At 58.5% G+C, this 56,382-nt stretch carries 51 protein-coding genes and 1 CRISPR repeat array (1 of these 52 only partly in view); of the genes, 31 read left to right on the top strand and 20 right to left on the bottom strand.

The features are described from left to right. Nucleotides 1-140, top strand: partial view of a DNA polymerase I gene (gene polA, locus ACVWZ1_RS07945; RefSeq protein WP_457503064.1) — the 3' portion only. It extends 2,656 nt beyond the left edge of the window; 140 of the gene's 2,796 nt are visible here — the last part of the coding sequence; the start codon falls outside the window, past its left edge; its stop codon occupies nt 138-140. A 92-nt stretch (nt 141-232) separates the two neighbouring features. Continuing rightward, nucleotides 233-493, top strand: a complete 261-nt coding sequence (gene grxC, locus ACVWZ1_RS07940; protein WP_011431797.1) for a glutaredoxin 3 — start codon at nt 233-235, stop codon at nt 491-493. Nucleotides 494-512: 19 nt separating this feature from the next. Here the strand turns inward: grxC and ACVWZ1_RS07935 are convergent, their stop codons facing one another. Then, nucleotides 513-809, bottom strand: coding sequence for a DUF2470 domain-containing protein (locus ACVWZ1_RS07935; RefSeq protein WP_011431796.1), 297 nt, complete (start codon nt 807-809; stop codon nt 513-515). 205 nt (nt 810-1,014) lie between these two features. Then, entirely contained in the window at nt 1,015-1,686 is a 672-nt protein-coding gene (locus ACVWZ1_RS07930; RefSeq protein WP_457503063.1) for a hypothetical protein, read from the bottom strand. 99 nt (nt 1,687-1,785) lie between these two features. Here ACVWZ1_RS07930 and ACVWZ1_RS07925 point away from each other — a divergent pair, with 99 nt between their 5' ends. After that, nucleotides 1,786-2,172 carry a hypothetical protein gene (locus tag ACVWZ1_RS07925; protein WP_457503062.1) on the top strand — a complete coding sequence of 129 codons (387 nt, stop codon included), beginning with the start codon at nt 1,786-1,788 and terminating at the stop codon, nt 2,170-2,172. Between the two features lie 419 nt (nt 2,173-2,591). On the opposite strand, the gene ispG is transcribed toward ACVWZ1_RS07925, so the two are convergent. The 3 genes from ispG to ACVWZ1_RS07910 are packed head-to-tail and all read right to left on the bottom strand — an operon-like array spanning nt 2,592 to nt 5,253. Further along, nucleotides 2,592-3,821 carry a (E)-4-hydroxy-3-methylbut-2-enyl-diphosphate synthase gene (ispG, locus tag ACVWZ1_RS07920; RefSeq protein ID WP_414355422.1) on the bottom strand — a complete coding sequence of 410 codons (1,230 nt, stop codon included), beginning with the start codon at nt 3,819-3,821 and terminating at the stop codon, nt 2,592-2,594. 49 nt (nt 3,822-3,870) lie between these two features. After that, nucleotides 3,871-4,692, bottom strand: a complete 822-nt coding sequence (locus ACVWZ1_RS07915) for an MOSC domain-containing protein (RefSeq protein ID WP_457503060.1) — start codon at nt 4,690-4,692, stop codon at nt 3,871-3,873. Between the two features lie 45 nt (nt 4,693-4,737). Then, complete coding sequence (locus tag ACVWZ1_RS07910; protein WP_414374361.1) at nt 4,738-5,253, bottom strand: bifunctional nuclease family protein; 516 nt, start codon at nt 5,251-5,253, stop codon at nt 4,738-4,740. A gap of 64 nt (nt 5,254-5,317) precedes the next feature. Here ACVWZ1_RS07910 and ACVWZ1_RS07905 point away from each other — a divergent pair, with 64 nt between their 5' ends. Continuing rightward, complete coding sequence (locus ACVWZ1_RS07905; protein ID WP_457503058.1) at nt 5,318-6,100, top strand: cobalt-precorrin-6A reductase; 783 nt, start codon at nt 5,318-5,320, stop codon at nt 6,098-6,100. 25 nt (nt 6,101-6,125) lie between these two features. Here ACVWZ1_RS07905 and ACVWZ1_RS07900 read toward each other — a convergent pair whose 3' ends face one another. Further along, nucleotides 6,126-6,482: a single-stranded DNA-binding protein gene (locus ACVWZ1_RS07900; protein WP_457503057.1), complete on the bottom strand. Its 357-nt coding sequence runs from the start codon at nt 6,480-6,482 to the stop codon at nt 6,126-6,128. A 342-nt stretch (nt 6,483-6,824) separates the two neighbouring features. Between ACVWZ1_RS07900 and ACVWZ1_RS07895 the strand changes: the two genes are divergently transcribed. Both ACVWZ1_RS07895 and scpB read left to right on the top strand, forming a co-directional pair. After that, nucleotides 6,825-8,981 carry an NAD(P)H-quinone oxidoreductase subunit 5 gene (locus ACVWZ1_RS07895; RefSeq protein WP_457503056.1) on the top strand — a complete coding sequence of 719 codons (2,157 nt, stop codon included), beginning with the start codon at nt 6,825-6,827 and terminating at the stop codon, nt 8,979-8,981. A 99-nt stretch (nt 8,982-9,080) separates the two neighbouring features. Beyond that, nucleotides 9,081-9,650 carry an SMC-Scp complex subunit ScpB gene (scpB, locus tag ACVWZ1_RS07890; RefSeq protein ID WP_457503069.1) on the top strand — a complete coding sequence of 190 codons (570 nt, stop codon included), beginning with the start codon at nt 9,081-9,083 and terminating at the stop codon, nt 9,648-9,650. 102 nt (nt 9,651-9,752) lie between these two features. On the opposite strand, the gene ACVWZ1_RS07885 is transcribed toward scpB, so the two are convergent. Further along, nucleotides 9,753-10,403 carry a peroxiredoxin gene (locus tag ACVWZ1_RS07885; protein WP_457503055.1) on the bottom strand — a complete coding sequence of 217 codons (651 nt, stop codon included), beginning with the start codon at nt 10,401-10,403 and terminating at the stop codon, nt 9,753-9,755. A gap of 292 nt (nt 10,404-10,695) precedes the next feature. On the opposite strand from ACVWZ1_RS07885, the gene ACVWZ1_RS07880 reads away from it, so the two are divergent. Further along, nucleotides 10,696-11,751, top strand: coding sequence for a hypothetical protein (locus tag ACVWZ1_RS07880; protein ID WP_457491864.1), 1,056 nt, complete (start codon nt 10,696-10,698; stop codon nt 11,749-11,751). Between the two features lie 79 nt (nt 11,752-11,830). On the opposite strand, the gene ACVWZ1_RS07875 is transcribed toward ACVWZ1_RS07880, so the two are convergent. The 5 genes from ACVWZ1_RS07875 to psbU form a co-directional block, all read right to left on the bottom strand. Then, nucleotides 11,831-12,676, bottom strand: a complete 846-nt coding sequence (locus ACVWZ1_RS07875; RefSeq protein WP_457467327.1) for an alpha/beta hydrolase — start codon at nt 12,674-12,676, stop codon at nt 11,831-11,833. 120 nt (nt 12,677-12,796) lie between these two features. After that, nucleotides 12,797-13,384: a CPBP family intramembrane glutamic endopeptidase gene (locus tag ACVWZ1_RS07870; protein WP_457503054.1), complete on the bottom strand. Its 588-nt coding sequence runs from the start codon at nt 13,382-13,384 to the stop codon at nt 12,797-12,799. Nucleotides 13,385-13,523: 139 nt separating this feature from the next. Beyond that, entirely contained in the window at nt 13,524-14,609 is a 1,086-nt protein-coding gene (csaB, locus tag ACVWZ1_RS07865; RefSeq protein ID WP_414374379.1) for a polysaccharide pyruvyl transferase CsaB, read from the bottom strand. A 77-nt stretch (nt 14,610-14,686) separates the two neighbouring features. Beyond that, on the bottom strand, nt 14,687-15,604 hold the full coding sequence (locus tag ACVWZ1_RS07860; RefSeq protein WP_457503053.1) for an Rpn family recombination-promoting nuclease/putative transposase: 918 nt from the start codon (nt 15,602-15,604) through the stop codon (nt 14,687-14,689). A gap of 51 nt (nt 15,605-15,655) precedes the next feature. Continuing rightward, nucleotides 15,656-16,024: a photosystem II complex extrinsic protein PsbU gene (gene psbU / locus ACVWZ1_RS07855; protein ID WP_041436072.1), complete on the bottom strand. Its 369-nt coding sequence runs from the start codon at nt 16,022-16,024 to the stop codon at nt 15,656-15,658. Between the two features lie 194 nt (nt 16,025-16,218). Here psbU and gcvP point away from each other — a divergent pair, with 194 nt between their 5' ends. The 10 genes from gcvP (at nt 16,219) to ACVWZ1_RS07805 (ending at nt 29,954) form a co-directional block, all read left to right on the top strand. Continuing rightward, on the top strand, nt 16,219-19,185 hold the full coding sequence (gene gcvP / locus ACVWZ1_RS07850) for an aminomethyl-transferring glycine dehydrogenase (protein ID WP_457503052.1): 2,967 nt from the start codon (nt 16,219-16,221) through the stop codon (nt 19,183-19,185). Between the two features lie 33 nt (nt 19,186-19,218). Next, nucleotides 19,219-19,890, top strand: coding sequence for a hypothetical protein (locus tag ACVWZ1_RS07845; RefSeq protein WP_457503051.1), 672 nt, complete (start codon nt 19,219-19,221; stop codon nt 19,888-19,890). A gap of 2 nt (nt 19,891-19,892) precedes the next feature. Then, entirely contained in the window at nt 19,893-20,330 is a 438-nt protein-coding gene (locus ACVWZ1_RS07840; RefSeq protein ID WP_457394842.1) for an SRPBCC family protein, read from the top strand. Nucleotides 20,331-20,367: 37 nt separating this feature from the next. Then, on the top strand, nt 20,368-20,949 hold the full coding sequence (locus ACVWZ1_RS07835) for a peroxiredoxin family protein (protein ID WP_457394839.1): 582 nt from the start codon (nt 20,368-20,370) through the stop codon (nt 20,947-20,949). 45 nt (nt 20,950-20,994) lie between these two features. Further along, nucleotides 20,995-22,650 (top strand): ABC1 kinase family protein, encoded by a 1,656-nt coding sequence (locus ACVWZ1_RS07830; protein WP_457503050.1) that lies wholly within the window; start codon nt 20,995-20,997, stop codon nt 22,648-22,650. 488 nt (nt 22,651-23,138) lie between these two features. Continuing rightward, nucleotides 23,139-25,432: direct repeats of the CRISPR family, unit length 36 nt; unit sequence GTTCCCCCTTCGGGGGGATCCCTAGAAATTGGAAAC. Nucleotides 25,433-25,502: 70 nt separating this feature from the next. Beyond that, nucleotides 25,503-26,642, top strand: coding sequence for a cyclopropane fatty acyl phospholipid synthase (gene cfa / locus ACVWZ1_RS07825; protein WP_457503049.1), 1,140 nt, complete (start codon nt 25,503-25,505; stop codon nt 26,640-26,642). A gap of 97 nt (nt 26,643-26,739) precedes the next feature. After that, nucleotides 26,740-27,183 (top strand): SufE family protein, encoded by a 444-nt coding sequence (locus ACVWZ1_RS07820; protein ID WP_414329195.1) that lies wholly within the window; start codon nt 26,740-26,742, stop codon nt 27,181-27,183. Between the two features lie 13 nt (nt 27,184-27,196). Continuing rightward, nucleotides 27,197-28,318, top strand: coding sequence for a metal ABC transporter solute-binding protein, Zn/Mn family (locus ACVWZ1_RS07815; RefSeq protein ID WP_457503048.1), 1,122 nt, complete (start codon nt 27,197-27,199; stop codon nt 28,316-28,318). Then, nucleotides 28,315-29,106, top strand: a complete 792-nt coding sequence (locus ACVWZ1_RS07810) for a metal ABC transporter ATP-binding protein (RefSeq protein WP_457503047.1) — start codon at nt 28,315-28,317, stop codon at nt 29,104-29,106. Before ACVWZ1_RS07815 ends, ACVWZ1_RS07810 begins: the two co-directional genes overlap by 4 nt. A gap of 11 nt (nt 29,107-29,117) precedes the next feature. Continuing rightward, on the top strand, nt 29,118-29,954 hold the full coding sequence (locus tag ACVWZ1_RS07805; protein ID WP_457503046.1) for a metal ABC transporter permease: 837 nt from the start codon (nt 29,118-29,120) through the stop codon (nt 29,952-29,954). On the opposite strand, the gene ACVWZ1_RS07800 is transcribed toward ACVWZ1_RS07805, so the two are convergent. Continuing rightward, entirely contained in the window at nt 29,923-30,774 is an 852-nt protein-coding gene (locus tag ACVWZ1_RS07800; RefSeq protein ID WP_457503045.1) for a hypothetical protein, read from the bottom strand. The genes ACVWZ1_RS07805 and ACVWZ1_RS07800 overlap by 32 nt on opposite strands. A gap of 171 nt (nt 30,775-30,945) precedes the next feature. On the opposite strand from ACVWZ1_RS07800, the gene ACVWZ1_RS07795 reads away from it, so the two are divergent. The 4 genes from ACVWZ1_RS07795 to ACVWZ1_RS07780 all read left to right on the top strand — a co-directional run bounded on the left by ACVWZ1_RS07795 (nt 30,946) and on the right by ACVWZ1_RS07780 (nt 36,877). Next, nucleotides 30,946-32,769, top strand: a complete 1,824-nt coding sequence (locus ACVWZ1_RS07795) for an ABC transporter ATP-binding protein (protein WP_457503067.1) — start codon at nt 30,946-30,948, stop codon at nt 32,767-32,769. A 203-nt stretch (nt 32,770-32,972) separates the two neighbouring features. After that, complete coding sequence (locus ACVWZ1_RS07790; RefSeq protein WP_011431916.1) at nt 32,973-33,725, top strand: response regulator transcription factor; 753 nt, start codon at nt 32,973-32,975, stop codon at nt 33,723-33,725. Between the two features lie 84 nt (nt 33,726-33,809). Then, nucleotides 33,810-35,942, top strand: a complete 2,133-nt coding sequence (gene argZ / locus ACVWZ1_RS07785; RefSeq protein WP_457503044.1) for a bifunctional arginine dihydrolase/ornithine cyclodeaminase — start codon at nt 33,810-33,812, stop codon at nt 35,940-35,942. Nucleotides 35,943-36,010: 68 nt separating this feature from the next. Next, nucleotides 36,011-36,877, top strand: coding sequence for an SAM hydrolase/SAM-dependent halogenase family protein (locus ACVWZ1_RS07780; RefSeq protein WP_414351982.1), 867 nt, complete (start codon nt 36,011-36,013; stop codon nt 36,875-36,877). Here ACVWZ1_RS07780 and ACVWZ1_RS07775 read toward each other — a convergent pair. Further along, entirely contained in the window at nt 36,824-37,276 is a 453-nt protein-coding gene (locus tag ACVWZ1_RS07775) for an Hsp20/alpha crystallin family protein (protein ID WP_011431920.1), read from the bottom strand. The genes ACVWZ1_RS07780 and ACVWZ1_RS07775 overlap by 54 nt on opposite strands. Before the next feature lie 287 nt (nt 37,277-37,563). Here ACVWZ1_RS07775 and ACVWZ1_RS07770 point away from each other — a divergent pair, with 287 nt between their 5' ends. Both ACVWZ1_RS07770 and ACVWZ1_RS07765 read left to right on the top strand, forming a co-directional pair. Further along, nucleotides 37,564-38,145 (top strand): (2Fe-2S)-binding protein, encoded by a 582-nt coding sequence (locus tag ACVWZ1_RS07770; protein WP_457503042.1) that lies wholly within the window; start codon nt 37,564-37,566, stop codon nt 38,143-38,145. A gap of 55 nt (nt 38,146-38,200) precedes the next feature. Beyond that, nucleotides 38,201-42,340: a hypothetical protein gene (locus tag ACVWZ1_RS07765; protein WP_457503040.1), complete on the top strand. Its 4,140-nt coding sequence runs from the start codon at nt 38,201-38,203 to the stop codon at nt 42,338-42,340. A gap of 27 nt (nt 42,341-42,367) precedes the next feature. Here the strand turns inward: ACVWZ1_RS07765 and ACVWZ1_RS07760 are convergent, their stop codons facing one another. Genes ACVWZ1_RS07760 through ffh form a run of 3 tightly spaced genes read right to left on the bottom strand, consistent with a single transcriptional unit; the run spans nt 42,368 to nt 45,409 of the window. Further along, nucleotides 42,368-43,429: a histidinol-phosphate transaminase gene (locus ACVWZ1_RS07760; protein ID WP_457503039.1), complete on the bottom strand. Its 1,062-nt coding sequence runs from the start codon at nt 43,427-43,429 to the stop codon at nt 42,368-42,370. A gap of 48 nt (nt 43,430-43,477) precedes the next feature. Continuing rightward, nucleotides 43,478-43,936, bottom strand: a complete 459-nt coding sequence (locus ACVWZ1_RS07755) for a tRNA (cytidine(34)-2'-O)-methyltransferase (protein WP_011431928.1) — start codon at nt 43,934-43,936, stop codon at nt 43,478-43,480. Nucleotides 43,937-43,945: 9 nt separating this feature from the next. Then, nucleotides 43,946-45,409: a signal recognition particle protein gene (gene ffh / locus ACVWZ1_RS07750; RefSeq protein WP_457503065.1), complete on the bottom strand. Its 1,464-nt coding sequence runs from the start codon at nt 45,407-45,409 to the stop codon at nt 43,946-43,948. Nucleotides 45,410-45,575: 166 nt separating this feature from the next. On the opposite strand from ffh, the gene ACVWZ1_RS07745 reads away from it, so the two are divergent. The 7 genes from ACVWZ1_RS07745 to darG all read left to right on the top strand — a co-directional run bounded on the left by ACVWZ1_RS07745 (nt 45,576) and on the right by darG (nt 53,940). Beyond that, a complete protein-coding gene (locus tag ACVWZ1_RS07745; RefSeq protein ID WP_457467123.1) occupies nt 45,576-47,024 on the top strand; it encodes a carotenoid oxygenase family protein in 1,449 nt (482 codons plus the stop codon). Between the two features lie 811 nt (nt 47,025-47,835). Continuing rightward, nucleotides 47,836-48,564 (top strand): hypothetical protein, encoded by a 729-nt coding sequence (locus tag ACVWZ1_RS07740; protein WP_457467124.1) that lies wholly within the window; start codon nt 47,836-47,838, stop codon nt 48,562-48,564. Between the two features lie 82 nt (nt 48,565-48,646). After that, nucleotides 48,647-48,937, top strand: a complete 291-nt coding sequence (locus ACVWZ1_RS07735; protein ID WP_457467125.1) for a DUF7219 family protein — start codon at nt 48,647-48,649, stop codon at nt 48,935-48,937. A gap of 67 nt (nt 48,938-49,004) precedes the next feature. Further along, nucleotides 49,005-50,732, top strand: coding sequence for an ABC transporter permease (locus ACVWZ1_RS07730; RefSeq protein WP_457503037.1), 1,728 nt, complete (start codon nt 49,005-49,007; stop codon nt 50,730-50,732). 28 nt (nt 50,733-50,760) lie between these two features. Continuing rightward, nucleotides 50,761-52,134, top strand: coding sequence for an ABC transporter ATP-binding protein (locus tag ACVWZ1_RS07725; RefSeq protein ID WP_457503036.1), 1,374 nt, complete (start codon nt 50,761-50,763; stop codon nt 52,132-52,134). Between the two features lie 51 nt (nt 52,135-52,185). Next, the gene (darT, locus tag ACVWZ1_RS07720) at nt 52,186-52,833 is read left to right on the top strand and encodes a type II toxin-antitoxin system toxin DNA ADP-ribosyl transferase DarT (RefSeq protein ID WP_457503035.1); all 648 of its coding nucleotides are present in this window, start codon (nt 52,186-52,188) and stop codon (nt 52,831-52,833) included. Nucleotides 52,834-52,845: 12 nt separating this feature from the next. Then, nucleotides 52,846-53,940, top strand: coding sequence for a type II toxin-antitoxin system antitoxin DNA ADP-ribosyl glycohydrolase DarG (darG, locus tag ACVWZ1_RS07715; RefSeq protein WP_457503033.1), 1,095 nt, complete (start codon nt 52,846-52,848; stop codon nt 53,938-53,940). A 63-nt stretch (nt 53,941-54,003) separates the two neighbouring features. On the opposite strand, the gene ndk is transcribed toward darG, so the two are convergent. From ndk to ACVWZ1_RS07700, 3 genes are all read right to left on the bottom strand, one after another. Then, entirely contained in the window at nt 54,004-54,453 is a 450-nt protein-coding gene (ndk, locus tag ACVWZ1_RS07710) for a nucleoside-diphosphate kinase (RefSeq protein WP_011431937.1), read from the bottom strand. A gap of 87 nt (nt 54,454-54,540) precedes the next feature. Beyond that, nucleotides 54,541-55,212, bottom strand: coding sequence for a HupE/UreJ family protein (locus tag ACVWZ1_RS07705; RefSeq protein WP_457467129.1), 672 nt, complete (start codon nt 55,210-55,212; stop codon nt 54,541-54,543). 49 nt (nt 55,213-55,261) lie between these two features. Continuing rightward, a complete protein-coding gene (locus tag ACVWZ1_RS07700) occupies nt 55,262-55,774 on the bottom strand; it encodes a hypothetical protein (RefSeq protein WP_414522914.1) in 513 nt (170 codons plus the stop codon). Between the two features lie 61 nt (nt 55,775-55,835). Here ACVWZ1_RS07700 and ACVWZ1_RS07695 point away from each other — a divergent pair, with 61 nt between their 5' ends. Beyond that, nucleotides 55,836-56,189: an MGMT family protein gene (locus ACVWZ1_RS07695; RefSeq protein ID WP_414329999.1), complete on the top strand. Its 354-nt coding sequence runs from the start codon at nt 55,836-55,838 to the stop codon at nt 56,187-56,189. Nucleotides 56,190-56,382 lie beyond the last annotated feature (193 nt).

Genomic DNA, 56,382 nt, shown 5'->3' with positions numbered 1-56,382 from the left:
AGCTGGTGTTTGAGGTGGATCCCTCGGAATGGCAGGCCCTAAAACCGCTGATCCAAAGGGAAATGGAAGGAGCAGTGCCCCTCTCCATACCGCTGGTGGTGGATATCCAAATTGGCCACAATTGGAAGGAAGCCAACTAGACCATGGGAGGCAGAAAACCCCAGGTTTGCAAGGAAAGGGATCCCGGCTCCGTGAAAATGTTAAGCTATGTAAAAGCGTTTGTTGTTTTCTTATGACTGTTGAGATTTACACCTGGCGTTTTTGTCCCTTTTGCATCCGGGCTAAGCAACTGCTGGATCGCAAAGGCGTGAAGTATATCGAGTACGCCATCGATGGAGACGAGGCAGCACGGGCGGAAATGGCCAAGCGGGCCAACGGCCGCCGTTCGGTGCCGCAAATTTTCATCAACGACCAGCATATCGGCGGCTGCGACGATCTTTACGCGCTAGAGGCTCGCGGCCAGTTGGATCTGCTCCTACAGCAGGCCAGCTAAGCCTCAACTGTATCTCTCATCACTTTGTAGCCTGTTTAACTTGAGCGCGAGCCTGCTTCACCATGGCAATTAAGGTTTGATGGGCGTCCTCGGAGTCCCGCAGGGGGTGGTCGAAGCGGATCCGCAGCGTTTGTACGGCCCCGTCGACCTGCACCCGCAAGTCCATCCCTTCCGGGTCAATGGCCTGCATGCGGGCTTGGGTAACTCCTTCCACCTGGCCAAAGACCCTGGCGTAGAGGGCTATTGCATCGGCATGATCTTCGTTCATGTGCTTGCAGATGCGCTCGCTAACTTGGGGGGTGAGAGGATCGCCCATGGCAGTTGTTTTTAGCTTACAGCCCTCAGTTTAAAGCTCCCGCCAGTCCACAGTAAACTACCCAACCCTACCCCTGGCCAGTACAATAATGCGGCTAACCCAGCGTTAAAAGCGGCGCTCCCGGATAGGCAGCCGTTTAGGTTTCAGAATAAAAAGGCAGGGATCCCTTCCCCTCCATCCCAGAGAACACCAGGGATCCAGGGGATCAAGCTTGTCCTTGGGCCTGTAGCTCCAACAGCTCATCTGCCATATCCAAAAAAGCCTCCCGATCCAGATAGGAGACATCTCCCACCCACTCCCCCAGCTTGACCACATAGACCTCGCTCAAGGTGGGCCGGCGCTGCAAATCGCGGGAATAGGCTTTCACCAACCCGAGCACCGATTGCTTTTTGACAATTCGCCTGTAGCGGGGATCGTCCTTGGCCCGCACACGATAGACGACTCCGGTCTCATCGCCAATTTCCATCTCAAACTGGCGCTCCCGCACCTCTTCAATGTAGAAGTTGCCATCTTCATCCAGCTTTTCTCGCTCTTCCACCACCACCTCGAAGCGGCGAGTGCGCAACACCTGCCCAAAAAACAATCCCCCATAGGGAATCTCGCGAAAGGCTAGCTGACGGCGGGAGATGGTATAGAGCGGCCCCCACAGGAAGGGATAGAGCAACGAGAGAATCCCGACCAGAAAGGAGATCGCCCCCAGAAAGGATCCCTCGCCGAAAGCGCGGGAAAGAACCAGCAACGCCACGCCCACCAAAATGGCCGTGATGATGCGGCCCGTGCTCTTGAGGGCATCGCTCCAGTAAGCGGCATACTGAAGGCGCGTTGGCACCACCGGAATCACCGATTCGCATTCTTCTGGGGTTAGCTCCAACAACATGCTCCAAGGATCCTCACAATGCCACACTCCATCTGCAACCCTGGTGAGGGCGGGCCAGACCTTATCTTAAAATGAGGCAGGGCTGCTTCGCCGCCGGGCTTGTCTGCTGCCAGTTCTTGCACGCTTCCCATTTCCATGCTGACAGGATCCCATTGCTCCTCGACCGGCCAGGCCATCAGACAGCAGGTGGCCCAATTGGACGAGGGATCCCGTCGCGACAAGGCTTGGCTGGGGGATGCGGTGTTGAGCTTGTTTGCCCGGCAGTGGCTGCTTGGCCCACCTCAAGACTGGCAAGTGCCTTCCCCGCCCAGTTGTGACTTGAATCGCGCAGAACTCTTCACGTGGCTGACCTCCAACCAATTTCTGTCGGCCCTCAGGGATCCCACGCAGGTGGAAGCGGAAATCGGCCTATCTAGGGCGGCTTTGTGCTATGCTGCCTGCAGCGGCAGGGTAGTCAACCGCTCTATTCGCGTCAGCGGACCGTAGGCCTTAAACCCAACAGTCTCACGACTGGATGCAGCCTCAATAGGTTTTGTAGTTGTTGTTTGCAACGGTACCTAAGGGCATTGGGGAACCGCCCTGCACTCGCGTCAGCGGCGCGTAGCGCTTGGGGGAACGCCTGGGGAGATGAGCACCGCTGTCGTAGAGGGGCAACCCAACACGGTAAGTGCTGTCGCAGAACCAGGAACCAGAATCTCCTGCCTAAAGGCAGGGGAGTATGTCAAGAAACAGAAGGTCTGCAAGCAGCGTTTGAATATATCCAGGCGCACCTGCTGCCGCTGTTTGTGAGGCAGGTGAACAACCGCGCCAAAGCTCTGCGTGGCAAACGCCGCTAGCCAGTTTCTCAGCAAAGCAAGAGCGCGGCAGGATTGCTGGACAGGTCGCTTTTTGAGGGGGAAGCGGAATTAATGGGAAGAAGGGGGATCCACCCAGCGCCCATCGGCTTTGATCAGGTCGATCAGCGCCTGGACACCTTCCGATTCCGGCACCCTCTTCACTTCTTCTTTGCCACGGTAGAGGGAGATCACCCCTGGCGTTTTACCCACATAGCCGTAGTCGGCGTCGGCCATCTCTCCCGGCCCATTGACAATGCAGCCCATCACGGCAATGTCCAACCCCACCAGATGCTGAGTTGCAGCACGCACCTTCTGCAGCACTTCCTCCAAATTGAACAGGGTGCGGCCACAAGAAGGGCAGGCCACATACTCCACCATGGTTTTGCGCAGGTTCAGAGCTTGCAAAATGCCGTAGGCCACCGGGATCTCCTTCTCTGGCGCTTCCGTAAGAGAAACCCGAATCGTGTCGCCGATCCCTTCAGCCAAGAGGGTTCCGATCCCCACCGCCGACTTGATGCGGCCATATTCTCCATCGCCCGCCTCGGTGACACCTAAGTGGAAGGGGTAATTCAGGCCCAGGGCATCGAAGCGACGGGCTGCCAGCCGGTAGGCCGCCAACATGACCTGCGGGCGGGAGGCCTTGAAGGAAAGCACCACATTGTGAAAGTCTTGCTCGGCGCAGATTTGGGCAAATTCCAGGGCCGACTCCACCATGCCCTCAGGCGTATCCCCGTAGGTGAAGAGCATCCGCTCTGCCAGGGATCCATGATTGACCCCGATGCGCAGGGCTTTGTTCTGGGCTTTGAGGGTCTGGACAAGGGGGGTGAAGGTTTCCCGGATTTTGTTACGAATGGCCTCAAATTCCGCCTGGGTATATTCTGTGCGACCGGGCTGAGGTTTTTCAAAGATGAACAACCCCGGATTGATGCGCACCTTGTCCACGTATTTGGCCACCTCCAGGGCGATCTTGATGCCGTTGTGATGGACATCAGCTACCAAAGGCACGGGCTTGTAGGTTTGGATCAGCTTCTCCCGAATCGCCTCCATCGCCTTGGCATGGGCCATGCTGGGAACGGTAACCCGCACAATCTCTGAGCCTGCCTCGTGCAGACGGCGGATCCCGGCCACTGCCGCGTCGACGTCGAGGGTGTCCTCGTTAATCATGGACTGTACCACCACCGGGTGCTGGCTGCCGATCAACACATCAGCTACGGCCACCGTGCGGGTGGGGCGACGGGGATAGACCGGTTCTGGGTAGGGCTGCTGGGGGGGGGCGTTGGGCCGATCCAGGGTTTGCATAGCTTGGTCAAGCCAAAAGAGCTGCTCTAGCTTGATTGTAGGTCGGAAACTAACCTGGGGTTCGATTCAGCTCAGGGTAGAGGCTGAGGGGTTCAACCCCGAGGATTTCGACGGGATCCCCAACCCTCAGGTGCTTGCCCGTCTCCGTTCTCGGGATCCACGTATTGATCCCAAGGCGATAGAAATGGTCAAAGCGGCTGGCTTCGGCCCAGGGTGGCAAGGTTTTCTGCCGTTGCGCCACGAAGTGCTTTTGAAAACCGGGATAGGCCTCTCCGCTCAGGGGATCCCGGGTGGGCACCACACAGCGGGTGCAGGGGTTGAGGCCCAGCAGCTCCACTTCCCCGATGCGAAAGCGCACCCCTTGATCTGCGCGGGCAAAGAGACGATCCTCCCAAAAGGCAGAGCAATCCGACAGCTCGATATTCATGCGAAAGCGCTGCCGAACCGCTTCCAGGGTCAAGTTGGGGAACCAACCGGCCACCGTCTCCAGAGTGGCTATGCTGATCAGGGTGGGGCCGTCGGCATAGGGATCGTCTGGAAATCCCCTGACAGGATCCTCCAGCAGTTGCACCGGAAAGCCCAACCAGTGGCTGAGCCAAGTTTGTAAAGCATCCCGCTGCTGCTGCAGGTCAAACTGGGCCGTCTTGCCATCCCCCCACAACTGCACCTGGCCCAACTGGGGATCAAACCGGGCCCGCAGGCGGTGGACTGCAGCATGGCGTTTGCCGTTCACCCGCTTCCCCTCCGCATCCAAGAGGGCGTAGCGCCGATCCCCCTCCAAAGTCCCCCCTGCCGTCAGCCTCACCTCAGACAAAGAGATCCCATCCAGGGACTTGATGGGATAGACCGTTAACCTGGCAACCTGGGGCATGGCCTGTCTGGCGGGATCCCTGGGGGTGGGATCCGCCTTAGCTGCTTAACTGTCGGCTTCGGTGGGATGGTCGGTCATGGGATAGCTGCGGATAAAGTCTCTGGGGGTTACATTCTCTACAAACTTGCGAAAGGCCTCCCGCTCTGCTTCGTCGGCATCTTGGTTCATGGGGATCGAGGCTTCCGCAATGACCTCTTCCACCGTCCAAATGGGAACATGGGCCCGCAGGGCAAGGGCAATGGCATCGCTGGGGCGGCAGTCGATCTCCTGTTTTTTGTCGCCATTCACGGTGACGAGCACCGCGTAAAAAGTATTGTCCAGCAAGGCGTGAATGATGACCCGCTCCAGCTTGATCCCCCACGTCTTCCAGGAGTTGAGGATGAGATCATGGGTCATGGGGCGCAGTGGCTTTTGGTCGTCCAGCGCCTGCAAAATGGCATTGGCCTCTGCTTTTCCCACCCAAATGGGCAGGGCACGACGCTCACTGCTATCGCGCAGGATGACGATGGGGTTTTGGTTAACGGCATCAACCGCAATCCCAGCCACATGCATCTCGATCATGAGCAATTGCCTCCAGCCGGTGATCTAGATCGTATCTACGGGTATCAAAGTTTGGCAACACACTATGAGCTCAGTCGGGGGTTTGGTGGAAGTGGCCTTGATCGGGGGCACCAGCGAGAGCCGCAGCTTGGCCGACGCCCTCAGCCGCCAAGGGATCCCTTGGGTGGCAACCGTCACCACTGAAGGGGCCAGAAGGCTGTATCAGGATTTGCCCGGTCAGGTGGTGGTCACCCGATTTTCGCCGTCATCTCTGGAACAATTCCTGCAAGAACGCCGGATCTGCGTGGTGGTGGATGCCTCTCATCCTTTTGCCCAGCAGATCTCGCAACTGGCCATCCAGGTGACGGCCCAACTGGGGATCCCCTACCTGCGCTACGAACGCCCTCCTGTAGAGCTGGATCCCTGGGTACAGGTGGCACCGGATTGGCAGGGGGTGCTCACAGATGCGGTGCTGGCAGGGCGGCGGGTGCTGTTGACGGTGGGAGTTAAGGTGCTGCCCCTGTTTGTGCCTTGGCAAGACCGCTGCCAACTGTGGGCGCGGGTGCTGCCGGAATCGGTTTCCCAGGCGGTGCAAACGGGGATCCCTGCCGAGCGGGTGATTGGGATGCGCTTACCCCTCAGCTTGGAGCAGGAACTACAGCTTTGGCAACAGCTCAGCCCTCAGGTGGTGATCAGCAAAGCTTCTGGGGAAGCAGGTGGGCTGGGGATCAAACAGGCAGTGGCCAAAACCCTGGGGATCCCTTTGTGGGTGATCCGCCGACCCCCCTTGGACTATCCCTGGTGCAGCCAGGATTTGACAGAGGTGGTGCAGGAATGCAGGCGATGCTTGGGCAGAGCCAAACCTTGAGGTTGCCCGGCTCCGGCCAGACAAGTCAAAACGGCTCTTCGGGGGGCAGGTTGGCGTCGCGATCTTGACGGGATCCCAGCAATTCCAGCCGATCCACAGCGATGATGGGTCTCTGGCGCTCTTCTCCGGTGGATTTGTCTTTCCAGCGATCGAACTTGAGGCTGCCCGTTACTCCGATAAGACTGCCTTTGCGCACATACTCTCCCGCCACCTCGGCAGTGCGGCCCCACAGCTCCAGGTTAAACCAATCAGGCTTGTCTTCCCCTTTGCGGAATCGGTTGACCGCCAAGCTAAAAGTACAGACCACCTTGCCTGACTCAAAGTAGCGCACCTCCGGATCCATGCCGGCTCGCCCCACCAGGGTCACCAGGTTCAAGCTCATGGGTAGTTTCTCCAGACCGCCAGTAGATCTAGCCTTCGTTGTAGCGCTCGCAAGGGATCCCTGTCATCTTTTTGTTTTTGCTTGCGACCGTCAGCTTGGGCTCAGAGCCGATTCTTTAGGATATTTACAGATTTAGCTGCGGGGATCCCGATTGATCTCTGGGAAAAGCCTCTGCTGTGATGGACTTGATGCTCGGGATCCGGATCCGCACTCTGTCGCAAAAGTTTACAATGGCAGAAGCAGTTGAGCAAATGCCAGCCCACCAGACACTCCCACCGGCCAATTGCAGGGCTAGCAGAGCAGGTTCGTTGCTGTGAGAGGACGCATTCGGAAGCATTTCCCATGGAATTCATCTACACATACGCCTGGTTGATCCCCGTCTATCCTTTGGTGGCAGCCTTTCTCCTCGGCTTAGGTATCCTGATGTTCAACGCCTGGACAAGGGCCAACCGCTCTTTGGCTGCCTTTTTGAGCGTGTTCGCGACCGGGACGGCGATGGTTCATGCCTTTGCCCTTTTGGTCAGCCAGGTGCAAGGGCACGAAACCGTCCTCAGAACCATCACCTGGGCCCAGGCGGGATCCTTCTCGGTGGACATGGGCTTTGTCGTGGATCACCTGAGCGCCATGATGCTGGTGGTGGTGACCACGGTGGCCTTTCTGGTGCAGATCTACTCCCATGGCTACATGGCCCACGATCCCGGCTATGTGCGTTTCTACGCCTACCTGAGCTTATTTAGCTCCTCGATGCTGGGCTTGGTGGTCAGCCCCAACCTGGTGCAGATCTATATCTTCTGGGAGCTGGTGGGGATGTGCTCCTACCTGCTCATTGGCTTTTGGCACGACCGGCAGGCAGCGGCAGAAGCAGCGCAAAAGGCGTTTGTGGTCAACCGGGTGGGAGATTTCGGCCTGCTGTTGGGCATTTTGGGCTTTTACTGGATTTCCGGTACCTTCGCGTTTGATGAGATCGGGCGCAATCTGCAGGAGATGCTGGCTAGCGGGGCAGTGAGCAGCAGCTTGATTGCCCTGTTTGCGGTGTTGGTGTTCTTGGGGCCGGTGGCCAAGTCGGCTCAGTTCCCGCTGCATGTGTGGTTGCCGGATGCTATGGAAGGTCCCACGCCTATCTCGGCTCTCATCCACGCGGCGACGATGGTGGCGGCTGGGGTATTCCTCTTGGCCCGCATGTTCCCGGTGCTGGAAGGGATCCCGGTGGCCATGGACATCATCGCCTGGACGGGGGCGGGCACAGCCTTCTTGGGGGCCACCATTGCCATCACCCAAAACGACATCAAAAAAGGCTTGGCCTACTCCACCATTTCCCAGCTGGGCTACATGGTCATGGCCATGGGGTGCGGCGCCTATGGGGCGGGCCTGTTTCACCTGATGACCCACGCCTACTTTAAGGCGATGCTCTTTTTGTGCTCTGGCTCAGTTATCCACGGCATGGAAGCGGTGGTCGGCCATGACCCGGTTTTGGCCCAAGACATGCGCCTGATGGGGGGGTTGCGCAAATACATGCCGGTTACGGCCATCACGTTTTTGATCGGCACGTTGGCCATTTGTGGGATCCCGCCCTTCGCCGGCTTTTGGTCTAAAGACGAGATCTTGGGCGCTGTTTTCGAACGGAACCCAGCTCTGTGGGGGGTGGGCTTCCTCACCGCCGGGATCACCGCCTTCTACATGTTCCGCATCTACTTCCTCACCTTCGAAGGGGAGTTTCGCGGCACCAACCTGAGACTGCGGCAGGAGGTGGCCATCAGCCAGGGCCGTCCTGTGCCAGCTTTTGCCTACGTTTTTGCGGGGAAACAACCGGCCTTTGGCCCTGGAGCCATGAACATTCAAGAAAAACCCCAGCCCAGCAGCCATCCTGAAGCCCACGAAAACCTGCACGACGGAGATGCCCATGCCTCAGAGCCCCATGAGTCCCCTTGGTCGATGACCTTCCCGCTGTTGGCTCTGGCCGTCCCTTCTGTGCTGATTGGCCTGGTGGGTACCCCTTTTGCCAACTTCTTTGAAGCTTTCATCCACCCACCGACTGAGTCTGTGGCAGAGGCAGGCTCGATTTTGCCGCTGGTGGCAGCAGAGTGGCAAGAGGTGCTGGCGGGCCATTTCGATTGGGCAGAGTTTCTGATCATGGCGGGTAGCTCCGTGGGCATGGGGCTGATCGGCATCACCTTGGCCAGCTTGATCTACTGGCAAAAGCGCATCGACCCGGGCACCTTCCCCCAAAGCCTGCAGCCGCTCTACTACTTCTCCCTCAACAAGTGGTACATTGACGACCTCTATGAGCGAGTCTTTGTGCAGGGCACCCGCTTCGTGGCACGGGAGGCGCTGGAGGTGGACAGCCGCATTGTGGATGGTGTGGTCAACCTGACGGGCTTGGTGACCATGGTGAGCGGCGAGGCGATGAAATACCTGGAGAGCGGCAAGGCCCAGTTTTACGCTTTGATTATCTTTGCAGCGGTGGTGGTGATGGTGGTGGCATCAGGGGTAGGGTTCTAGCTCGAAGGCGAGGATGGATCCGGCCTGCTTGGCCAAGGGATCCCTCAGCCTAGAACTGCTGCTATGCTACGGAGCAAGTTAAGCGGATCCCTTGTTGCAATGGCCCCGCGTCGTCTTACGTCGATTTCGGATCCCCTGTTGGCGGAAAAGCAAGGTCAGAGGGAGCGTGTCTTGGCCCTGAAAAATCGGATCGAAGCGATCCTCTATTTGAAGGGGCAGCCTCTGGAGCTATCGGCCCTGGCCCAGTTGGCCCATTGCAGTCGCGACGAAGCCTACGATGCGCTGCTGGAATTAATGGAAGACTATGCCCATCGCGATTCTGCCCTGGAAGTCCTACAGGTGGGGGAAGGGTTTGCCCTGCAGTTGCGGGAGCCGTTTTTGGAGCTGGCCAACCAGCTTTTACCCCCTGAAATTGGGGTGGGTGCTACCCGTACCCTGGCTACAATCATTCTGCGTGGCCCGCTCTCGCAAGCCGATTTGGTGGAGTTGCGCGGCCAAGGTGCTTATCAGCACGTGGCAGAGTTGGTGGAAAAAGGCTTTGTGACCCGCTATCGCAAAGAAGGCTGCCGTTCCCCTTGGTTGCGCGTGACGGATAAATTTCATCGCTACTTCACAGTAGATGAGCTGGCCAAAAAAGCAGCAGAGGCAGCCTCCTTCCCCGAACAGTAAAAAGGATCCCCGATAAGGGGATCCAGACCAAAAGGATCCCAGCTTTACCCGACGAAGGGATCCCTTCTCAAGCGCCCGTCAAAGTTGGTGTTCGGGCTTTTACTACTTATTAGGCTGAGGGGTGACCCGCAGATAGGGCTTAATTTCCTTGTAGCCTTTCGGGAACTTCTCTTTCAGCACTTCCGGATCTTTCAGCGAAGGCGGAATGATGACATCGTCACCGTCTTTCCAGTCGGCGGGAGTGACAACGTTATACTTATCCGTCAACTGCAGGGCATCGATCACCCGCAGGAGCTCGTCGAAGTTGCGGCCTGTGCTGGCCGGGTAGGTAAGAATGAGGCGGATCTTCTTATTGGGATCAATAACGAACACCGAGCGCACCGTCAGGGGCAGCCCTTCTTGGTTGATGTTGGTTTGATCCAACATGTCGTAGAGCTGAGAAACCTTGCGGTCTGCATCCGCCAAGATGGGATAGTTCAGGGTGGTGTTCTGGGTTTCCTCGATGTCTTTTACCCAGCCGACGTGGGAGTCCACATCGTCCACACTGAGGGCGATCACCTTCACACCCCGCTTTTCAAATTCGGGCATCAGCTTCGCAACAGTGCCTAGCTCCGTGGTGCAGACCGGCGTGTAGTCGGCGGGGTGAGAGAACAACACCACCCAGCTATCCCCGGCCCAAGAGTAGAAATCGATTTCGCCGTGGGTAGACTTTTGCGTGAAATTGGGAGCAGTATCGCCAAGTCGGAGAGACATACGCTCTTGATCCTCCGTAAAAGGGTTCAATCCGGTGAGACAGGGATCCGAATCCTTCGATCCGATCCCTCCCGATCTTGCCACATAACTCCACTTTTCCGAGCGGATTACAGGTGATTTTAAGATTCTTGCTGGCGGGAGGGAGTGCTCCTCCTCTTCCCTGACGCCTTGCGCCCAGGCAGAACGTAAACAATTGCTGCGCGGATCTTAACGTTCCTTAAGTTCTTTGCTGCAGCGGTAGCCCCCTAGAAGTATGCTAGGTAGCACTAGATCCTCTGACGTAAGGTAGGCCATGGAAGAATTGAGGCAAGACGCAGAAACCGTTACACCTTGCAGCTTGGCCACCCTGTGGGCGCAAAAATATGTAGACGAGCTACGGGCACAGGCTGCCTTGGGCGAGCTGCCAGGCGCCCCTCTAGCTGACAAGGTGAAGGGATCTTTGCGCTTTGCCAGCTCCCAGGCCTGGGCGAAGACGGAGCGGCTCTTGGCTGCTGAAATACCGAGGCAGCGGCTGGATCCGGACTTGATTGATCCCTGGCAAATTGCCGAGGATTCCCAGGAGTTATTTGAAAAGGCAGCAGCAAGTTGTGGGGAGGGCCTCTCACCAGCCCGCTTTTCGGTAAAGATCGCGCCATCTTGTGGCCAGCTGCGGGCTCGCTACAGCAAGCCGGATCCGCGGGTACTTGGCTTTTTAAGCATGCAATTTCACTACACGGGGCAAATGGTCCTGCAGGCTCTGCTGCCCCAGGAGCGGGGTCTCTTCCACCCCTACTTGAAGGTTATGGATGACCACCTGTACATGCCTTTGCAGAGGATGTACGAGGCCGCTGCCGCCCAGGCAGGCGATCACTTTTCTGCGCCTTTGGCTGCTATTCAAGAGCTCTTGCCCCTGGTTACCAGCGTGGCAGAGTCCATTTGTGCCGAGGTAGCCCAACGTTTTCCGGACTATCACTGCGAAAGCGGTCCCTTGACAGATCTGAACGTGCGGATTTCCAGCATCCGCGATGTGGAGATGTTTCAGGTGTACTTGGGCCTCTGTGCCCTAGAAGGCAGCATGGCGGCTATCCAGCAGGAGCTGTTTCCCCTCTGTGTGATGCTCTACCCCCCTTTGAAAGTGAGCTGGGAGCTGGTACGGCAGATGCTCAAGCTCTTGGATAAGGTTCTGAGGTCTGGTCTCAGCCAGGCCAGCTATGCCGTCCTGCTGCCCTACCTCCAGGCAGTGCAGGGTATGTTCTCGCTGGAGGTTTTTCCTGAAAATGACCCCATCTGGAGCCATCAGCCCGATGTGATGCGCTTTATGGAGACGGCGCAGAATCTGTTGCAAGAATTGCTGGCTCAAAAAGCTTAAAGGCCAGTTAACGCCACCATTCCTATTCCCGCTCGCGACCTCCCAGTTACGCAAGGAAGGGAACATTGGCAGTTGCTGCTCAGCCTGCCTGCAGCTTGGGATCCACCAGCTCGGCTACGAATTGGTGCAGGATGGTGACATAGCGCTCTCTGGCCACTTCCAGCAAATTGTTGTGACCGGCCCCTTCGATAGGCACCAAGCGTTTGGGATCCCTCGCTGCTTGATAAAGGGTTTCAGCGTGCCAAAAGGGGATCAAACGATCATGGGTGCCGTGCAAAATCAGCAGCGGGCAATCGATCTTGGCAATGCGGCTGAGGTTATCGAAGCGATCGAAGGGCAGCAGCGGGATGCGGGTTAAGACGCGAAAGGCTGTGACGAAGGTGGATTCCAGGATCACGCCCCCCACCGGCTTTTGGGCTGCCAAATAAACCGATGGCCCACCCCCTACTGATCTTCCATAGACCAAGATCCGCTCCGGCGGGATCCCTTGGGCAACTAGGTAAGTGTAAGCGGCCTCGATATCTTTGTAAGCGCCGGCCTCGGAAGGGATCCCTTCGCTGGTGCCGTAACCGCGGTAGTCGTAGGCCAAGACGGCAAACCCAGCCTGCTGCAGGTGCACCAAGCGGGGCAGGATATCCCCCAAGTCTTCAGCGTTGCCATGGCTATAGAGGAGGGTATAAGCAGCAGCCGGATTGGGCAGATATACCGCTGAAATCTGCAGCCCATCAGAGGTCGTGAGCTTGAGAATGGCGTCCCCATCTCGATAGCTGGCGGGCTGGGGCAGAAAGATCAGCCGCTCCGATTGAAACCAGCCCAGCCAGAGCAGGTAGCCGTACACCACCAGCCCGACCAGCAGCAAGGATCGCCCCACGCGCAGCCATGGGAAGGATCCCCAAACTAGTTGTAGGAGATCTCGGTGGGGCATTGACAGGAAGGCATCGACAAGTAAGTTAAGCTCAATTTGCGGCACTTGCCCAAGGTTCTGCGCTGCTTACAGGCAACCCCTTTCCCATAAGGGAAGAGGGGAGCAGGAAAACTGCATCCTTCAGGGCTCCGCTTGAGAGAAAAAGCATTTCCAGGTGCAGACCCCAATCCAGTTGACAAGGGTGTGGGCGACAATGGTGACCAACAGGTTTCCCGACAGCCACAAGCCAATCCCCATGAGGATGCCGACCCCACCGGCCCAGACGGCATAGGGCCAGCCCTGCCATCCCAGCCAATGCAAGGCGCCAAACAAGAGGCCGCTCAGCAGGATCCCGCCTGTCCACCCCAAGGGGCTGGCCACCAGAGCTGACAGCAGCACACCGCGAAACAGCCATTCCTCGCTCCAGCCCGGCAGCAGGCCCACCCAAAGGATATCTCCCCACCGCAAGGGATCCGCCACCCAGTGTAAATAGGCAGTGGCTGCCCGACGATAAGCCGGCCAGAACCGGTAAACCCCGCCGCTGAGCAGAGCCACCCCTAGCCCCAGCCCCGTTCCCCACGCCAAGGCCAGGGGATCCCAGCGAAACGGCACGGGAAAGGAGGATCCCAGCCCGATCCAGAGACCCACAATGAGAGCCGAAAACAGGGTGGTGATGCCCATCCCGTTTAAGATCTGTTCGCGCGTGCAGGGCTGGGTCTGGGAAGTCATGGAGGGGGATCCCTGTACTTTAACCCTATTTTTTAGGGTAGAGCGGATCTCGAAAACAACGGCTACCGAAATCCGCACTGGCATTCGGAAACAGAGCTACAGGGGCAGCAGCTTCTGCTGCGATCTTCACGGAACCTCATCAATCCCACCTCAGGTGCTGTTTTAGCAACTGGCCGTGCTGAGTCGATTGCTCCACCCAAACCGCAACTTGATCAGGACTGAGAGCCGAACCCTCTGAGTAGCAAGCCAACCAGGCTCGGTGCAGGGCTTCAGGATCGGTGGGTATCTCCTGCACATCCCAGCCGGGCATGCCCAATTCCCGAAGCAGTGTTTTCACTTTGGGATCGTAGCTGAGACCAAAACAGGCGCAGCCCTCTGCCGCCGCCATCACCAAACCGTGGTAGCGCATGGTGATCGCCAGCCTGACGCCCCGAAAGACTCCTTTCAACAAACAGGGATCCCGAATTTCCAGCACTTGGCTGTGGTGGGGCAGGCGCTGCTGAAGCTGCTGAGCCAAGCGGTAGTCTGGCCCAAGGTCAGGGGATCCGGGAGGGGCTAGCTGGAAGGGCACGAAGAGAAGATGTGCTCCCGTGGAAGCCTGGAGACGCTGTAAACCCTGGCTCAAAGCTTCTAGACAGGCTCCGGTCAGTTGCGGATGGGGACGCAAGACCACAGCAATACGGGGCTGAGGCCACATTTCCCATTCCGGCAAGGTTTTGGACGGTAAATCCCAGACGGGATCCGGAGCTACCTGGTGAGGGATCCCCCACTCTTGCAGCCATTGGGAGGCAACTCCATCCCGCACACTAATGGCCGTGCAACCTGCCAGAGACCGGCGGGCCAGTGCACGAATCCACCCTCGCTGCAGCGGCCCGATCCCTTGGGCCCAGGCAACGGTTCTTAGCCCCCATCGCTGGGCTAGGCCCATTACCCCCAGGTAGTAGAGAGGGCTGCGCCAACTGGTGCGATCCTGCAGCAGGCCACCTCCACCCCAGATGAAAGCCTGGGCCTCCTGGAGACAGCGCCGTAAAGCCAAACTGTTGAAGCGCGGATAGGCCAGCACCCCATAGGTGGCAGCCGTTTCGGCAGGGCGACGGGAGAGCACCACCGGCTGTACGGGGCTGGGCAACTGCTCTAGCTCTCGTAAGAGAGCCAGCAACAACGCCTCATCGCCGGCATTGCCGTAGCCGTAGTAGCCACAGATCAAAACCTGTGGCCGTTTCATCGAGTCCATCTGAGTAACAGGGATCCTAACTCACCCACAGAGTCCTGTGAGGTTGGAAAAGGCCGCGACGGCAAACCCTAGTTGGATGATGACTCCCTGAGCCATTGGATCAAATCGGCCAGGGTTTGGAAGTCCAACAGCGCTTCCGCCAAAGCCTCCAGTTGCTCGGTAGGTAAGAGGCGGATGGTTTCAGACAGGTCTTCCGGCAAAGATCCCAGCTTGCGCCGCAGTTGACTCAGAGTCAGTCGAGCTGCTTCTTGCTGCAGACCTTGCTGCAGACCCTGTTGCAGACCTTGCTGCAGACCCTGTTGCAGACCTTGCTCTAGACCTTGTTTCAGGCCCTCCTCTCGCCCTTCTTTGAGGGCTTCTGCTCGCCACATCTGATAGATGGTCGATTCCCGCACAGCCAGACCTCCCAGAACCCTGCTGATTTCCTCTGGCGTCCATGTTAATCCTGCCAAAACAGCAGTGGCCGCTTTCACCTCTTGCCGTAGCTTTGGATCCTCTATCTCTGCTATTGCTCTGGCCACTTGGCGGAGTCGCGGCTCCGGGTTTTCCGGATCTGCCAACACGGCTAAAGGCAGGAGTCCTGGATATTGAGATAGCACCTCCGGATCTTGTTCCCACAGGCGCAAGACCTCAAAGCGATGAGAAAGGGATCCCCGTTGAAAAGAGGTTTGGTACGCCCGTTCTGACTGGGTTTTTCTCAGGTAGATGACAATCTGCCGCACCTCCTGGTCGGGATAGCGACGGAACAGGCGCAGGCAGTAGTCGGCCATGCGCAAGGGAATGTCGGGATCCGGGTCGGTTTGAAACTCCAGATGCAAAATTAAGTTTTGGGCCCGCAGCAGGATAAGAGAGTCCGCTCGGATGGGCTCGGTGGACAGCTCCGTTGGCTGGAGCTGAGCCAAGGAAACAGGGGATCCCAGTAGCCACCGGGCAAAGGACTCGGGGAACCATTCCACCAAGTACTTGCAGACGTTATCGTAGGCCACAGGATCCCTTTCCTACAAAAGCCGATTCTCCCGATGGCCCCTCTGCCGAGATCAGCCGTAGTACCCTTGGTTGATGCGGTTTTCCAGTTGGTTAGCCCCTTCCTGATACTCGCCAAACACGAAGTTCTCGGCGTTGGCTTTGATCAAGGCCTTTTGCTGCTCTGTCAGGCCTGAGATCTGCAACATGTCTTCCAGGCTCTTGTAGGGGGCATTTTTCACCAGGATGCGAGCTAGGGTGGGATAGAAGCCGGGCAGTTGGCGGTAGTTGCGCAAGATGGTGTTGTTCACGTCAATCGGAGTGTCCAAGTGCTTTACCGGGGGAAGCTCTGCGGCCCTGGCCACAACAGGGATCCCCAAAGGAGCAAAGCACAGACAGAGCACTAACACCACACGAACCAAGATGGACAGCAGCCAGCGCATAGCATCACTTCTCCAAGCAGAATCCAAAAGGCTCATCTGTATAGATTGCTAACATTCTCCGACCATCTAGTGTCTCATCCCCTCCACCCCGAATCGAGGGCCAAGACAGGATTTGGATCCCGACAGAAACAATTTTTAACAACTATGATCAGGAGACAGTCTTTCTTGCCATTCCTTTCGCGGCTGATTGCACCATGTCCGACTTGGCCCTTCTCCACTCGACTCGACTTGACCCCCCCAGCCGGGATCCATCTCCAGGGATCCCACAACCCACGCCTTCTCCGGAGCTGGAGTTGCTGGGGCAGACCGAACTCTTTCTCAGGCGGCACATTGGGCCGGATGCCCGGCAAATTGGGCAGATGTTGCAAGTGTTGGAGCTGAGTTCGCTGCAGGAGCTGGTGGAGAAGGCGGTGCCGCCGGCCATTCGCAGCAGCCAGCCTTTGCAATTGGGATCCCCTTGCCCTGAGCAGCAGGTGTTGGCGGAACTGCAGGCAATGGCGGCCCAGAACCAGGTGTGGCGCTCCTTTTTGGGCATGGGCTATTCCAACACCCTGACGCCACCGGTGATTCAGCGCAACATCCTGGAAAACCCTGCCTGGTACACCCCCTACACCCCCTACCAAGCTGAGATTGCCCAGGGACGGTTGGAAGCCCTGCTCAACTTCCAGACGATGGTGATCGACCTGACGGGGATGGAGATCGCCAATGCTTCCCTGCTGGACGAGGCCACCGCAGCCGCCGAAGCCATGGCTCTTGCCTACACCTTGGCAGGCAGGGGATCCCCAGTTTTCTGGGTGGATCGGGGCTGTCATCCCCAGACGATTGCCGTGGTACAGACGCGGGCGGAACCATTGGGAATCCAGGTGCGCATAGCCGATCCAACAGAACTCTCCCTGGAAAAGGGCTTTGGATTACTCCTGCAGTATCCCAGCACCTATGGGGAAATCCGGGATTACCGGCAGTTGGTGGAGCAGGCGCACCAAAAGGGGATGGTGGTGGCAGTGGCCGCCGACTTGCTCAGCTTGACCCTATTGCAACCCCCGGGAGAGTGGGGAGCGGACATCGTGGTGGGATCCACCCAGCGCTTTGGGGTGCCCTTGGGCTATGGCGGCCCCCATGCGGCTTACTTCGCCACCCGCGAGGCCCACAAGCGGCTGCTGCCAGGACGGCTGGTGGGGATTTCTCAAGATGCTCAAGGCAAGCCGGCCCTGCGCTTGGCGTTACAGACCCGCGAACAGCACATCCGGCGGGACAAGGCCACCAGCAACATCTGCACTGCCCAGGTGCTTTTGGCGGTGATGGCTTCTATGTATGCCGTCTACCACGGCCCCCGCGGCTTGCGACACATAGCCGAGCGGATCCACCGCCAGGCCCATCACTTGGCCACTGGGATCTGCCAGTTGGGTTATGAGGTGGGGCCCGAGCATTTCTTCGATACCTTCTGGGTCAAGGTAGCTTCTCCAGAGCAGGTGCAGGCGATCCAGGCCGGCGCTGCCCAGCGACAGATCAACCTACGCCAGATCGATGACCGGACGCTGGGGATCAGCTTGGATGAGGCCACCACCACTCAGGATCTGCGGGATCTGTGGGAGATCTTCGCCGGAACCCTTCCCCGCAGCGGAACGGAGTCCTTACCGCCAGCTTGGGATCCCGACAGCCCAGGGCCGGATTTGGGCCAGAGCTTGCCGCCTCAGCTCCTGCGTACCACCCCCTACCTCACCCATCCGGTCTTTAACCGTTACCACTCGGAAACTGAGCTGCTGCGCTATATCCACCGCCTGCAAAGCCGGGATCTGGCTCTCACCCATTCCATGATCCCCTTGGGCTCTTGCACCATGAAGCTGAACGCCACGGTGGAGATGATGCCGGTCACCTGGCCGGAGTTTGCCCAGCTCCATCCTTTTGTGCCCCTGGAGCAGGCCCGTGGCTATCAAGCCCTCTTTGCCCAGTTGGAAAAGATGCTGGCGGAGATCACCGGCTTTGCCGGAGTTTCTCTGCAGCCCAATGCCGGATCTCAGGGGGAATATGCCGGCCTGTTGGCTATCCGCCGCTACCACCAAGCCAGAGGGGAAAGCCGGCGGCAGGTGTGCTTGATCCCCACCTCGGCCCACGGAACCAACCCGGCCAGCGCCGTGATGGCGGGGATGCAGGTGGTGAGCGTAGCTTGTGATGAAGCCGGCAATATCGACATTGAGGATTTGCAGGCCAAGGTGGAGCAGCACGGGGAGCGGCTGGCCGCCTTGATGATCACCTACCCTTCTACCCACGGTGTGTTTGAGGAAGGGATCCGCGAGATTTGCCAGATAATCCACGAGGCGGGGGGACAGGTGTACATGGATGGGGCCAACCTCAACGCTCAGGTGGGCCTCTGCCGTCCTGCTGAGCTGGGGGCCGATGTCTGCCACCTCAACCTGCACAAGACCTTCTGCATTCCTCACGGGGGGGGTGGGCCGGGGGTAGGGCCCATTGCCGTGGCCCGCCACCTTGTGCCCTATTTGCCTGGCCATCCTGTTTTGCCCGGCTGTAACGGCCCCGTCAGCGCTGCCCCGTGGGGCAGTGCCAGCATTTTGCCCATCTCCTGGGCCTACATTCGCCTTATGGGATCCGCCGGCCTTACCCTGGCCAGCCAAGTGGCCATCCTCAACGCCAACTACATCGCCAAGCGGCTGGATCCCTACTACCCGGTGCTCTACAAAGGGCCGGGGGGGTGGGTGGCCCACGAGTGCATTTTGGATTTGCGCCCCCTGAAAAAAAGCGCCGGCATCGAGGTGGAAGATGTGGCCAAGCGCCTGATGGACTATGGCTTCCACGCCCCCACCATCTCCTGGCCGGTGCCGGGGACAATGATGGTGGAGCCCACCGAGAGCGAATCTCTGGAGGAGCTGGATCGCTTCTGCGAGGCGATGATTGCCATCCGCCAGGAGATTGCCGCCATTGAGCGAGGCGAGATGGATCCGGTGCGCAATCCCCTCAAGCTGGCCCCCCACACCGCCGAGGTGGTGGCTGCCGACCACTGGGATCGCCCCTATCCTCGCTCGCTGGCCGCCTACCCGCTCCCTTGGGTCAAGGCCCACAAGTTCTGGCCCAGCGTCAGCCGCATCGACAACGCCTACGGGGATCGCCACCTGGTGTGCAGTTGTCAGCCCTGGCTCGACGAATGATGGCTGCTCTGGAACTTGGCCCAGAAAGGGAGATTGGTTGTATCCAAAGGCGGGATCCGCTATAACCAGTCAGGGATCCCTGGCCAACGGATGAGAAAAAATCCCCGTCTTGAGCGGTTCACGTCAGTGGGGCCAAGTTCTTTGCCTATTCTTACTCGGCTAACCCTGGGGCTGTTGGCGGGATCCCTCGTGGCCTGCCGCAAGATGCCTGATCCGGTTGCTCAAGAAGTGGATCAGGATCCCGTGCGGCGTCACATCGGCAAAGATGGCACGCACTTTGAGGCTTCCCTAGGAGATGCCCGCGCCCTTCCCCCTCAGTTTCCCCCTCACTTGCAGTTGCCCAACGCTTCCATCATCTCTTCGGGACAGATTCGGGATCGAGAGGGGGGCCTTGCTTCCCTGATCTTGCAGACCTCTCAGCCTCTGGAGGCCATTGCCGCCTACTATCGCCGCACCCTGTGGGGCCGGGGCTGGGACATCCTCTCGGACATCGAGCAGGCCAATGGGATCCGCACCTTGGTGTTCGAGTCTCCCCCCCACCCCAAAAAGCCTCTCCAACAGGCGGTGGTGCAAGTGGGATCCCCCCGTCGCGGGCCGGATCAGGTGGAATATCGCGATATCTTGATTTTGCTGAGCACCGTATCCCCCTCTGCCACGGCAGAAGACCTCTCTGCGGCCAAGCTCGCTCCCCCAACTTTCCCCTGAGGATGCCCATCTATACCCAGTCGATTCAGATTGCGGCCAGCGTGGCCCAGGTGGATCGCTGCCTCACCGACCTGGAGTTGATGAAGCGCTGGCTCAACCCGCTGTTGGGCTGTGAGGCGGTGGGATCCCCTCTGGCGGAATTGGGCAGCCGCTACCGCTTTTTCCTTCGCCTGCCTTTCGCTTCCCCCAGCTTGGATTGCGTGATTACAGAGCGGGCAGAAGGCTTGGTGCAGTGGCAGTTTAAGGGATTTTTTGAAGGAACCGACCGCTGGGAATGCCATCCCCAGCCGGGGGGTACCCTTCTAGTCAATTGCTTCAACTTCCGCATCCCCAGTCCCTGGGTGGCGGCAGGGTTTTACCTGTTGGCAGCGGGGCCGACCCAGCAGGATATGCGAGCGCAGCTCCGACGGCTGAAGGCAGTGGCCGAGGCTTTGGGTTAGGCTGGTGGCAAGTAGTAAAGAAACGTAAAAAACTGCAATGACCAGCAACAGCGGACTGTTTAACCGTCGCTTTGCCGACAACTTCATCCCCCAACCAGCCAACACTTCTCTGGAAATCGGCCAGATTGCCCCCGATTTTGAGCTGCCGCGCGTGCAAGGGGATCCCGTGCGGCTATCGGACTACCGCGGCCAAAAGCCGGTGGTTCTGGCTTTTACTCGTATCTTCACCGAAAAGCTTTTTTGCCCTTTTTGCTACCCCCACATCCAAGAGCTGAAAGCCCGCTACGGCGAGATCCAAGCTCTGGGGGCGGAGCTGCTGATGGTCACCAGCACTGATCCGGTTCAAAGCCAGCAGATTCAAGCAGACCTGCAGCTGCCTTACCCGCTGCTGGTGGATCCCGAGTGCAAAACCTTCCGCCTCTATGGGGTTGGCCAAGCTTTGGGAGCACCCCTGCCGGCCCAGTTCGTTGTGGATCAGGAGGGCAAACTGCGCTTCAAGCATGTTTTCTCCTTTGCCCAGCCCAATGCCGATACCGATGAGGTGCTGCGGGTGTTGCGGGAGGGGCTGCAAACCGGCTGGGATGGAACCCGTAGGGTGGCCCCTATCCCCTTTTTCTAGGGATCGGGCTTCTCTGCCATTGGACTTCCAGGGAGAGAGACTGCGATGTTTGCCCGTCTGGCCCAGAGTGGGGCGCGTCAGGCCGAGATCCTGGAGGTGGTTTTGCGCCACGGTTGGGACTACATGCGCCGCTTGCTCTCTTTTGGCAAGGCTGGGGAACCCCAACTGCCCCCCCCAATGGTGCTGCGCAACATTTTGGTGGATCTGGGGCCGGTCTATGTCAAGCTGGGCCAACTGCTGAGCACCCGTCCGGACCTGTTGCCGCGAGAGTACATCGAGGCCCTCAGCACTCTGCAGGCCGACGTACCTCCTGTTCCCTGGAATGCGGTGGAGATCCTGCTGCGGCAGCAGTTGCGGCAGCCGTTGGAGCAGGTGTTCAGCAGCCTGGACACAGAGTCGGTTGCGGCGGGATCCATTGCCCAGGTCCATCGGGCTTGTCTGGTCAGCGGCGAGTGGGTAGCCCTCAAGATCCAGCGGCCTGGGCTGGAGGCGGTGGTGGAGCGGGATACGCGGCTAATCCGGGGCATTGCCGAGCTGGTGGCGCAAACGGAGTTCGGCAGGTTGGCAGATGTGGTGGCCTTGGCGGATGAGTTCTGCCGGGCCATTCAAGCAGAGCTGGACTTTACCCAAGAGGCCCGCCACACCGAGCAGCTCCGCCAACAGTTGCAAAGGGGGCGTTGGTTTGATCCGGCCCAACTGGTGGTGCCGCGCGTCTACTGGCCTCTCACCACCCCAAAGGTGTTGACGCTGGAGTGGATCGAGGGCCGGCCCTTGTTGGAGGCGGATCGCAGCGACGCGGATCCAGAAAACATCGCTCGCCTGTTGACCCGCGCCTTTTTTCAGCAGATCTGCATCGACGGCTATTTCCACGCCGATCCCCATCCGGGCAATCTGTTTTATCTGGGATCCGGTCGCGTAGCCCTGCTGGATTGCGGCATGATTGGGCGGCTGGATCCGCGTACGCAGCAGATTCTGCTGGAGCTGATGCTGGCCATTGTCAGCCTCGATGCCCAGCGCTGTGCCGAATTGACCCTGGAGTTGGCCCTGCCGGAAAGATCCGCGGCCCGCTCGCGGGATCAGACTGTCAGCTTGGCCCAGCTCCAAAGCGACTACGAGCGTCTGCTGCGCCAGTACTACGCCCTGAGCATTGCGGAGCTCAACTTCAGCCAGCTCTTTTCTGAGATCCTGCAGGCGGCCCGGCGCAACCAGATCCGCATTCCCGGCAATTTAGGCCTCTGTGCCAAGGCGCTGGCCAATTTGGAAGGGATCGCCCGCCAGCTCACCCCCGACTACAACCTGCCGGAGCAGCTTCGCCCCCTGATGGCGGATGTGTTTCGGGCGCAATTGCTGGGGGAGGCCCCTCTGCCTTCGCTGCTGCGCACGGCTTTGGATTTGAAAAATCTCTCTCTGCAATCGCCGCGCCAGATGGAGCTGCTGCTCAGCCGCATCACGTCGGAAACCCAGCGCTGGAACTTGACCATCCAAGAGCTGGAAGGGATCCGCAGCAGCCTGGATCAGTCGGCCAACCGCCTTTCCTACAGCATTGTGGTCGGCTCTCTAATCGTCGGGGCCGCCATCATCTCGGCTCAGACGCAGCGGTTTCAGGTCTTTTGGCTGAGCGAACTCCTGTTCGGGGCGGCCAGCCTGTTGGGGCTGTGGCTTGTCATCAGCATTCTGCGCTCCGGTCGCCTGCGCGGCTAGATTGGCTGAGGTTGGCTCATCAGTGGACTCAGGGCCCTACTGCCCTTGTCTGGATCTCGATGTTTCCAAAAGAACACCAAAACGGTATCAACGCCTCCGCGAGCGATCCGCCAAAAGCCGCAAAGGCCGATTCTTTCGTTCGATCCCTCGACGCCTTGCGCCACAAGGCTTTCCGGCCCCAAAACCCCCTCGCCAAAACTCTTTTTGCCGACTTTTTTCCGGATCCCTCGCAAATGGGCCTTGCATTCCTTGCCCTGCTTGGGTTTAATAGGGGTGGGGGGGATCCCTAGAAATTGGAATTCCAAACCAATGGTAAGATGCGGACGGCCTCCCAGTCATCCATCGCAGCTGGGGATCCCTAGAAATTGGAATTCCAAACCAATGGGAAGTGGAATATTGCTAACTTCAGATAGCCATTTTCTGTCTTGGGGATCCCTAGAAATTGGAATTCCAAACCAATGGGATTGCGGGGTCTCAGCCCAACGGGGGTTCCCCCTTCGGGGGGATCCCTAGAAATTGGAATCACCTGGCTAACTCCTGCATGGGGACATACATCGAGGGTTCCCCCTTCGGGGGGATCCCTAGAAATTGGAATTTGATTGCAGACACAATCTGCCTGGGCATACGGAAGTGGTTCCCCCTTCGGGGGGATCCCTAGAAATTGGAATTATCACTAAACAACTGTACATGCAAAGTAGTCCCAGAAACATGGGTTCCCCCTTCGGGGGGATCCCTAGAAATTGGAATTCCTGGCCGCGTCAAGGATCCGCTACATCGCCATTAGCGCGGGTTCCCCCTTCGGGGGGATCCCTAGAAATTGGAATTTCGACCCGACTTAGGGGTCAGTCGCCTGCCCGAGAGGGTTCCCCCTTCGGGGGGATCCCTAGAAATTGGAATTCCTGGAGGGTCTACGAGCCCGCAAAGCGGAGTGCCCGGTTCCCCCTTCGGGGGGATCCCTAGAAATTGGAATCCTGGGTGCTTGAGTGGGGTTAACTTAACTCACAGGCCGGGTTCCCCCTTCGGGGGGATCCCTAGAAATTGGAATAAAACAACACCCAGGTGAAATACCTGGGTGTTGTGGTGGGGGGGTTCCCCCTTCGGGGGGATCCCTAGAAATTGGAATCCCCTGGGTATGAAAACCATCCCCATTACTATGTAATGGGGGGGGTTCCCCCTTCGGGGGGATCCCTAGAAATTGGAAATTGGTGACTAACCGAGCCCGGACAAACCGTCCGGCTTCGATCGGGTTCCCCCTTCGGGGGGATCCCTAGAAATTGGAAATGTGGTGGGGGAGGTAGACTAGGCTAAATTTGGCAGTGGGTTCCCCCTTCGGGGGGATCCCTAGAAATTGGAAAAGTTATCTGAGCTTGCATCCACTAGTGAAGCAGAGAAGGGGTTCCCCCTTCGGGGGGATCCCTAGAAATTGGAAACACGAATTAGTAACAACCTTACACAGATGGGGAAAGGTTCCCCCTTCGGGGGGATCCCTAGAAATTGGAAACCCGGCAAACTTGAAGGTGTTCATTGCACTTACCTCCCGGTTCCCCCTTCGGGGGGATCCCTAGAAATTGGAAACTTGCACCCTCCACAACCGGTACGGAGTATTTCATGACAGTGGTTCCCCCTTCGGGGGGATCCCTAGAAATTGGAAACCGCAGTCTTGCCAGAGCAATTAGTAGAGTAGGCTGGCGACGGGTTCCCCCTTTGGGGGGATCCCTAGAAATTGGAAACCTAGCCCCCCACTCCTGCTCGGAAGAGCAGTACGTAGGTTCCCCCTTCGGGGGGATCCCTAGAAATTGGAAACACTTTGTTATTCACTGCCTTGATCGGAGGTTGATTATGATTGTTCCCCCTTCGGGGGGATCCCTAGAAATTGGAAACTTTTATAGAATACAGTTCTTAAATACACTAGGTCAAGTTCCCCCTTCGGGGGGATCCCTAGAAATTGGAAACGTACTTTGAAGACTCAAATAACCTAGATTCAGAGGAATTGTTCCCCCTTCGGGGGGATCCCTAGAAATTGGAAACCGCAATGCGTCTTGTTAGGAACTTCCTAGTCACTCGTGTTCCCCCTTCGGGGGGATCCCTAGAAATTGGAAACGTACTTTATGGTGCAGTGTTTCAAATACAAACGCTTGTGTTCCCCCTTCGGGGGGATCCCTAGAAATTGGAAACTCAAACACGCGAACCACCAATCGAGGTGGTTCAACAAGTTCCCCCTTCGGGGGGATCCCTAGAAATTGGAAACCCGAGTGCTAAGCTTGGTAAAATTCATTAACACAAATGAGTTCCCCCTTCGGGGGGATCCCTAGAAATTGGAAACTAGATTTTCTACAAGAGCCTCTATAGATCTTATAAATACTCTGTTCCCCCTTCGGGGGGATCCCTAGAAATTGGAAACATCTCCGCAGCTTTCGGATTTAGTTTCATCGCAGCATGTTCCCCCTTCGGGGGGATCCCTAGAAATTGGAAACCGACTTAATTGGCAGCCCATTCCAGGACTGCCAGTACCACAAGTTCCCCCTTCGGGGGGATCCCTAGAAATTGGAAACTGGTTCCTCATAGAACTTCTTAGGAAGTGGACGATATGAGGTTCCCCCTTCGGGGGGATCCCTAGAAATTGGAAACTGTGTCTTGCTCATGCGGGACCTCCCGAGCTCGGTATACCAGGTCGTTCCCCCTTCGGGGGGATCCCTAGAAATTGGAAACTGTGCAGAAGCCATTTCGGTAGGTTTGTTGCAATGAGGTTCCCCCTTCGGGGGGATCCCTAGAAATTGGAAACTTGTTGGATCCCTTGCCGCGTTGGGTTGTATTTGTTGAGTCAGTTTCCCTGTGGTGAGGGATTCCTGAGGATGGGGAAAGGACTCAACAGCTTGCACCGGCTGGCGCGTCAGCATGCGCTTCGGGTTTTGGATGTTGCCGGTATAACCCTCAATGGCTCACAGCCCTGGGATATTCAAGTTCACGACGAGCGGCTCTACCTGCGCTGCCTGCTCTATGGATCCCTGGGCTTTGGCGAGGCCTACATGGAGGGCTGGTGGGATTGTGCCGCCATTGATGAGTTAGTTTGTCGTCTCCTAACTGCCCAGGCACCGCAGCAGGTGGGTTGGCTAATTCAGCCCCTACTTGGGCTGGACAGTCGCCTCATCAACCGCCAGCGGGGCAAGGGGGCATTTGTCATTGGCCGGCACCACTATGACATTGGCAACGATCTCTATGAGGCCATGCTGGATCGCCGCATGATCTATAGCTGTGCCTATTGGGATGGGGGTGCGCAAACTCTGGATGAAGCCCAGGAGGCCAAACTTGACCTCATTGCCCGCAAGCTGGAACTCCAACCCGGCATGCGGGTGCTCGACATCGGCTGTGGCTGGGGAGGCACAGCGCAGTACCTGGCCGAACGCTATGGAGTGCAGGTTGTGGGGATTACTGTTTCCAAAGAGCAAGCCAAACTGGCCAGCGAACGCTGCCGCGGCCTGCCGGTTGAGATTCGGTTAGAGGACTACCGCCAGACCCAGGGAAAGTTTGATCGGATTCTTTCTGTCGGCATGTTTGAACATGTTGGCTACCGAAACTACCGAACGTTTATGCAGGTAGCCCGCCGCTTGTTGAACGACAATGGCTTGTTTCTTCTGCACACCATCGGCAGCAACGTGGCCTACCAGGGGCGGGATCCCTGGATTGAGCGCTACATTTTCCCCAACTCGATGCTGCCCTCGCCTCATCTGATTACTGCAGCCTTTGAGGGCTTATTTGTGCTGGAAGACTGGCACAATTTTGGGATCAATTACGTGGCCACCTTAAAAGCCTGGCACGCCAATTTCGAGCAGGCATGGCCAAAATTAGCCGACCGCTACGATGAGCGCTTTCGCCGCATGTGGCGGCTCTATCTCCTGATGAGTGCCGGTAGCTTCAAGGCCCGGGCCAGCCAACTTTGGCAACTGGTCCTCTCACCACGGGGAGTAAGTGGCGGCTATCGCTCGCTTCGGTAACGACAGTCCCAAAAGTTTGCAGGTGCCCCTGCGCCCTCGCTGAGTGGGGGTGTTATGATGAGTTTGATTATCATTCTCACTCTAGACAAGCTGAGGGATGCCCGCAGCTCTGCAGCAAATTGTCAATCGCTTCCAGAAGGCCAAGACCTCGCGGCAGAAGTATGAGCTTCTCCTAGCCTATGCCAAGCGCCTGCCACCCTTTCCCGAAGCGGAGAGGAAGGAGGAGAACCTAGTCAGAGGTTGCGCTTCGCGGGTGTGGCTGGCCACCGAGTTTAGGGAGGGCAAGGTCTACATCCAAGGGGATGCCGATGCTCAGTTGGTCAAGGGTTTGGTGGCCATTGTGGTGGAGGGGCTAAGTGGCCTAGCGCCGGAAGAGATTTTGGGGGTTTCCCCAGAGTTTGTGCGGGAGATGGGCCTCAATTTCAGCCTTAGCCCTTCCAGGAGCAATGGTCTGGTGAGCATGTTTTCGATGCTGCGGCAGAGGGCCTTGGCTTTTGGGAAGTCAGTTGCTTCCAGCTCTGCTGTCTCTGTTGTCTTGTGAGGTATTCAGGCTCATGACTGATCAAGCTAACTCTATCCGTTCGGCTCGACCGGTGCGATCGCTGGTCTCGCTGCTGGCCGCCCTCTCGGTCGGGATCCTGGGAAGCCTGCAGATGCGCCAAGAAGAGTCCCGGGCCCAGCAGGGATCCACCCCCCCCAAAGTGGTGACCACGATTTTGCCGATAACGCAATTTACCCGTGCTGTGGCCGGGGATCGGGCAGAAGTCACTCCGCTCATTCCCCCTCAGATGGGGCCCCACGACTTTCAGGCTCGACCTGAGGAGGTTCGTTTGCTGGCTCAGGCGGATGTGTTGGTAATCAATGGGCTGGGAATGGAAACTTTCCTGGAGGGGTTGATCGCCAATGCCGCAAATCCCCAATTGCTGACCATCGACAGCAGCGAAGGGATCCCAACTTTGCGGGCTGAGGAGCCAGAGCATGGGCACTCCCACGGTCACGGCCATGGACACTCTCATGGACACAGTCACGGCCATTCTCACGGGCATGGCCATGGCCACTCTCATGGGCACAGCCACGGCGAGTTTAACCCCCACATTTGGCTGGATCCCAGGCGGGCTATTCAGCAGGTGGAAAACATCCGCGACGGCTTAATCGCTGCGGATCCGGCAGGGGCGGAGATCTACCGGGCCAATGCGGCTGCTTTTATCGAGAAGCTCAAGGCTTTGGATGAGGAGATTGCCGCTCGGCTAGCTCCCTTTGCCGGAAGAAGCTTTGTGGTCTTCCACGACTTTGCCCCCTATTTTGCCGAGCGCTACAACCTCAAAGCCGAGTTCTTGGTGGAGATCCCAGAGGCCAATCCTTCTCCAGAAGATGTGCGACGGGTGATGGAGACGGTGCGGGAGTCGGGCCTGAAGACCATCTTGGTGGAACCTCAGGTGGGAGACAACAACCCCTTCCAGATCTTGGCCAGGGATTTGGGGGTGGAAGTGCGGGTTTTCGATCCCATCGAGACTGCCGGCCCTGAGGGGATCGAGCCGGAATATTACCTGACCATCATGCGGCAGAACGTGGATAATCTGATCTCGGCCTTTGAGAAGGAGACGGCCTTTGTGCCGCTGGAGCTGCCCTGGCTTGGGCAAGGTTCGCTGGAACAACTACTGGCGAGGGGGCGGTGACCGGCGAGGTTGTCCTTCGCGTGGAGGGGCTGACGGTCTATCGGGGATCCCGCTTGGCAGTACAGAATGTGTCGTTTGAGCTGAGGGCGGGATCCCATACGGCGGTTGTTGGCCCCAATGGAGCCGGCAAAAGTACCTTGGTACAGGCCATCTTGGGGATCCTGCCGCGGCAGTGCGGCTCGGTTTGGATTCTGGGAGAGCCGGTGCGCCTGTCCGGCTATTTGCCCCCGTCAGTGCGGCAGCAGGTGGCTTACGTGCCCCAGCGTTTTCAGTTCAATCCTGGGCTTCCCATGGTGGTGGAGGAGTTTGTGGCTTTGGGTTGGGGGGCGTTGCAACCCCGCTGGCCCTGGCAGCAGCGCTCTGCTCGGCGGCAGGCGGTGAAAGAGGCGTTGGAACGGGTCGGCGCATCCCACCTGTCCTCTAAGGCTTTGGGCCAGCTCAGCGGCGGGGAGCTGAAACGGGTGCTGTTGGCCTATTGCTTGGCTTGGCCGCGGCGGTTGCTTATCCTCGACGAGGCACCGGCAGGCTTAGATACGCTCAGCGAGGGGGAGTTTTACCGGCTCCTGGAAGAGCTGCGCCAATCCCTGGGCTGGGCCATTTTGCAGATCTCCCATGATTTGGAGATGGTGTCTTGCTATTGCGACCGCGTGCTGTGCCTCAACCAATCCCTCATCTGCCAGGGATCCCCCCAGGTGGCTTTGGCACCAGAAGTGCTGAGCCGGGTTTATGGGCCTGTTCGCGACAGCGGTGCGGAGCACCATTTTGTCCGCTACATCCACCGTCACTGAGAGACAAAGAGATGTCGGAAGGCTGGGCGCAGGTGGTGGAGCTGTTGCAGTTGCCCTTTATGCAGCGGGCCATGCTGGGCGGGATCCTCACCGGCATGACGGGCGGGCTGCTGGGCAGCTTTGTCATCTTGCGGCAACTGTCGTTCTTTAGCGATGCCCTGGGGCATTCGGCTCTGCTGGGGATTGTTTTGGGAGTGCTGCTGGGGCTGAATCCCACCGTGGTGTTGATGGTGTTTGGGGTGGGATTTGCTTTGGGCGTCACCTTTGTCTTGGAGCGCACCCAACTGTCGGCGGATGCGGTGCTGAACATCATCTACTCTTCCTCTTTGGCGCTGGCCGTTATCACCCTCAGCTTGCTGCCCGGCTATCGGGGTAACCTCAACCAGTTGCTGTTCGGGGACATTTTGGGGATCAGCCCAGCGGCCCTGTGGACGAGCGGGATCCTCTTGCTCATCGGCTTGGCCTATGTGGGATTGACTTTGCCCGCCCAGATGTTGCTTACCTTGGATGAGCCGCTGGCGCGGGCACGAGGGGTTCAGGTGGGCTGGCAGCGGCTGGCCTTTGTGGTGTTGCTGGCTTTGGTGGTGGCCCTGGCGATTCGCTCGGTGGGGGTGTTGCTGGTGAGCGCTTTTGTGGTCATCCCAGCCTCGACAGCACGGATGTTGGGATCCCGCTTTACAACCTATGTGCTGCTGGCCATAGGCATTGGGGGACTGAGCGCGGTGTTGGGGATGATCGCCTCGGCGGCCTTCAACCTGCCCTCCGGCCCCAGCATTGTCGCCACCCAGTTGCTCTTTTTTCTCCTAGCTATGGCGCTTAAGGGGGTGTCGCAACTCCTGCAGCTCTAGCTAGCGGCAATCCAAGAGCTCTCTCGGGCAGCGGCTTTTCCTGCAGAAGCTGGCCAAACAGGCGGCGATAGCTCTCTGGAAAGACCTGCCCGCTGAGGGTGGGCTGCTCGTAGACGCGCTTGAGGGTGTTGAGATCCCGCTTGGTAATGTTGGGCACCCGCAACACCCGCCGATTGCCGGTAGCCGCCGCATGGTGTCCGCCATACATCAGATCCCGCAGGTTCGGGCTATGGCCCCACAGCCCCAGCCCATGCCCGATCTCGTGTCGGGCCACCGCCGTTATTTCGGCCAACCCCTGTCCTTCTGCAATGACGATGCGCACCCGCTGCTGCAAAGAGCCATCGGAGGCGAAGAAAAACTCCGGGCGGGCCGCCCCAGCCACCCCGCCGCCGATGGGGGGAACGCGGTAAATGCTCATCCCGTAGAAAGCCTCCTCCTCTTTGGCCACCACCTTGAGCGGGATGTAGGCCGACCACTCCTTCACCGCTTGCTCCACGGAGGCCTTCCACTGGGGGTGATCCCCTTGGATGTAGATAGGGACGGGATAGAAGGCCCACTGGGCATAGGCTCCACCTGGCAAAAGCGGCTCGATTTCCTCAAAGTAGTCTCCCACCGCCTTGTCGTAGGCGTAGCGATCCAGGCCGGGGGGGAGTTTGAGCCGCATCGGCTGCGGCAGTTCTCCGGCTTGAGTTTGAGCCTCGGCTTGCAGGGCTTCAATGCCAAAAAAGTGGGGAACCAGCAGGGATCCCCTGCCCCCCACTGCCAAAGTGAGGAGCATCGCCCAGCCGAGGATGCAAAGCTGTAGAAGGCGTCGCCGCATCAAAGCCGCCCTTTCGCCCTTGTCTTTCTACAAGGTTAGTGGCTCAGAAAGCAAGTGTCATTCACGTCAGCGGTGCGGAGCACTTTGGGGGCCAAGACGGGGACGGTGGTCTATAATCCTGCCAATCCTCCCATTGCGTTCGCGCCAGCGGTGCGGAGCGCTTTCGTCGCCATGATCGAGGCTGTTCCTGCTGCCGATTCTGCCTTGCTGACCGTACAAGGGCTGCGGGTTTTCTTGCCCAGCCGCACAGTTGGCGTCAGCAGGAGGGAGCCTTCGGGATCCCCGGTGGTGGATGGGCTGTCTTTCCAGATCGGGATCGGCCAGACCTTGGGCCTGGTGGGGGAGTCGGGATCCGGCAAAACCATGACCGCCCTGACGCTGATTGATCTGCTGCCCAGCTCGGCTCGGGTGGAGGGCAAAATCCTCTTCAAGGGCCCTGACGGAACGGTGGACTGGCTGCAGTTGGATCCCCGACAACGGCGGCGCTATCGCGGATCCCAAATTGCCATGATCTTCCAGGAGCCGAGCACCGCCCTCAACCCCCTCTACACTTGTGGCCAGCAGTTGCAGGAAACCCTGAGGGCCAACACCTCTCTAACGCCGGTGGAGATCCGCGCCCAGGCCATTCGCCTGTTCGAGGAGGTGCAGCTTTCTCCCCAGATGCTGGAGCGCTATCCCCATCAGCTCTCCGGCGGCCAAATCCAGCGGGCGGCCATTGCCTGTGCCATCGCCTCCAACCCCAAACTGTTGATTGCCGATGAGCCGACCACCGCTCTGGATGTCACGGTGCAAGCGGAAATCCTGCGCCTGCTCCGGGATCTGCAGCAGCACCGGCAGATGGCCATCCTCTTCATCACCCACGATCTCAACTTGGTGGCCGAATTGGCGGATCAGGTGGTGGTGATGCGCCGGGGCCAAGCCGTCGAACAAGGCTCGGTGGAGCAGATCTTTCGGGATCCCCAGCACCCCTACACCCGCGGTCTGTTGGCCTGTCGCCCGGTGTTGGAGCGGCGGTTGCGGCGGTTGCCCACCGTCCAGGATTTTCTGGAAAAAGGGGGATCCCCAGAGGAGCAGTGGCAGCAGGTGGAGATCCCGGCTGCCGTTCGCGTAAGCGGGACGGAGTCCTTAGAGGAAGAACGGCTGCGCCGGCTGTACAGTCAGCCCCCCCTGTTGCAGGTGCGGGATCTGCGAACCCACTACGCCGTCCGTCGAGGGCCATTTGGCCGCCAGGTGGGCGAGATCCGGGCCGTGGATGGGATCACCTTTGACCTCTACCCCGGAGAGACCTTGGGGCTGGTGGGAGAGTCCGGCTGCGGCAAAACCACCCTGGGGCGAACCCTGTTGCGCCTGGTCCGTGCCAGCTCTGGCCAGGTGATCTACGACGGCGAGGAGCTGCTCCGCTTGCCGCCCCAACGCTTACGTCGTCTCCGCCGCGAGATTCAGCTCATCTTTCAGGATCCGGCGGCCTCGTTGGATCCGCGCATGAGTGTGGGAGCCAGCGTCATGGAGCCGATGGCCCTGCACGGGATTGGGAGCAACGCTGCCGAGCGGCGAGCACGGGCCCAGCGTCTGTTTGAACGGGTAGGGCTGGATCCGGAAGCGCTGGATCGCCTGCCCCACCAGTTTTCAGGAGGACAACGGCAGCGGATCTGTATTGCCCGCGCCCTGGCCTCGGAGCCGCGCCTGATTGTCTGCGATGAGGCGGTGTCTTCTCTGGATGTCTCTGTGCAGGCCCAGGTGCTGAACTTGCTCAAGGATCTGCAGGAGGAACTGGGGCTGACCTACCTATTCATCTCCCACGACCTGAGCGTGGTCAAGTTCATGAGCGACCGCATGATGGTCATGAACCGAGGCCGCATCGAAGAGATTGGCCCTGCTTCCCAGATCTACCGGCAGCCGCAGCAAGACTACACCCGCCGCCTCATCGCCGCGTTCGCGCCAGCGGTGCCGAACCACTTTCCCCAAGGGAGATCCGTTCGCGATAGCGGGCCGTAGGCCTTAAAAACGCACCCATTTGCCCCAAACGGGTTGAACAGTTTCCCATGCCTCCGGTTCTGGGCTGGACGACCCTGCGGGTTAGCTGCGCGGCAAGATTTGCAATGAGGCTAGAATTAAGTAAACTTCGAGTCGTAAAGCTTCGACTCTTTGTTAGCAGATTTAACAAAACGTTTTATCCGCAGTTTGGGCTGCAACTGGCTATGGCTCGCATACTCATCATTGAGGACGACCCTTCGATTCTGGATATTCTGCGCATCAATCTGGAGTTGGCGGGCTACGAGGTCGTAAAGGCCACCGATGGGGTACGCGGACAAGCGTTGGCTCTGCAGGTTCTCCCCGATCTCATCATCCTCGACCTGATGCTGCCCCAGGTGGATGGCCTAACCGTATGTCAGCGCTTGCGGCGGGAGGAGCGCACCAGTGAGATCCCGATTTTGATGCTCACCGCCCTGGGCCAAACTCAGGATAAGATCGAGGGTTTCAATGCCGGTGCCGACGACTACCTGACCAAGCCTTTTGAAGTGCAGGAGCTGCTGGTGCGGGTGCGGGCTCTGTTGCGGCGCTCAGACCGGATCCCACAGGCGGCCAAACACGGCGAGATCCTCACCTATGGCCCCCTCACGCTGGTGCCGGAACGCTTCGAGGCGCTGTGGTTCGGCAAAACGATCAAGCTCACCCACCTGGAGTTTGACCTGCTCCACTGTCTGATGCAGCGACATGGGCAGACCGTTTCCCCCAGCGAAATCCTGCAGGAGGTGTGGGGCTACGAGCCCGACGACGACATCGAGACCATCCGTGTTCACATCCGCCACCTGCGCACCAAGCTGGAGCCGGATCCCCGCCACCCCCAGTACATCAAAACCGTCTATGGGGCGGGCTACTGTCTGGAGTTGCCCAACATCGCCGATCCCGTCCCACCGCAGCCAGAGCTGGCGAAAGATTCCCACAAATAATGATTCTTTCATGATTCTTGAGGATGCTGCTCACGCAACTGCTAATCTAGGGGATGCCCTGCTGCAGACTGCGCTCTGAGATCTATGCCTGGTGCCATTCGGTATTTGATGTGCCCACCCGATCACTACGAGGTGGACTATGTGATCAACCCCTGGATGGTGGGGAATGTTCACCGCTCTTCGCGAGAACGGGCGCTGCAGCAGTGGCAGGCTCTTTATCGGCATCTCTCGCAGCGGGCGGAGGTGAAGCTAATCCAGCCGGTGCCGGGATGGCCGGATATGGTGTTTACGGCGAATGCTGGGCTCATCCTGGGATCCAAGGTGGTGCTGAGCCGTTTTTATCACCCAGAGCGGCAGGGGGAACAGCCCCATTTCAAGGCTTGGTTTGAGGAACAGGGCTACACCGTCTATGAGCTGCCGCCGGCCCTGGCTTTTGAGGGGGCAGGAGATGCTCTGTTGGATCGGGCAGGGCGCTGGCTGTGGGCGGGCTACGGCTTTCGCTCCATGTTGGAGTCTCACCCCTACTTGGCCAAGTGGTTGGGGATCGAGGTGTTGTCTTTGCGGCTGGTGGACGAGCGGTTCTACCACCTGGACACCTGCTTCTGCCCCCTCTCCGAAGGCTATTTGCTCTATTACCCGCCGGCTTTTGATGCTTATTCCAACCGCCTGATCGAGATGCGGGTGCCCCCTGAAAAGCGGATCCCGGTTCAGGAGGCGGATGCCATTCACTTTGCCTGCAATGCCGTGGATGTGAACGGCACGATCTTGGTGAATCGGGTCAGCCCAGAGCTGGAAGCCGCCCTACAGGAGCGGGGATTTGCGGTGGTGCAGACGGAGCTGACGGAGTTCCTGAAAGCCGGTGGGGCGGCCAAGTGCTTGACATTGCGCCTCGACGAGACGGTGGCTCCCCAAACCGATCCAGTGGCCACAGTGCTCAGCCGGACGGTGACCCTACAGGGACATTTGGTGGACAGCGATCTGCTCACCAGGGCCGTCGATTGCATTGTGGACAATGGCGGCAGCTTCCAGATCCTCAAGTTTCAGCTTGGGGAAAAACGGCAGAGCACTTCCACGGTGGAACTGGCCGTTTCCGCTCCCACCGAAGAGACCCTGGATACCATTCTCAGCGCCTTGATCGAGCAGGGGGCCCGTCTCTCGGAGGAAACCCAGCAAGATGCCCGTCTGGAGCGGGTGGAGAAGGCAGGGGTAGCGCCCGACGATTTTTATGTCACCACCATCTACCCCACGCAGGTGCGGGTGGCCGGCCAGTGGATCCCGGTGCAGCGGCAGCGCATGGATGGGGTGATCGTGGTCAAGGGATCCGATTGCAATGGCAAGACGGAGTTTTCAGCCTACTGCACCCTGATTCGAGACCTGCAGGTGGGGGATGCCGTGGTGTGTGGGGTGGAAGGGATCCGCACCGTGCGCCAGGCCAGCAAAGAGCGCTCTTCCCAGGAGTTCACCTTTATGGGATCGGGGGTCTCCAGCGAGCGGCGGGTGGAGATCCTGGTGGAGCAGATTGCCTGGGAGCTGCGGCAAATCAAGGAGCGGGGCGGCAAAACGGTGGTGGTGGCAGGGCCGGTGGTCATCCACACAGGCGGCGGATCCCACTTGGCTACCCTGATTCGGGAGGGCTATGTGCAGGCGCTGTTGGGGGGCAATGCCATTGCCGTTCACGATTTGGAGCAGAATCTCTACGGCACCTCGCTGGGGGTGGATCTGTCGCGGGGCACCCCGGTCAAGGGCGGCCACAAGCATCACCTCAAAACCATCAACCTCATCCGCAAGTACGGCAGTATCCGAGCTGCGGTGGAAGCGGGCGTGATTACCGGTGGGGTGTTCTACGAGTGCATTCGCGCTCAGGTGCCCTTCTCCCTGGCGGGATCCATCCGCGACGATGGGCCGCTGCCGGATACGGAGATGGATTTGATCAAGGCCCAGCAGGATTACGCACGGCTGCTACAGGGGGCCGACATGGTGCTGATGCTCTCCAGCATGTTGCACTCCATTGGTGCCGGGAACATGACGCCTGCCGGGGTCAAGCTGATCTGCGTGGACATTAACCCGGCGGTGGTGACCAAGCTGGCCGATCGGGGATCCCTGGAGTCGGTGGGGATTGTGACCGATGTGGGCCTGTTCTTGAGCTTGCTGGTGCAGCAGTTGGCGCGTTTGGGGCAGGCGTATGAGCGCCCGCAACCTGCTCTTGCTGCCCGCTAGCCACCCCATCCATAAGCGCTGTTATCTTTTGGGATCCTTAAACTGGGATCCTCAAGCCTCAAAAGGGTATGCCTTTTATTAGCCTGTTGACGGATTTTGGCCTGCAGGATCCCTATGTGGGCATTATGAAAGGGGTGATTCATACCCTTTCCCCACAGGCTCAACTCATCGACCTCAGCCATGGGATCCCGCCTCAGGATGTGGCGGCGGCTCGCTTTGCCCTGATGACGGCCTACCCCTATCTGCCGTCGGGCACCATTCACCTGGCCGTTGTGGATCCAGGGGTGGGGAGTAGCCGCCGGGCGGTAGCCATCCAAACCGAGACGGGCTTTTTGGTTGGCCCTGACAATGGCCTGTTCAGCGGCGTTTTGGCCCAAACTCCGGCGCTGGCTGCTGTGGAACTCAACCGGCCCCGCTATTGGCGCACCCCCTCTCCCAGCCGCACCTTTCATGGGCGGGATATTTTTGCCCCGGTTGCCGCTCATCTGGCCAACGGGATCCCTTTGGCGGAGCTGGGGGATCCCCTAGACGTAGCAGAACTAACCCGCTGGGAGTGGCCGCCACCCCAGATGGAGACCAACGGCTGTCGCGGCCTGGTCCAGGCCATCGACCACTTCGGCAACGGCATCACCAACCTGCCCGGACAGTGGGTGGAAGGTCGAAGCTGGAGCGCCTGGATCAAAGGGATCCCCGTCCGCTCCGTGGCCACCTTTGCTGAGGGAGAAGTTGGGGAAGTGCTGGCCCTGGTGGGCAGCTCCGGCTGGGTGGAGATCGTGCAAAACCGGGGCAATGCCAGCCGGGCGCTGGATTTTAAGGTGGGAGATGAGGTGCGCGTGCAGTGGATCCTCACCCCCAGCCCCTCTCCCGAAAAGAGGGGGATCCTAGGCAGGTTGGCTTTCCACCGTCACGGCTTCCGTCGGAGTAGTGGGGTTTGAGGCGCCCACTTGGACTTTGATCACCCGCGCTGCGTCGGCTTTGGGCAGAGTGAGGGTGAGGATGCCGTCGCGATAGGTGGCCGAGACTTTCTCCGGCTGGATGCGGCGGGCCAGCTTGAGGATGCGTTGAAAAGGTTGGGGCTCCACTTCTTGGTAGCGCAATTCAGCACCTTCAGGGCCGTGAACCTGGATCTCGCCGCTGATGGAGAGCTGTTGAGCCGTGGCCTCGATGTGGAAGCGTTCCCGATTGGCACCGGGCACCCACAACTGGACGGTGTAGGCTTCGCCGCTCTCCCAAACCTGCAGAGGAGTGGGCAGGAAGGAGCGAGAGCGTCCCCGGTTGGGCTCCGCTTGCAGAGCTTGTACCTCGAAAAGCGGGCTGAAGTAAAGAGTTGCCATAGTGTCTCCTAGGGTAAATAGGCTAAGTCATCAATGGAGTTGAGGGAAGCGAAGAGATCTCGGCAAAGAAGGCTTGGCCTGCACTTGGGATTTGAATTCACAAAATCCTGCTCTGATCATCCAAGAAAGCCATCCCAGCGAGGGAGGGCAAACCGATCTGCGATAGGCAGGATCCGCTCACCTCATGGGGAAGAGGGATGAAAACAAACAGGGCAATCCAATGGTTCACTCGAAACATTTTGCTCAAAACAGAATGGGGTAGATGTGAGTGAAAAAAGAAGACCGTTATGGATCCCACTCCCATTCCCATCCGATTTCAGGTGAACGGCCAACCCTATGGGCAGGTGGTTCCGCCGGCGATCACTCTGCTGAGCTTGTTGCGGGAGCTGGGCTGGGTGGGGGTACGCCGTGCCTGCGACTCGGGGGATTGCGGGGCTTGCACGGTGCTGTTGGAGGGGGATCCCGTCCACAGTTGCCTGTACCCGGCGGCGCGCTTGCAAGGCCAAGCCATCACCACCATCGAGGGGTTGGCCAGAGGCGGGGAGTGGGATCCGATCGCGTCAGCGGGACGGAGTCCTTTGCAGGCCCGCTTTTTAGAGGGACAGGGGTTCCAGTGTGGCTTTTGCACGCCGGGGATGATCTTGAGTGCTCGTCAGCTCTGTGGGGAGGGGATCCCATCCGCTCGCGTAAGCGGGACGGAGTCCTTGGCGGAGCTGCGGGATCACCTGCGGGGCAACCTTTGCCGCCGTACAGGCTATCAAGCCATCTTGGACAGCATTCAAGGGATCCCGGCCTCGTTCGCGTTAGCGGTGGGGAGCACTTTCCCTGAATCAGAGCTGGAGAGTGTGTGGGCTACGTGGGGATTATGAAAAAAATTAAGACTTTTGGCACAGCGGCAATTTTCGCCAGTAGTCCGGCACTAGGATGGCTTCCAGGTATACCCGGCGGGATCCCATGTATGTATATTGCCCGGAGGAGTTTCTGGGAAGCAGAACCCAGTGCAACCTAGAAGCATTGATAGAACGGCTGGAAGAGGGGGGTCGCACCCTTTTGAGCCAGTTGTTTGACGTTCGTTACCCTTACTGGAAGCGTAATCTCCGCAACAACATTCGCTTGGTGGGGGAGCTGCGCTATGTAGGCGAGGTACCCGTTCTGGTTTTGTTTGGCCTCTGGCCGAGAGGCAGTCACGAATACCGGGAGTTCTTAGACCGACGGCGAGATCCGGATTATCAAGAACGGGTGCGGAGCTGGGTGCCCGATGACCGTTTGCAGGCGTGGCTGGCGCAGCGGCACGAACCAGGGGATCCGCCAAACCATCTCCCCCCTCTGCCCGACGAGCTGTATGAATGGACACAGTTCTTGAATGCTCCCAATCCGCAGGAGCGGCTTGTGTTGGAAAGCGGGGAATGGGTTCGGCAAGTGCAAGCCCTTTCTCTAGAACAGCGGCGCCAAGTGTATCGGGCGGTAGAGCAATTCATCATTGGCGATGAGAAAGGGAATCTCTACTGGAAACTACCACTGTTTTATCCAGAAACTGAGGTTAGGTGCTGGCGGGAAGGCTCGATACATCTGGCTATCAGCCTGGTGCAGGTATGTGAGCAGGAAAAAGTCTTATCTCCATTTTTAATTGGAGTTTACGACCACGCTCCGGAGCAGAGAGAGCGGTTTGACCTGGGGCGCCGAACTTGCCTATTTGGGAGGGGGGCCGATCAGCCGGATATTCTCCAACACCCACAATCTTTAGAGATTTGGAAGCGATATGCCCGCCGCGCCTACCCCGACTCCATGGTTGCAGATGAAAACGTCTGGCTGGAAATCCAGGAGACTACAGAGGGGAACTTAGCTTTGTCGATGGAGGAAGAAGAAATTCTCCAAAGCACCTCTATGCCTCTACTAATCAACGGGCGAGCTGGGAGCGGCAAATCTCTGATGTTGTATTACCGCTTTGCCGACTATTGCAGCCACTACCTCAAAACTTCAAAACAGAGACCTCTTGAGTACCGCCCTCTCTTTTTGACCTACAGCCCCAGTTTGGTGCAGCAAGCCCGCGACAGGGTAAGTTCAATTTTGCGCATCAGCCACCGCTATCGGGAGGAGGGGTGCAGCTTCTCCACGGAGGAAATTCAGCAATGTCAAACTTTTTTTAGCACTTTTCAGGATTACCTGCTGAACTGCCTTCCTGCCGAGCGGCAAGAACGCTACCAACCGGATCGGTATGTCAATTTTTATCGATTTCAGAGCTGGTATTGTGGTCGCCGCGATGTAGAGCTGGCTTGGCACACCATTCGCACGCTGATCAAAGGCTATGAGGTCAGTGACTATTTGGATCCCGATAGCTACCGAGAATTGCCTGAGGCCGACCGCAGTGTAGATGAAGAAGCCTTCGAGCGGATTTACGAAGAGATTTGGCCGGGTTACCGGGATCGAACCACCCACGAGGGCTACTGGGATGACCAAGATTTGGCCAGAGATGTGCTGCAGAATGGCACTCTTAATCCTATTCATCCAGTCATTTTTTGCGATGAGGTTCAGGACTTTACCCAACTTGAGCTGAATATTATTTTTTGCTTATCTCCTTGGGGAAAATACAAGTTGGATTGGGCTATTGATCGCCTGCCCTATGCCTTTGCCGGGGATCCCTTGCAAACCATTAACCCAACGGGATTTCGTTGGGCTGCTCTGAAAAAATATCTCTACGAGCATATCCGCGCCTACTTGTTGCCGAGCCATCCCTTTGAGATTGCAGGCCCGCAGGAGCTGAGAAACAACTATCGCAGCAATCCACAAGTTACTCGTTTTAGCAATGTAGTCAACCTGTGGCGGCGAGTTCTCAGCAAGAGTCGAGAAATCTATCCCCAACAGCCCTGGCGTCCCCATGAGCAGGGCATGCCGGTTCAAAGGTTTGTGCTGGATGGTCAGGAAAGAAACTTAATCGAAGATGAGCTTAGAAAAATGCTTAGTGATCTCACAGGAACAGTCTGTATCTTACCCTGTCCTGTGGGAGAGGAGCTGAACTACGTGCGTCAGGATCCCGAACTCCAGAAGATCTTTGCCGAGGAATTGAAGCAGAATCTTAAACCACCGCTCCTGCAAACTGCTACGTCTGTTAAGGGAATGGAGTTCAAAAAAGTTATCCTCTACAAGTTTGGAAACGCCTATCGACAAAACTTTAACCGAAAGCTTAATGATTACGCCCGAGGAGCTGGGGAGGCGATATCCCTGCAACTCCATTATTTTCTCAACCAATTGTATGTCGGCATTACCCGCCCCATCGAGGCCCTGGCCATTGTGGACACCTCTGCCGGTTGGCGGGAGTTCTGGGATCCAAGCTTAGAATCCAACTCTTGGCTCGATCATCCTTCTCTGCAACCGGATCGGTCGGAATGGGAGACCGACCCACCGGTATTGGGTTACCCTGTCAAAGGCATCAATATCCAGTACTGGACCAATACAAGCTTGGAAGATCTGCAGGAGGCAGCTCTTGAGCTTCTCAGGCGCGGCATCGAGGAGGGCAACCTCAAACTTCTGGAGGATGTTCAAACTCTGGCGCGGAAGGCAAAAAAACCACCTCTAGAACAGGAATGTCAGGCCTGGCTCCTCAAGCTCCAGAGGGATTACGTTTCCGCAGGGCAAAAGTTCCTGAGCCTGGAGCAGTCTGCTTTGCCCAACAAAAATCTTAAACGAGAAGCCTGGGAGTGCTTTTGGAGAGGGAAGGCCTGGTTGGAGCTGCAGCGTAACGCCGCCTACTTTGCTGGATGTCCTGGGATCCCAGACTACAGCCCCTTGGTGGACTTGATGGTGGCGACCCAAAGAACCTCTGTCAAGTCTATGGAGCGCTTCCGACAGGTGGTGCGGGTGCGAGATTGGCTGAGCGTTGAAGTCAGCCCCAAAGATAGGGACTTCGTCCCGCTTACACGAACGGATTCCACCTGGAAAGAGTGTGTACAGCAATTTTTGGCAGAGCTTGAGCAAGTTCTCAACAACTTGGGAACTTTCTGCCCCCAGGAAGAGGCCCGCAGCTGGTTTTTGCAAGAGACCCTTGAGGCTTTGAAGGGACGTCTGGCCTTTCTCGGCCAGCGGCAGCCGTTCGCGAATCAGTACTACAAGATTTGGGGTATCTGTCACTTCTATCGGCAGGAATTTGAGCGGGCGGTAGAGGTTTGGGATCAGGGGGGCCAAACGGAGCATTCCCCCTACTACCGGGCCAAGATCCACCTGGAACCCCTTCCCAGCAAGGTGAGGTGGCTATCCAAAGACCGCCAAGACTCGGTGGTGCTGGACCGATGGCAAGAGGCAGGACGTCCCCTCACAGGCGAGTGGGCAGAGTACATCGGCGACGTCGTCACCAGTCTGGAGCGCTTGAAAGACTGGCCGCTGATGCTGCGAGTCCTGATCCAACGCCGAGAGTGGGAGGAGCTCTGGAAAAAGGCGCAGGCCCATCCTCAGGCGTGGCAGCGGGGACACGATTACGAGCTGGTGGCCTGCATGGCCCGGGACACCCAGACCAACTGGGAAGAGCTGAGGCGACAATTGCCCGGCCTGCGAGATTTCCTGCACGAGGTGGTCACCAGCGTACAGATGGAGCGGGCCTGGTGGCTACAGCCCCTGGAGGTAGGCTTGGCTTGTGAGCGATTGGGCCACTACCGAGACACGCTCAGGTTTTACGAGCGCTTCACCGAAAGCAGAACCGGCAGGCTGACCAGGCAGCAACGCTCTCAAATTCGGCAGCGCTGGCTGGTGACCCACCAAAGGTATCAGGAGGTTCTCCAAGCGGAGGGGCGCCCAACAGATCGTTTGGCGGAGGAGTTTCGACAGGCTCAAGAGCGTTGGAGGGGGCAGCTGCCCCAGGCAGAACCTGAGCTGGACGAACGGGATCCCTGGGCGCTTGACTTTGTGGAGCACCCCAGCCCTGTCCAAAGTTGGCTGCTGCAGCGGGCCCAAACCGACACCCAGAGCCGACTCAGAGCGGAAATCGCCCAGGCGCTGGAGCATCTGGACGAACGACACTTGCAGCAGGTGCACAGCTTGATCCAGCGCTTTTCGCGCGCCGACCCATCCACCTAGGCTGGCTCCGAACGCAGGCCGGGAGGCCTATTGCAGGATTTGGCGCAGGCGCTCCAAGGCCCGTCGGTTCTCTTCAGGGGTGCCCACCGTCAGACGCAGCCCCCCACCCGTGTAGCGCACACCAGTCCCCAGCTCCTGCCAGGCCCGCTGCAGCTCTTGGGGATCCCAGCCGGCCACCCGGAAGTAGAGGAAGTTGGCTTGGCTGGGCCACACCCGCACCCCTGGCAGCTCCTGCAGAGCTTGATAAAGGGCTTCCCGCTCCTGACAAATTAGCGTCACGTCGGCCAAAAGCTCCTCGGCATGCTCCAAAGCCATCTGAACCGCCCACTGAGAAAGGGCCGTGAGGTTGTAGGGCAGGCGGATCCCATCCAACACTTGCATAAGCTGTGGATGACCCACAGCATAGCCCACCCGGTGGGCCGCCAGGCGAAAGGCTTTGGAGAAGGTGCGCAAGATTACCCAGTTGGGATGCTCCGCCAATTTGGGCAGGGCTGTGTGCCGGCTGAACTCAAAATAGGCCTCATCCAAAATCACCAGAATCTCTTCGGGCAGCCCTTCCACCCACTCCCACTCTGCAGCCGTCAGGCCATTCCCCGTCGGCGAGTTGGGATCCACCAGGCACACCACCCGAATCGGATGCTCCCTCAAAGCCTGTTGACATCGCTCTAGATCCAGAGCAAACGTCTCCGGGTCGCGGGGAACCCGCACCACTGGGATCCCCAGGCTCTGGGCCAGGATGGCGTACATGGAGAAGGTGGGCTCTGCCACCAAAATGCCGCCCCGCCCGCCCAGACAGGTGGCAATCAGCAGGGAGCGGATCAGCTCATCCGACCCATTGCCCAGGCTGATCTGCTCTGGCTCCGCTCCGGCATAGGCGGCGATGGCCTGCTTTAGGCCCTGGTGATGGGCATCGGGATAGCGGTTGCTGGGGATCCCCTTTTCCCAAAGGAGGGAGAGCTTCTGCTTAAAGCCCGCCGGCCAATCGAGGGGGAACTCATTGGCATCCAGCTTGTCGGCAGCCGGGGCTGGCACAGCGTCGTAGGGCTTGAGGTAGAGCAAGTCGGGGCGCAGATACTGCAGAGCACACATCTTCCTGACGGGGAGAAGTAGCTATTATATCAGGGCCAACCCGACCACTTATTCTTTTGTCAGGGATCCCTGCTGACGTAGCGCCTCAAAAAGGGCAATCGCTACGGCATTGCTGAGGTTCAGGCTGCGCACCGGCCCCCGCAGTGGGATGCGCACGCTGGGATAGGTTTCCAAGAACAGAGGATCCAACCCCCGGCTTTCGCTGCCGAACACCAACCAGTCTCCCGGCTGATAGGTTACTTCCGTATAGAGGGCTTTGCCGCGCACACTAAAACACCAGAACCGGGCCTCAGGGTGGGCCTGCACCAGAGCAGACCAAGAGGGGTAGCGATACAGTTGGACGTGCTGCCAATAGTCCAGCCCCGCCCGCTTGAGGTAGCGATCCGAAAGGCGAAACCCCAGAGGATCCACCAGATGGAGAGGCGTATCGGTGGCTGCACAGGTGCGGGCGATATTCCCCGTGTTGGCCGGGATCTCTGGGGCAACCAAAACAACGTGGAAGGGCATAATCCTATCCTACTTGCCCCCAAATCCGCGGTTGCCGCCCCCTTTTTTACCCCCACCTTTGCCCGGCTTGCGGCTGGGCTGTTGCCGAGAGGGAGAGGCCGTTGAACGTCCGCGCCAACTGGGATCCCCGCCGGGAAGAGAGGTACGCCCACCCCCCCAACCCATACCGGGAAAACCGCCACCCATGCCCATGTTGCGCATCATGTCGCGCATGCGTTGAAAATCACTGACCAGTCGGCTGACATCCTCCAGCTTGTGGCCAGATCCGCGGGCCACCCGTCGTTTGCGGCTGACGCTGCGGGCCAACAGATCCGGGTTGCGCCGCTCTTCGGGGGTCATGGAGTTGATCATGGCTTCGGCGCGGGCCAGTTGGTCTTGTCCCTTTTGCAGTTGTTCCTCGCTGATTTTGCCCATCCCTGGCATCAGTCTCAGCAGCCCTGCCAAGGATCCCATGCGTTTAATTAGGCGCATCTGCTTGAGGAAATCGGTGAAATCAAACTGGGCAGTCATCATCTTCTCCGCCATGCTGGCGGCATCTCCCAGGTCGATTTCCTCTTGGGCTTTTTCCACCAAGCTGAGGATATCCCCCATCCCCAGAATGCGGGAGGCCATGCGATCTGGGTAAAAGGGATCCAGCGCTTCCACCTTTTCGCCAACACCGATGAACTTGATGGGCTGACCGGACACTTGGCGAATGGAAAGGGCGGCCCCACCGCGGGTGTCCCCATCCAGCTTGGTGAGAATGGCCCCAGTGATGCCCAAGCGCTCGTGGAAGGCTCGGGTAAGGCTGGCCGCCTCTTGGCCGATCATGGCATCCACCACCAGCAGGATCTCGTGGGGCTGCACCGCCGCCTTGATCCGCTCCAGCTCCGCCATCATCTCCAGGTCAATCTGCAAACGACCGGCAGTGTCCAAAACCACGTAGTCGTAGCCCTGCTGCCGGGCCGTCTCCACCCCCTGCCGGGCAATCTCGACGGGATCTGCTTTGCCCAGGTCGAAAACGGGGATCTGAATTTGCTGGCCCAGCGTCTTGAGCTGGTCGATGGCCGCCGGGCGGTAGATGTCTCCGGCCACCATCAGGGACTTCTTGCCCTGCTTGCGCAAGTACAGAGCCAACTTGGCGCAGGTGGTGGTTTTCCCGGATCCCTGCAAACCGGCCATGAGGACAATGGTGGGAGGCTGCTCCGCTTGGGCGATGGGCACGTTGGCTTCCCCCATCACCTTCACCAGCTCGTCGTGGACGATCTTGATGAACTGCTGATCCGGCGTCACCCCCAGAATGACCTCGGAGCCCAGGGCAGCTTCCCGCACATCCTCGATAAACTGCTTCACCACCTGCAAATTGACATCCGCATCCAGCAGGGCTCGCCGCACCTCCCGCAGAGCTTCTTGAATGTTGGTTTCGGTGATCTTGTCCTGGCCGCGCAGCTTTCTCCAGGCCAATTCCAACTTCTCGGAGAGGGCATCAAACATGGGTACTGTGGATCCTGTCAGGCGCTTTGGGGGCATTTTCTACCATAGTCGAATCGGGGCGACTCCATCTTGGGGATCCCCACCCAGGAGACCATCCCGGCCCAGAAAAACTGGCGACTTCACAAAAGTTTAAGCAACAATAGAGGGCGTTGCATGCAGATCTTCCATGGTCAGCGTCGCTTCCCTTCCCTACAGCACCACCGACTGGCAATTGGGCTATCGCTCCCTATCCCAGGAGTACGACTATTGGATTACGGAGATCGAAGGACGGATCCCGGCAGGGTTGCGGGGAACCCTGTTTCGCAACGGCCCGGGCAAGCTGGAGGCGGGATCCCAGCGCTACGGACACCCGTTCGATGGCGACGGCATGGTCTGCGCCATCACCTTTGTGGGGGGGAAAGTTCATTTTCGCAACCGGTTTGTGCGCACCCGCGAGTTTGAAGCAGAGGAAAAAGCCGGTCGGGTGCTTTACCGAGGGGTGTTTGGCACCCAAAAGCCGGGCGGCTGGTGGAGCAACTTTCTCGACTTGCGGTTTAAAAATCCCGCCAACACCAACGTCATCTACCAGGGAGATAAGCTGCTGGCCCTGTGGGAGGCCAGTGCCCCTTACCGGCTGAACCCGGCCACCTTGGCCACCGAGGGGATCGAAACGTTTGCAGGAGGGATCTCAGCCAACCAGCCTTTTACCGCCCATCCCCGGCGGGATCCCCACACGGGAGATCTCATCGCCTTTGGGGTGCGGGCTGCCCAGAACTCCACGTTGCTGTTTTATCGTCTGGACTCGCGCGGGCGCTTGGTGGAAAAGCGGGATTACCGCCTGCCCGGTTTTGCCTTCCTGCACGATTTTGTCTGGACACCCCGCTACCGCATCTTTTTCCAAAATCCCTTGGCTTTCAACCCCCTGCCGTTTGTGTTGGGCTGGCAACCGGCGGGCACCTGTCTGACCTTGAAACCGGGGGAGCCGACCCGCATCTGGCTCTTTCCCCAGGGCGATAAGCCGCTGCAACTGGAAGCGGAGCCGGGGTTTGTTTTCCATTTTGTCAACGGCTACGAAGTCGGGGATCGGGTTGTGGTGGATGCTGTCCTCTATGAGAACTACCCTGCCCTGGAGCCGGATGCCGATTACCTGCAGATTGACTTTGCCCAGATTCCGGCGGGCAAGCTGTGGCGGTTCTATCTGGATCCCAAGGGGGGCAGCGTGAAGCGGGAACTGCTGCTGGATCGCTCGGTGGAGTTTCCGGCCATCCACCCGGCTCGAATGGGGGGATCCCACCGCTACATCTACATCGGGGCCACCCATGCTCCTGGCCCCAATGCTCCTCTGCAAGCCATCCTCAAGCTGGATACCGCCACAGGCCGCACGCAGCAGTACAGCTTTGCCCCCCGCGGCTTTGTGGGAGAACCGGTGTTCATCCCCGATCCAGAAGGTCAGGGCGAAGAGGCAGGGTGGATCGTGACGGTGGTTTTTGATGCGGCCAGCCAGCGCTCTCAAGTGGTGATCCTAGAAGCAGCCGACCTGACAGCCGGCCCGGTTGCGCGGATCCCATTGCGGCACCACATTCCCTATGGCCTACACGGCAGTTTTACTCCCCAGGTGTGGGTAACGCCTGCCTAAACGGTGAACCCCAGGAATGGCTAATGGATCCCATCGGCTCGGGAAAGATCATGCGCCCCAGCCTTTGCGGGAGCCCTGGGGATCGGTCAGTCGGATCCCGGCTGTGCAGAAACACCTCCAGTCAGCGTTGCCGGAAAAAACTACAGGTACTCTATTCGTTTCAGCTTAGGGTGAGACGCCTGGGCTACTGAGAAAAGCCTTCTGGCTCTGCACCTTCAATGTTTTGGGTGTGAGTATAATGTCCTAGTTCGAATCGAAATGACCATAAAAAAGATGAAATGGTTCTGTCTGGGGGATAAACATTCTGCGGCCTGAGAACCATTCCCTTGGAACAGTTGCTAGTATTGGCTACACGTCGGCTACAGTGTTGACAACTGCTGGCTCCCCAGTTCCCGACGAGGGCACCTGCTGGGAGTTTGTCAATGGAAGCAGGATGGAAAGACGCTGTTGGGCGTTGTTAGGCTAGTGGATGGTGTGTTGAGCAGGTCTTGGGTCAAGAGCAAAGTTATGGCCTGTTTTTGCAACGGTAAATGTCTGCCGCCGAGCATTCTGAATTGACAGCAACGGAACCGTCACAATGTCCTCCGATCTGAGACCTCCCTTTCGACCGGTACGGCCCCCCAGACCCAGCTCAACGGGTGAGGCCAAGGGATCCCTGTCATCAGCGAAAGCTCAGGATCCTGCGGCAGCTCCTGGTGCTGTTCGCGACAGCGGGACGGAGTCCTTGCAGCCTGTTGTCAGTACCACTGCTAGCTTGGAAGAAAAGAAAGAGCGAGTCTGTTTGGAACCCATCCCCCCGCCTGGGGAGAAGATGCAATACCGAGCCATCGGCCTCATCGAAGGGCGATACATCCCCTCCCCAGAGCACTTTACCCGCGGGATTTTGCGCACCTCGGATGGCTTGGATCTGAATGCCGTATTGCTGGGCCGGGTGATGAGCCTGGTACGCAAGCATCTACGGCCGGAACGCAACTATCTGTGGGTGGTTTATCCTCGCACCCGCGACAAAACCGAAGATCTGCACGTGCAGTTGCTGGGGGTGTGGGCCCCAGAAGAAATGGGGCGAACTCTCCCCGAGGGATCCCGTCCAACAGTGGTGCCGGATTGGTTTTCCATCCGGGGCGAGGTCGTTTTTCAATCGCAGGAGAAAGGGTTCATCATTGTCAAGATCCGTCAATCGGGCAAAAAAGCTTCCGCCAACTCCCCCGCTCAGCGAGTCCAGAAGGATGGAGCCGCAGCCCCCAAGCCCCAAGCCTTCAAATTGCGCCTGATTGGATCCCTGCCGGGCAAAGGGGTAGGCAATTTCTGGGATCTGCAGGTGCGCCGCCGCGGATCCCTGCTCTATGTGGAGGCGGGCACTCCCATCGGCCCAGTACTCAAAACGCCGCCGCGCCCACGCCTGAAGCGTTCCCCCCCCCAACCCAAAGCCAGGAAGAGTTCCACCCCCTCGACACGTGGGGAAGCGTCTATTCAAGAGCCGTTTTATCCTCTGCGAGATCCCACAAAAGTACCCAAGCCGGTTAAGAGAAAACGCCCATAAACTGGGCTAGTAGATCCTGCTTTAATGGAGCTTTTCATGTTGACCTTCTTGTTGTGAACCATTCTTTTACCCTGGTTAGGCCGTGGCAGAACCAACTCCTCCCAACAAACCTCCCAACAAAGATGAATTCATTTCGCCTCGCTATCCCTACTGGGGCGAAGTGAGGCCGCAGAACCTGGTTTTTGATGCCAACCTGCAGGAATTTAGCAATAAAGTGTCCTTGATTTGTAGCTTGGAAACCGGGGGCAAAATTACCCCGGAAGAAGCCTACCGGCAAATCAAGGAGCTGTGGAAACAACTCAAGCAGACCAAAAAAGCCATCTTGGACAATCCCCAGTGGAAGGAATCTCCCCCTGAGTTGCCAGAAGAGTAGCCGGCTGGATCCTGGCTAACCGCAAACGGTGTACACTGGGCGCGGATGCCGGGCTTGGTCAGGGAAGATGAGGACTTTTCCTTCGCCGGAGGCGCTTCGTCGGCTGCCAGCAGGGGCTGCGGATGGGGCCATCATTCTGGGCACGTTGGTTCTCCTGGCCTTGGTGGCGCAGGTGGGAGTGGGGGCTTTTGAGCGGTTTCAGCCTCCGGCGGTGGTGCCCCGGATCGACTTGGATCCGCGCAACCTGCCCTACTATGCGGCCCGCTCCACCTTGCGCATGTTCATTGCCTTGGCCTTTTCCACCCTTTTTACTTTGGTCTATGGCTACATTGCTGCCAAAAGCCGCTGGGCCGAGCGCATTTTGATCCCCCTGTTGGATATCTTGCAATCGGTGCCGGTGTTGGGATTTCTCTCCATTACGGTTACCGGTTTCATTGCTCTGTTTCCTGGCAGCTTGCTGGGGCTGGAGGCGGCTTCTATCTTTGCCATCTTCACCAGCCAAGTCTGGAACATGACCTTTTCCTTCTACCAATCCCTGCGCACGCTGCCTCAAGAGTTGGTGGAAGCGGCTACCTTGTATCGCCTGTCGGGGTGGCAGCGCTTTACCCAGTTGGAAGTGCCGGCGGCAATGGTGGGCCTCATCTGGAACGCCATGATGAGCTTTGGCGGAGGGTGGTTCTTTGTGGCAGCCAGCGAAGCCATCAGCGTGCTCAACCAGGAATACACGCTGCCGGGGCTGGGATCCTATGTGGAAGCCGCCATTCAAGCAGAGGATTTGCCCAAGCTGGGCTGGGCGCTCCTGACCATGGCCGGGGTGATCCTGCTGGTGGATCAGCTTTTCTGGCGGCCTTTGGTGGCTTGGTCGGATAAGTTTCGCCTGGAACAGAGCAGCGGGGCTGCTGCCCCCGAATCCTGGCTGTACGATCTGCTGACCACGGCGCGGATCCCGCGGCTGATCGGCAGTTGGCTGTCCCCCTTGGCAGAGTTGGTGGATCGGCTGTTGTCCTATCTGACTCGCCCGCACTGGGTGGATCCCCTTAGTCCTGAGGTCGAGCGACGCCGCGAGCGGCTGCTAACCCAGCTTTCCTGGGCAGCTATTGGCGGCATTGGGATTTGGATTGTTTATTTTGTGGCTACCACTGTGGGCTTTGGAGAGGTGATGCTGACCTTCGGGCTAGGGATCCTCACCCTGCTGCGGGTTAGCGTGTTGCTGGTGTTCGCCACGGTGATCTGGACTCCCATTGGGGTGGCCATTGGCTTTAATCCAAAACTGGCGAAACTGCTGCAGCCGGTGGTGCAATTTCTGGCAGCTTTTCCCGCCAATTTCCTCTTTCCTTTTGTCACGTTGTTTTTTATCCGCACCCAGATCAGCATTGAGTGGGGCAGCATTTTGCTTATGTCGCTGGGAGCACAGTGGTATATCCTTTTCAACTCCATTGCCGGTGCCCAAAGCATCCCCACGGACTTGCGAGAAATGGCCGTGGATGTGGGCTTACGAGGATGGCAGCGCTGGCGAAAGCTGATCATTCCAGGGATCTTTTCCGCCTGGGTCACCGGGGGAGTCACGGCCAGCGGCGGCGCTTGGAACGCCAGCATTGTCTCGGAGATTGTGGCCTGGGGATCCACCACCCTGACGGCTACGGGGTTGGGCACCTACATTGCCGAGGCAACGGCGGTGGGAGACTGGCCCCGCATTACCTTGGGCATTGGCATGATGAGCTTGTTTGTGGTGGGCATTAACCGTCTGTTCTGGCGACGGCTGTATCAGTTGGCGGAAGAAAAGTATCACCTTTAGTCTTTTCAGTTTCTGAGGCAATCTCTCTATGAGCTCTGCAGCTTCCCCCGTTTTAATTGAGGTTGAGAAAGTCTACAAGCGCTTTCCTTTGCCAGAGGGCAAGGGGGAGTTTACCGTTTTAAGCCAAATTGATTTGCAAGTGCGGGCAGGGGAGGTCTTGGCTCTGCTGGGCCGCAGCGGCAGTGGCAAAAGCACCCTTTTGCGCATCATGGCGGGCCTGATCCCCCCCAGCCAAGGGCGGGTGCTGAGCAACGGCCAGCCTCTACGCGGGCCTAACCCCGATGTGGCGATGGTGTTTCAAAGTTTTGCCCTTCTGCCTTGGCTGACCGTGCAAGAAAATGTGGAGCTGGGGCTGCAAGCCCGAGGGATCCCCCGCGAGATCCGCCGGCAAAAGGCCCTGAAGGCCATTGACTTGGTGGGCTTGGATGGGTTTGAGAACGCTTACCCCAAGGAGCTTTCGGGGGGGATGAAGCAGCGGGTGGGCTTTGCCCGCGCCTTTGTCCTAGAGCCCAAGGTGCTGTTTATGGATGAGCCTTTTAGCGCTTTGGACGTGCTGACGGCGGAAAACCTGCGGGGGGAAATTGATGAGCTGTGGAATGCGCAAGCCTTCCCTTCCCAAAGCATTCTCATCGTCACCCACAACATCGAAGAGGCGGTGTTTTTAGCGGATCGGGTGGTGATTCTGGGATCCAACCCAGGGCGGATCCGGGGGGAGGTGAGAATAGATCTGCCGCGGCCTCACGAGCGCACGGATCCCCGCTTTAAGTCCTTGGTGGACTACATCTACGAGATCATGACCAACCCCGAAATTGCTGTTACCGGAGAGGTGGCTCTGCCTGCGCTGGCTGGTGATAAGACCACTTCCCCCTATGCCCTGCCTCTGCCCCATGCGCGGGTGGGCGGGATCAGCGGTCTGCTGGAGTTGATCGTGGAGTGGCCGCAAGGGCGGGCGGAGATTGCCGATTTGGCCGAGCGGCTGCAACTGGCCGTGGACGATCTGCTGCCGATTTTGGATGCGGCGGTGCTGTTGGGCTTTGCCGAGGTGGCCAGCGGGGTGGTGCAACTGACCGAAATTGGCCAGGACTTTGCCAACACCACCATCCTGCGCAGCAAGGATCTCTTCCGACAACAGCTATTGGCACGGGTTCCCGTGTTCCGCAGCATCTTGCAGACTCTGGAAGAAAAAGGCAGCCGCTCCATGCGAGCGGACTTCTTCTTGGATCTTTGGGACGAACACTTCCCCCACGCTGAAGCCGAACGGCAGTTTGCCACCGCCATTGACTGGGGACGCTATGCAGAGCTGTTTGAGTACGACGCCTCGGAAGAACGTCTCTATCTGCCCGAGCCAAGCGAGAGCTCCACTCCTCGAGAGCCTGTTGGTCTTGACTCTCGTTCCGAGTGAGGCTCATCTTGCTCTGCCTTTCTCAAAGTTGCATCGTAAGGCAGAGGTATTATGCCAATTCCAGGAAGTCCCGAAATCTACCACATTACTCATGTGTGCAACTTGCAAGGGATTGTAACCACTGGTGGGCTACTCTCTGACGCGGCAATACTTCAACAAGGGGGGCCGACGCAAGCCATTGGCATGTCCAAAATCAAGCAACGTCGGATTAAGGAGCTGGAAGTTTCATGCCACCCTGGCACAAAAGTCGGCGACTATGTTCCTTTTTACTTTTGCCCCCGCTCGATCATGCTTTATGTCATCCACTGCGCAAACCATCCCGAATTGACCTATCGCGGTGGGCAGACTCCGATCGTACATCTCGAAGCAGACCTGTATCGGGTCATCGCCTGGGCTGATCACAATGGGGTTCGGTGGGCTTTCTCCCTCTCCAACGCGGGTGCACGCTACGCCGAGTTCCGCTCACAACCCGACTGTCTTGGCGAGCTGGACTGGAATGCCATCGCTGCCAGGGATTTCCGCGACCCAGATATCAAAGAGCGCAAACAAGCAGAATTTCTTGTCCACCGCTATTTCCCCCTTGATCTCGTTGAAAGGATCGGGGTGTGCCAGGCCAGCGTAAAAGACAGAGTCAACCGAGCATTGACGGGGAGTAAGTATAACCCTGCAGTTGAAGTCCATGTCGATTGGTATTTTTAGCGGAGGGAGGCCATGGCCCTTGAGTACTGTATCGGAGATATCTTGGAAGCGGATGCGGAGGCGCTGGTCAATTCCGTTAACTGCGTTGGCGCCATGGGCCGTGGCATTGCCCTGCAGTTTAAGAAGGCCTGGCCTGGGAACTTCAAGGCCTATGCCGCAGCCTGCCGGCGGGGGGAAGTCCAACCGGGCAAAATGTTCGTTTTCGAGACGGGAAAGCTGACTAATCCTCGCTATATCATCAATTTTCCCACCAAGCGCCACTGGCGGGGGAAGTCGAGGATTGAGGACATCGAGGCCGGTCTACAGTCCCTTGTGGAAGAGATCAGGCGTCTTGGCCTACATTCGGTTGCTCTGCCACCCCTGGGTTGTGGCCTCGGTGGTCTCAGTTGGCCGGATGTTCGCTCCCGCATCGAGTGGGCGCTGGCAACGCTCCCAGATGTGCGCATTCTTGTTTTTGAGCCGACTGAGGTTCAGCCTTTGCCGAAGAGCATGCGCCGTGGGCAGGTTCCTACCCTAACTCCGGGAAGGGCGGTGCTGGTGGGCCTCATGGAACGTTACACCAACGGCCTACTGGTTCCCTTCGTTTCCCTGCTCGAGCTGCACAAGCTGATGTACTTCCTGCAGGAAGCCGGGGAGCCCCTTCGCTTAAGGTTTACAAAGGGCGTTTATGGCCCCTACGCTGAGAACCTGCGGCATGTTCTTAAGGAAATCGAGGGTTACTACATCTCTGGGTACGGCTCGGGCCGTGATCGACCAGACAAGAAGCTGGAGCTGGTGCCTGGCGCCATCGAGGAGGCCCACAGCTATCTCGCCGATCAGCCAGAGACGAGAGAACGCTTTGAGCGTGTCAGCGACCTCGTGGAGGGCTTTGAGTCGCCCTATGGTCTAGAATTGCTGGCTACTGTCCACTGGATCGTGACTCGTGGGCACCCTTCTACGACGGCAGAGTTGGTGGAAAGCTTCTACGCCTGGGGAGATAGAAAACAACAATTCAGTAGCAAACAGATCCTGCTTGCCGCTCGAGTTTTGGCAGAGAAGGGGTGGTTCAAGGCACTTCCAACAGAGCCGCTTGCGGCCAGCCGAAGCCAGTTCGAAACACGGCCCTAGCGCTCTGCACTACTTCCGGTCTGGAACCTGCGAACACGACTACCCCTTGCATGCAGCAAGTACCTACTCATAAATCCAGCTTTGGGCAACCGGTGTCCAGCTCACCAATTCCGACTCATCGAACCAAAGGGCGATCTCCCGCTGCGCGGTTTCAACTCCATCGGAGCCGTGAATGAGGTTGCGGCCAATGTCGATGCCAAAATCGCCGCGAATGGTGCCCGGTTCTGCCTCCAGGGGGTTGGTCTTGCCGATGAGCTTACGGGCGGCAGCAATCACCCCTTTGCCCTGCCAGACCATAGCCACCACCGGCCCCGAGGTAATGAACTTCACCAAACTGTGGAAGAAGGGGCGCTCCTTGTGTTCGGCGTAATGGGCTTCCGCCAGCTCTTGGCTCACTTGCACCAGCTTCAGGCCCACCAATTGGTAGCCCCGGCTCTCCAGGCGCTGGATGATGGTGCCCACCAGCCCCCGCTGCACGCCGTCTGGCTTGATGGCAATAAAGGTGCGCTCCATGGGATCTCCCCTCGTTTTACAGATCTTCACCGCTATCCTTGTACCGGATCGGGGATCCCGAGCGCAAGGGAGCAAAATTAGCGCTTTTTACGCGCCCACCACTGCCAAGGTCAGGAAGGCAGCCCCCACCACTGTAATCGCCCAGCCGGCCCAGCGAGTTAAGCCAGGGATCCGCAACCCCCAGCCTTCTGCTGCCCAAAGGGCCAGGAGAGCTACCCCATACTGGACGGTGCTCAACCCCAGTAGATATCCCACCCAAGGCATGGGTTGGGCGCCGATAATGGTTTCGGCGTAGGCATAGCCATGGAATAGCCCCGCCAGGGATCCCCCTATTAGCAAGAGCCAACTTGGGATCTGCCGCGGTTGCACCAGCAGCAAGCCGAAGAGAACCACGGAAGAGGCAATGGCCAGCTCCGTCAGTCCCAGGGGATCCCAGCCGGCCAGGTGGATCCCAGTGCCCACCAGACCCGCTAGCACAAAGCCCAGCGGGATCCCGTAGCGCCAGGGCTGCCCCGCCGCAACAAAACCGATGGCCACGACGAAGGCCAGGTGATCCAAGCCAATGACAGGGTGAGCTAGCCCAGAGAGAAATCCCTCCCAGGCCGTTGCAGGCAGTTTCCCTCCCAGGGCGTGGTGGGCAAAAGCCGGCGAAAAAAACCCCGTAACTGCCAGTGCACCCCCAGCAGCGGCAAAGCTGGGGATCCCTTCCTTCCGCCACCGCCCAAGCGGCGATGGGACTTGCTGCCACAGCCAAGACATGCTTTTGGACCTCCCTGAGTTCTCTCAATAGCTGCCCAGATCTCCCAGTCTAGGGGCGCTCTCTGTACCCTTGCAGATTCTCCGGCTCAAATTGGCGCAGAATCCGAGTGGCTTCGCGGATGCGGGGCTCGCTCTCTTCTTCCACAATGAGCACATACTTGCCTGCGTCTAGGCGGTTGCGGTAAGCCAAAGCATCGCCGGAGCCACTGGACAAGCCCACTCCGCCGCCGACGAAAAAGCTGCCCATGGCCCCGCCCATCGCGCCCAATAGGCCGCCGATCAGGTGGTTGCCTATAGGTCCCGCCCAGGCAAAGGTATCCAAACCACTCAAAACGCTGAACCCCACCCCAGCCAAAAAGCCAAAGGGCACCAACCAAATGGCCAAACGCTGCATCTGACGGCGGGCGGCTCGGGCCGGATCGATCAGCCCAAACTCATCGGCGGTTTTGTAGCCTCGCCCCAGTAGGTGCAATCGCTCTAGCGGGAAGCCCGCTCGCTCCAGGGCGCTGTAGGCCGCCTCAGCGGCCATACGATCCGGCAGTACCGCGATCAAATAGCTCATGGATGCGGAGAGCCAATCAGTTCCGTACTTCATTGTCTGCCAAGTTTGAGCGAGGATCCCTGTGACCCAGTCTGGCTCCACTAGCGCTCCATCTACTAGCCTCTACCAGCGCTTTTACGAAGTGGTGCGGCGGATCCCGCCGGGCCGAGTGGCCACCTATGGGCAGGTGGCGCGGGTTGCCGGTTACCCCGGCTATGCTCGCCAGGTGGGCTATGCTTTGTTTCGCCTGCAAGGCCAAAACACCGACATCCCTTGGCACCGGGTGATCAACGCCCAGGGCTGCATTTCCTACTCCCCTTTTCGCCTGGGCTACGACGACCTGCAGAAAGCGCTGCTGCAAGCCGAAGGGATCCACTTCGACGCCGAGGGCCAGGTGGACTTGCAACAATTTGGCTGGGATCCAGGGGAAGTTTAACCTAGGCTTGACCTAACCTTAAACAGGTCATAGCGAAACCCCAATCCCAGCCTTGGTAACGTAAACTACCCGACACCCGCGCTATGCGCAGGGTGCGAGCTTTATCCCAATCCCTAGCGGCCCCAGAGGACAGCTAAGTTTCGGAATTTCAGGCGAGTTTACAGTCGCCCCAAGGAGAGAGATTACTTGAGCA

The sequence above is a fragment of the Thermostichus sp. MS-CIW-25 genome (assembly GCF_054060015.1).
This window is presented reverse-complemented; position numbering and strand designations above follow the sequence as displayed.

What these genes read in the sequence shown, in the direction of transcription:
- ffh (WP_457503065.1), bottom strand. Translation starts at nt 45,409, where the DNA reads ATGTTTGATGCCCTCTCCGAGAAGTTGGAATTGGCCTGGAGAAAGCTG.
- ACVWZ1_RS07755 (WP_011431928.1), bottom strand. Translation starts at nt 43,936, where the DNA reads ATGCCCTTCCACGTTGTTTTGGTTGCCCCAGAGATCCCGGCCAACACG.
- darG (WP_457503033.1), top strand. Translation starts at nt 52,846, where the DNA reads ATGGCCCTTGAGTACTGTATCGGAGATATCTTGGAAGCGGATGCGGAG.
- ACVWZ1_RS07740 (WP_457467124.1), top strand. Translation starts at nt 47,836, where the DNA reads ATGCAATACCGAGCCATCGGCCTCATCGAAGGGCGATACATCCCCTCC.
- darT (WP_457503035.1), top strand. Translation starts at nt 52,186, where the DNA reads ATGCCAATTCCAGGAAGTCCCGAAATCTACCACATTACTCATGTGTGC.
- ACVWZ1_RS07885 (WP_457503055.1), bottom strand. Translation starts at nt 10,403, where the DNA reads ATGTCTCTCCGACTTGGCGATACTGCTCCCAATTTCACGCAAAAGTCT.
- ACVWZ1_RS07800 (WP_457503045.1), bottom strand. Translation starts at nt 30,774, where the DNA reads ATGCGGCGACGCCTTCTACAGCTTTGCATCCTCGGCTGGGCGATGCTC.
- ACVWZ1_RS07905 (WP_457503058.1), top strand. Translation starts at nt 5,318, where the DNA reads ATGAGCTCAGTCGGGGGTTTGGTGGAAGTGGCCTTGATCGGGGGCACC.
- ACVWZ1_RS07730 (WP_457503037.1), top strand. Translation starts at nt 49,005, where the DNA reads ATGAGGACTTTTCCTTCGCCGGAGGCGCTTCGTCGGCTGCCAGCAGGG.
- ACVWZ1_RS07780 (WP_414351982.1), top strand. Translation starts at nt 36,011, where the DNA reads ATGCCTTTTATTAGCCTGTTGACGGATTTTGGCCTGCAGGATCCCTAT.
- gcvP (WP_457503052.1), top strand. Translation starts at nt 16,219, where the DNA reads ATGTCCGACTTGGCCCTTCTCCACTCGACTCGACTTGACCCCCCCAGC.
- ACVWZ1_RS07745 (WP_457467123.1), top strand. Translation starts at nt 45,576, where the DNA reads ATGGTCAGCGTCGCTTCCCTTCCCTACAGCACCACCGACTGGCAATTG.
- ACVWZ1_RS07705 (WP_457467129.1), bottom strand. Translation starts at nt 55,212, where the DNA reads ATGTCTTGGCTGTGGCAGCAAGTCCCATCGCCGCTTGGGCGGTGGCGG.
- cfa (WP_457503049.1), top strand. Translation starts at nt 25,503, where the DNA reads ATGGGGAAAGGACTCAACAGCTTGCACCGGCTGGCGCGTCAGCATGCG.
- ACVWZ1_RS07725 (WP_457503036.1), top strand. Translation starts at nt 50,761, where the DNA reads ATGAGCTCTGCAGCTTCCCCCGTTTTAATTGAGGTTGAGAAAGTCTAC.
- ACVWZ1_RS07870 (WP_457503054.1), bottom strand. Translation starts at nt 13,384, where the DNA reads ATGACTTCCCAGACCCAGCCCTGCACGCGCGAACAGATCTTAAACGGG.
- ACVWZ1_RS07935 (WP_011431796.1), bottom strand. Translation starts at nt 809, where the DNA reads ATGGGCGATCCTCTCACCCCCCAAGTTAGCGAGCGCATCTGCAAGCAC.
- ACVWZ1_RS07815 (WP_457503048.1), top strand. Translation starts at nt 27,197, where the DNA reads ATGACTGATCAAGCTAACTCTATCCGTTCGGCTCGACCGGTGCGATCG.
- ACVWZ1_RS07840 (WP_457394842.1), top strand. Translation starts at nt 19,893, where the DNA reads ATGCCCATCTATACCCAGTCGATTCAGATTGCGGCCAGCGTGGCCCAG.
- grxC (WP_011431797.1), top strand. Translation starts at nt 233, where the DNA reads ATGACTGTTGAGATTTACACCTGGCGTTTTTGTCCCTTTTGCATCCGG.
- ACVWZ1_RS07790 (WP_011431916.1), top strand. Translation starts at nt 32,973, where the DNA reads ATGGCTCGCATACTCATCATTGAGGACGACCCTTCGATTCTGGATATT.
- ACVWZ1_RS07900 (WP_457503057.1), bottom strand. Translation starts at nt 6,482, where the DNA reads ATGAGCTTGAACCTGGTGACCCTGGTGGGGCGAGCCGGCATGGATCCG.
- csaB (WP_414374379.1), bottom strand. Translation starts at nt 14,609, where the DNA reads ATGAAACGGCCACAGGTTTTGATCTGTGGCTACTACGGCTACGGCAAT.
- ACVWZ1_RS07875 (WP_457467327.1), bottom strand. Translation starts at nt 12,676, where the DNA reads ATGCCCCACCGAGATCTCCTACAACTAGTTTGGGGATCCTTCCCATGG.
- ACVWZ1_RS07835 (WP_457394839.1), top strand. Translation starts at nt 20,368, where the DNA reads ATGACCAGCAACAGCGGACTGTTTAACCGTCGCTTTGCCGACAACTTC.
- ACVWZ1_RS07775 (WP_011431920.1), bottom strand. Translation starts at nt 37,276, where the DNA reads ATGGCAACTCTTTACTTCAGCCCGCTTTTCGAGGTACAAGCTCTGCAA.
- ACVWZ1_RS07765 (WP_457503040.1), top strand. Translation starts at nt 38,201, where the DNA reads ATGGCTTCCAGGTATACCCGGCGGGATCCCATGTATGTATATTGCCCG.
- ACVWZ1_RS07915 (WP_457503060.1), bottom strand. Translation starts at nt 4,692, where the DNA reads ATGCCCCAGGTTGCCAGGTTAACGGTCTATCCCATCAAGTCCCTGGAT.
- ACVWZ1_RS07820 (WP_414329195.1), top strand. Translation starts at nt 26,740, where the DNA reads ATGCCCGCAGCTCTGCAGCAAATTGTCAATCGCTTCCAGAAGGCCAAG.
- ispG (WP_414355422.1), bottom strand. Translation starts at nt 3,821, where the DNA reads ATGCAAACCCTGGATCGGCCCAACGCCCCCCCCCAGCAGCCCTACCCA.
- ACVWZ1_RS07895 (WP_457503056.1), top strand. Translation starts at nt 6,825, where the DNA reads ATGGAATTCATCTACACATACGCCTGGTTGATCCCCGTCTATCCTTTG.
- scpB (WP_457503069.1), top strand. Translation starts at nt 9,081, where the DNA reads ATGGCCCCGCGTCGTCTTACGTCGATTTCGGATCCCCTGTTGGCGGAA.
- ACVWZ1_RS07700 (WP_414522914.1), bottom strand. Translation starts at nt 55,774, where the DNA reads ATGAGCTATTTGATCGCGGTACTGCCGGATCGTATGGCCGCTGAGGCG.
- ACVWZ1_RS07910 (WP_414374361.1), bottom strand. Translation starts at nt 5,253, where the DNA reads ATGATCGAGATGCATGTGGCTGGGATTGCGGTTGATGCCGTTAACCAA.
- ACVWZ1_RS07770 (WP_457503042.1), top strand. Translation starts at nt 37,564, where the DNA reads ATGGATCCCACTCCCATTCCCATCCGATTTCAGGTGAACGGCCAACCC.
- psbU (WP_041436072.1), bottom strand. Translation starts at nt 16,024, where the DNA reads ATGCGCTGGCTGCTGTCCATCTTGGTTCGTGTGGTGTTAGTGCTCTGT.
- ACVWZ1_RS07805 (WP_457503046.1), top strand. Translation starts at nt 29,118, where the DNA reads ATGTCGGAAGGCTGGGCGCAGGTGGTGGAGCTGTTGCAGTTGCCCTTT.
- ACVWZ1_RS07760 (WP_457503039.1), bottom strand. Translation starts at nt 43,429, where the DNA reads ATGTGTGCTCTGCAGTATCTGCGCCCCGACTTGCTCTACCTCAAGCCC.
- ndk (WP_011431937.1), bottom strand. Translation starts at nt 54,453, where the DNA reads ATGGAGCGCACCTTTATTGCCATCAAGCCAGACGGCGTGCAGCGGGGG.
- argZ (WP_457503044.1), top strand. Translation starts at nt 33,810, where the DNA reads ATGCCTGGTGCCATTCGGTATTTGATGTGCCCACCCGATCACTACGAG.
- ACVWZ1_RS07880 (WP_457491864.1), top strand. Translation starts at nt 10,696, where the DNA reads ATGGAAGAATTGAGGCAAGACGCAGAAACCGTTACACCTTGCAGCTTG.
- ACVWZ1_RS07830 (WP_457503050.1), top strand. Translation starts at nt 20,995, where the DNA reads ATGTTTGCCCGTCTGGCCCAGAGTGGGGCGCGTCAGGCCGAGATCCTG.
- ACVWZ1_RS07930 (WP_457503063.1), bottom strand. Translation starts at nt 1,686, where the DNA reads ATGTTGTTGGAGCTAACCCCAGAAGAATGCGAATCGGTGATTCCGGTG.
- ACVWZ1_RS07795 (WP_457503067.1), top strand. Translation starts at nt 30,946, where the DNA reads ATGATCGAGGCTGTTCCTGCTGCCGATTCTGCCTTGCTGACCGTACAA.